The 56,170-nt window shown below is 63.7% G+C and carries 53 protein-coding genes and 2 riboswitches (2 of these 55 cut by a window edge); of the genes, 26 read left to right on the top strand and 27 right to left on the bottom strand.

The genetic code is table 11. The features are described from left to right. Positions 1-443, bottom strand: the start of a protein-coding gene (locus J2X54_RS11035; protein WP_310180619.1) for a TonB-dependent siderophore receptor. Its footprint begins 1,693 nt before the window's first position; 443 of the gene's 2,136 nt are visible here — the first part of the coding sequence; the start codon lies at positions 441-443; its stop codon lies off the left edge, out of view. 59 nt (positions 444-502) lie between these two features. Beyond that, positions 503-600: riboswitch (TPP riboswitch) on the bottom strand. Positions 601-792: 192 nt separating this feature from the next. Here J2X54_RS11035 and J2X54_RS11030 point away from each other — a divergent pair. Continuing rightward, a complete protein-coding gene (locus J2X54_RS11030; protein ID WP_070250136.1) occupies positions 793-1,284 on the top strand; it encodes an Imm26 family immunity protein in 492 nt (163 codons plus the stop codon). Between the two features lie 5 nt (positions 1,285-1,289). On the opposite strand, the gene J2X54_RS11025 is transcribed toward J2X54_RS11030, so the two are convergent. Genes J2X54_RS11025 through ompR form a run of 3 tightly spaced genes read right to left on the bottom strand, consistent with a single transcriptional unit; the run spans position 1,290 to position 4,101 of the window. After that, complete coding sequence (locus J2X54_RS11025; RefSeq protein ID WP_310180617.1) at positions 1,290-2,009, bottom strand: hypothetical protein; 720 nt, start codon at positions 2,007-2,009, stop codon at positions 1,290-1,292. Further along, the gene (locus J2X54_RS11020; protein ID WP_070250131.1) at positions 2,006-3,385 is read right to left on the bottom strand and encodes a sensor histidine kinase; all 1,380 of its coding nucleotides are present in this window, start codon (positions 3,383-3,385) and stop codon (positions 2,006-2,008) included. The genes J2X54_RS11025 and J2X54_RS11020 overlap by 4 nt, the downstream gene beginning before the upstream one ends. A 14-nt stretch (positions 3,386-3,399) precedes the next feature. Then, the gene (gene ompR, locus J2X54_RS11015; RefSeq protein WP_227012300.1) at positions 3,400-4,101 is read right to left on the bottom strand and encodes a two-component system response regulator OmpR; all 702 of its coding nucleotides are present in this window, start codon (positions 4,099-4,101) and stop codon (positions 3,400-3,402) included. A 309-nt stretch (positions 4,102-4,410) separates the two neighbouring features. Between ompR and J2X54_RS11010 the strand changes: the two genes are divergently transcribed. The 3 genes from J2X54_RS11010 to J2X54_RS11000 all read left to right on the top strand — a co-directional run bounded on the left by J2X54_RS11010 (position 4,411) and on the right by J2X54_RS11000 (position 8,915). Further along, positions 4,411-4,788, top strand: coding sequence for a hypothetical protein (locus tag J2X54_RS11010; RefSeq protein WP_310180614.1), 378 nt, complete (start codon positions 4,411-4,413; stop codon positions 4,786-4,788). A 202-nt stretch (positions 4,789-4,990) separates the two neighbouring features. After that, on the top strand, positions 4,991-6,967 hold the full coding sequence (locus tag J2X54_RS11005) for a flagellar assembly protein A (RefSeq protein ID WP_310180613.1): 1,977 nt from the start codon (positions 4,991-4,993) through the stop codon (positions 6,965-6,967). A gap of 82 nt (positions 6,968-7,049) precedes the next feature. Then, positions 7,050-8,915, top strand: coding sequence for a flagellar assembly protein A (locus J2X54_RS11000; protein WP_310180611.1), 1,866 nt, complete (start codon positions 7,050-7,052; stop codon positions 8,913-8,915). On the opposite strand, the gene J2X54_RS10995 is transcribed toward J2X54_RS11000, so the two are convergent. Then, a complete protein-coding gene (locus J2X54_RS10995; protein ID WP_310180608.1) occupies positions 8,912-9,805 on the bottom strand; it encodes a LysR substrate-binding domain-containing protein in 894 nt (297 codons plus the stop codon). The two genes, J2X54_RS11000 and J2X54_RS10995, sit on opposite strands and share 4 nt — an antisense overlap. A 71-nt stretch (positions 9,806-9,876) precedes the next feature. Here J2X54_RS10995 and J2X54_RS10990 point away from each other — a divergent pair, with 71 nt between their 5' ends. Further along, positions 9,877-10,653, top strand: coding sequence for a sulfite exporter TauE/SafE family protein (locus tag J2X54_RS10990; RefSeq protein WP_310180606.1), 777 nt, complete (start codon positions 9,877-9,879; stop codon positions 10,651-10,653). On the opposite strand, the gene arfB is transcribed toward J2X54_RS10990, so the two are convergent. Continuing rightward, positions 10,654-11,052, bottom strand: coding sequence for an alternative ribosome rescue aminoacyl-tRNA hydrolase ArfB (gene arfB, locus J2X54_RS10985; RefSeq protein ID WP_070250124.1), 399 nt, complete (start codon positions 11,050-11,052; stop codon positions 10,654-10,656). Positions 11,053-11,179: 127 nt separating this feature from the next. On the opposite strand from arfB, the gene J2X54_RS10980 reads away from it, so the two are divergent. Further along, positions 11,180-11,713 carry a chemotaxis protein CheW gene (locus tag J2X54_RS10980; RefSeq protein ID WP_310180603.1) on the top strand — a complete coding sequence of 178 codons (534 nt, stop codon included), beginning with the start codon at positions 11,180-11,182 and terminating at the stop codon, positions 11,711-11,713. A 9-nt stretch (positions 11,714-11,722) separates the two neighbouring features. Here J2X54_RS10980 and J2X54_RS10975 read toward each other — a convergent pair whose 3' ends face one another. The 7 genes from J2X54_RS10975 to dapC form a co-directional block, all read right to left on the bottom strand. Next, a complete protein-coding gene (locus tag J2X54_RS10975) occupies positions 11,723-13,717 on the bottom strand; it encodes an ATP-binding cassette domain-containing protein (protein WP_310180601.1) in 1,995 nt (664 codons plus the stop codon). 9 nt (positions 13,718-13,726) lie between these two features. Then, positions 13,727-14,614, bottom strand: a complete 888-nt coding sequence (gene prmB, locus J2X54_RS10970) for a 50S ribosomal protein L3 N(5)-glutamine methyltransferase (protein ID WP_310180599.1) — start codon at positions 14,612-14,614, stop codon at positions 13,727-13,729. 47 nt (positions 14,615-14,661) lie between these two features. Continuing rightward, positions 14,662-15,795 (bottom strand): succinyl-diaminopimelate desuccinylase, encoded by a 1,134-nt coding sequence (dapE, locus tag J2X54_RS10965; protein ID WP_310180596.1) that lies wholly within the window; start codon positions 15,793-15,795, stop codon positions 14,662-14,664. A gap of 1 nt (position 15,796) precedes the next feature. Continuing rightward, complete coding sequence (locus J2X54_RS10960; protein WP_310180594.1) at positions 15,797-16,150, bottom strand: ArsC family reductase; 354 nt, start codon at positions 16,148-16,150, stop codon at positions 15,797-15,799. A gap of 93 nt (positions 16,151-16,243) precedes the next feature. Then, the gene (locus tag J2X54_RS10955; protein ID WP_310180592.1) at positions 16,244-17,407 is read right to left on the bottom strand and encodes a PilT/PilU family type 4a pilus ATPase; all 1,164 of its coding nucleotides are present in this window, start codon (positions 17,405-17,407) and stop codon (positions 16,244-16,246) included. A gap of 30 nt (positions 17,408-17,437) precedes the next feature. Beyond that, positions 17,438-18,265: a 2,3,4,5-tetrahydropyridine-2,6-dicarboxylate N-succinyltransferase gene (gene dapD, locus J2X54_RS10950; protein WP_310180590.1), complete on the bottom strand. Its 828-nt coding sequence runs from the start codon at positions 18,263-18,265 to the stop codon at positions 17,438-17,440. Between the two features lie 11 nt (positions 18,266-18,276). Next, positions 18,277-19,491 (bottom strand): succinyldiaminopimelate transaminase, encoded by a 1,215-nt coding sequence (dapC, locus tag J2X54_RS10945; RefSeq protein ID WP_310180588.1) that lies wholly within the window; start codon positions 19,489-19,491, stop codon positions 18,277-18,279. A 145-nt stretch (positions 19,492-19,636) separates the two neighbouring features. Between dapC and J2X54_RS10940 the strand changes: the two genes are divergently transcribed. After that, the gene (locus J2X54_RS10940) at positions 19,637-21,451 is read left to right on the top strand and encodes a DUF4153 domain-containing protein (RefSeq protein WP_310180586.1); all 1,815 of its coding nucleotides are present in this window, start codon (positions 19,637-19,639) and stop codon (positions 21,449-21,451) included. Here the strand turns inward: J2X54_RS10940 and J2X54_RS10935 are convergent. Further along, on the bottom strand, positions 21,438-21,806 hold the full coding sequence (locus tag J2X54_RS10935; protein ID WP_310180583.1) for a MerR family transcriptional regulator: 369 nt from the start codon (positions 21,804-21,806) through the stop codon (positions 21,438-21,440). The two genes, J2X54_RS10940 and J2X54_RS10935, sit on opposite strands and share 14 nt — an antisense overlap. A 78-nt stretch (positions 21,807-21,884) precedes the next feature. Here J2X54_RS10935 and J2X54_RS10930 point away from each other — a divergent pair, with 78 nt between their 5' ends. After that, complete coding sequence (locus J2X54_RS10930) at positions 21,885-22,310, top strand: hypothetical protein (RefSeq protein WP_310180581.1); 426 nt, start codon at positions 21,885-21,887, stop codon at positions 22,308-22,310. A 43-nt stretch (positions 22,311-22,353) separates the two neighbouring features. After that, positions 22,354-23,598 carry a DEAD/DEAH box helicase gene (locus tag J2X54_RS10925; protein WP_310180578.1) on the top strand — a complete coding sequence of 415 codons (1,245 nt, stop codon included), beginning with the start codon at positions 22,354-22,356 and terminating at the stop codon, positions 23,596-23,598. A gap of 84 nt (positions 23,599-23,682) precedes the next feature. Here J2X54_RS10925 and J2X54_RS10920 read toward each other — a convergent pair whose 3' ends face one another. The 6 genes from J2X54_RS10920 to J2X54_RS10895 form a co-directional block, all read right to left on the bottom strand. Then, the gene (locus tag J2X54_RS10920; protein WP_070250106.1) at positions 23,683-24,033 is read right to left on the bottom strand and encodes a translation initiation factor Sui1; all 351 of its coding nucleotides are present in this window, start codon (positions 24,031-24,033) and stop codon (positions 23,683-23,685) included. Then, positions 24,030-25,022: a nucleoside hydrolase gene (locus J2X54_RS10915; RefSeq protein WP_310180574.1), complete on the bottom strand. Its 993-nt coding sequence runs from the start codon at positions 25,020-25,022 to the stop codon at positions 24,030-24,032. Before J2X54_RS10915 ends, J2X54_RS10920 begins: the two co-directional genes overlap by 4 nt. A 69-nt stretch (positions 25,023-25,091) precedes the next feature. After that, positions 25,092-25,760, bottom strand: a complete 669-nt coding sequence (locus J2X54_RS10910; RefSeq protein WP_310180573.1) for a hypothetical protein — start codon at positions 25,758-25,760, stop codon at positions 25,092-25,094. Then, on the bottom strand, positions 25,757-26,737 hold the full coding sequence (locus tag J2X54_RS10905; RefSeq protein ID WP_310180571.1) for an MlaD family protein: 981 nt from the start codon (positions 26,735-26,737) through the stop codon (positions 25,757-25,759). The genes J2X54_RS10910 and J2X54_RS10905 overlap by 4 nt, the downstream gene beginning before the upstream one ends. A gap of 8 nt (positions 26,738-26,745) precedes the next feature. Next, positions 26,746-27,504: an ABC transporter permease gene (locus tag J2X54_RS10900; protein WP_141749425.1), complete on the bottom strand. Its 759-nt coding sequence runs from the start codon at positions 27,502-27,504 to the stop codon at positions 26,746-26,748. Positions 27,505-27,595: 91 nt separating this feature from the next. Continuing rightward, positions 27,596-28,462 carry a LysR family transcriptional regulator gene (locus J2X54_RS10895; protein ID WP_310180569.1) on the bottom strand — a complete coding sequence of 289 codons (867 nt, stop codon included), beginning with the start codon at positions 28,460-28,462 and terminating at the stop codon, positions 27,596-27,598. Positions 28,463-28,573: 111 nt separating this feature from the next. On the opposite strand from J2X54_RS10895, the gene J2X54_RS10890 reads away from it, so the two are divergent. After that, positions 28,574-29,959 (top strand): MFS transporter, encoded by a 1,386-nt coding sequence (locus J2X54_RS10890; protein ID WP_310180566.1) that lies wholly within the window; start codon positions 28,574-28,576, stop codon positions 29,957-29,959. Here the strand turns inward: J2X54_RS10890 and ribB are convergent. Next, entirely contained in the window at positions 29,956-30,624 is a 669-nt protein-coding gene (ribB, locus tag J2X54_RS10885) for a 3,4-dihydroxy-2-butanone-4-phosphate synthase (RefSeq protein WP_310180564.1), read from the bottom strand. The two genes, J2X54_RS10890 and ribB, sit on opposite strands and share 4 nt — an antisense overlap. A 104-nt stretch (positions 30,625-30,728) precedes the next feature. Beyond that, positions 30,729-30,879: riboswitch (FMN riboswitch) on the bottom strand. Between the two features lie 96 nt (positions 30,880-30,975). Here ribB and J2X54_RS10880 point away from each other — a divergent pair. Both J2X54_RS10880 and J2X54_RS10875 read left to right on the top strand, forming a co-directional pair. After that, positions 30,976-33,798 (top strand): insulinase family protein, encoded by a 2,823-nt coding sequence (locus J2X54_RS10880; RefSeq protein WP_310180562.1) that lies wholly within the window; start codon positions 30,976-30,978, stop codon positions 33,796-33,798. Between the two features lie 55 nt (positions 33,799-33,853). Further along, on the top strand, positions 33,854-34,054 hold the full coding sequence (locus J2X54_RS10875; RefSeq protein ID WP_070246717.1) for a hypothetical protein: 201 nt from the start codon (positions 33,854-33,856) through the stop codon (positions 34,052-34,054). A gap of 11 nt (positions 34,055-34,065) precedes the next feature. Here the strand turns inward: J2X54_RS10875 and J2X54_RS10870 are convergent, their stop codons facing one another. The 4 genes from J2X54_RS10870 to J2X54_RS10855 all read right to left on the bottom strand — a co-directional run bounded on the left by J2X54_RS10870 (position 34,066) and on the right by J2X54_RS10855 (position 38,532). Further along, positions 34,066-35,424, bottom strand: a complete 1,359-nt coding sequence (locus tag J2X54_RS10870) for a diguanylate cyclase domain-containing protein (protein ID WP_310180559.1) — start codon at positions 35,422-35,424, stop codon at positions 34,066-34,068. Positions 35,425-35,762: 338 nt separating this feature from the next. Beyond that, positions 35,763-36,956 (bottom strand): PLP-dependent aminotransferase family protein, encoded by a 1,194-nt coding sequence (locus J2X54_RS10865; protein WP_070246719.1) that lies wholly within the window; start codon positions 36,954-36,956, stop codon positions 35,763-35,765. Positions 36,957-37,036: 80 nt separating this feature from the next. Continuing rightward, entirely contained in the window at positions 37,037-37,498 is a 462-nt protein-coding gene (locus tag J2X54_RS10860) for a RidA family protein (protein WP_070246720.1), read from the bottom strand. A gap of 101 nt (positions 37,499-37,599) precedes the next feature. Beyond that, positions 37,600-38,532 (bottom strand): DMT family transporter, encoded by a 933-nt coding sequence (locus J2X54_RS10855; RefSeq protein WP_310180555.1) that lies wholly within the window; start codon positions 38,530-38,532, stop codon positions 37,600-37,602. Positions 38,533-38,629: 97 nt separating this feature from the next. On the opposite strand from J2X54_RS10855, the gene J2X54_RS10850 reads away from it, so the two are divergent. The 3 genes from J2X54_RS10850 (at position 38,630) to htpG (ending at position 43,464) form a co-directional block, all read left to right on the top strand. After that, complete coding sequence (locus tag J2X54_RS10850; RefSeq protein ID WP_310180553.1) at positions 38,630-40,321, top strand: PLP-dependent aminotransferase family protein; 1,692 nt, start codon at positions 38,630-38,632, stop codon at positions 40,319-40,321. A 12-nt stretch (positions 40,322-40,333) separates the two neighbouring features. Then, on the top strand, positions 40,334-41,389 hold the full coding sequence (locus J2X54_RS10845; protein WP_310180551.1) for a PDDEXK nuclease domain-containing protein: 1,056 nt from the start codon (positions 40,334-40,336) through the stop codon (positions 41,387-41,389). 161 nt (positions 41,390-41,550) lie between these two features. Further along, a complete protein-coding gene (gene htpG, locus J2X54_RS10840; protein WP_310180549.1) occupies positions 41,551-43,464 on the top strand; it encodes a molecular chaperone HtpG in 1,914 nt (637 codons plus the stop codon). A gap of 61 nt (positions 43,465-43,525) precedes the next feature. On the opposite strand, the gene J2X54_RS10835 is transcribed toward htpG, so the two are convergent. Next, entirely contained in the window at positions 43,526-45,631 is a 2,106-nt protein-coding gene (locus J2X54_RS10835; RefSeq protein ID WP_310180547.1) for a hypothetical protein, read from the bottom strand. Next, complete coding sequence (locus tag J2X54_RS10830) at positions 45,632-46,186, bottom strand: alpha/beta hydrolase (protein ID WP_070246725.1); 555 nt, start codon at positions 46,184-46,186, stop codon at positions 45,632-45,634. It lies immediately after the preceding gene. Between the two features lie 527 nt (positions 46,187-46,713). Between J2X54_RS10830 and flhD the strand changes: the two genes are divergently transcribed. From flhD to J2X54_RS10775, 11 genes are all read left to right on the top strand, one after another. Next, positions 46,714-47,031, top strand: a complete 318-nt coding sequence (flhD, locus tag J2X54_RS10825) for a flagellar transcriptional regulator FlhD (RefSeq protein WP_070246750.1) — start codon at positions 46,714-46,716, stop codon at positions 47,029-47,031. Positions 47,032-47,061: 30 nt separating this feature from the next. Further along, positions 47,062-47,631, top strand: a complete 570-nt coding sequence (gene flhC / locus J2X54_RS10820) for a flagellar transcriptional regulator FlhC (RefSeq protein ID WP_070246726.1) — start codon at positions 47,062-47,064, stop codon at positions 47,629-47,631. Between the two features lie 41 nt (positions 47,632-47,672). Further along, positions 47,673-48,446 carry a methyltransferase domain-containing protein gene (locus tag J2X54_RS10815; RefSeq protein WP_310180544.1) on the top strand — a complete coding sequence of 258 codons (774 nt, stop codon included), beginning with the start codon at positions 47,673-47,675 and terminating at the stop codon, positions 48,444-48,446. A gap of 129 nt (positions 48,447-48,575) precedes the next feature. Then, positions 48,576-49,436, top strand: coding sequence for a flagellar motor stator protein MotA (gene motA / locus J2X54_RS10810; protein ID WP_070246728.1), 861 nt, complete (start codon positions 48,576-48,578; stop codon positions 49,434-49,436). Positions 49,437-49,472: 36 nt separating this feature from the next. After that, the gene (gene motB, locus J2X54_RS10805; RefSeq protein ID WP_310180543.1) at positions 49,473-50,429 is read left to right on the top strand and encodes a flagellar motor protein MotB; all 957 of its coding nucleotides are present in this window, start codon (positions 49,473-49,475) and stop codon (positions 50,427-50,429) included. Between the two features lie 46 nt (positions 50,430-50,475). Then, positions 50,476-51,024: a chemotaxis protein gene (locus J2X54_RS10800; RefSeq protein ID WP_070246730.1), complete on the top strand. Its 549-nt coding sequence runs from the start codon at positions 50,476-50,478 to the stop codon at positions 51,022-51,024. A gap of 71 nt (positions 51,025-51,095) precedes the next feature. Beyond that, positions 51,096-51,461, top strand: coding sequence for a response regulator (locus tag J2X54_RS10795; RefSeq protein ID WP_310180541.1), 366 nt, complete (start codon positions 51,096-51,098; stop codon positions 51,459-51,461). 45 nt (positions 51,462-51,506) lie between these two features. Further along, positions 51,507-53,711 (top strand): chemotaxis protein CheA, encoded by a 2,205-nt coding sequence (cheA, locus tag J2X54_RS10790; protein ID WP_310180540.1) that lies wholly within the window; start codon positions 51,507-51,509, stop codon positions 53,709-53,711. A 12-nt stretch (positions 53,712-53,723) separates the two neighbouring features. After that, positions 53,724-54,212 (top strand): chemotaxis protein CheW, encoded by a 489-nt coding sequence (locus tag J2X54_RS10785; RefSeq protein WP_070246733.1) that lies wholly within the window; start codon positions 53,724-53,726, stop codon positions 54,210-54,212. A gap of 128 nt (positions 54,213-54,340) precedes the next feature. Next, complete coding sequence (locus tag J2X54_RS10780; protein WP_310180537.1) at positions 54,341-56,098, top strand: methyl-accepting chemotaxis protein; 1,758 nt, start codon at positions 54,341-54,343, stop codon at positions 56,096-56,098. Positions 56,099-56,131: 33 nt separating this feature from the next. Beyond that, positions 56,132-56,170, top strand: partial view of a CheR family methyltransferase gene (locus J2X54_RS10775; RefSeq protein ID WP_070246735.1) — the beginning only. 828 nt of this gene lie beyond the right edge of the window; 39 of the gene's 867 nt are visible here — the first part of the coding sequence; the start codon lies at positions 56,132-56,134; its stop codon lies off the right edge, out of view.

The raw sequence follows: 56,170 nt of genomic DNA, 5'->3' as shown, positions 1-56,170 counted from the left end.
GCCTGCAGGCCCGACAGGCCTTTGAGCACTTCCAGCCGTTCCTTGTTTTCCAGCGCGATCTGGGTGTCGCCGGCGATCGTCATGCCGTCCTTGCGGTAGCTGCTGGCGTTATCGAGCTTGAAGCCGCGGATCGAAAACTGTTCGGCATAGCCGACCGCATTGTAGGCGTCGGACAGGCTGGCGTCGTAGCGGGCGGCGTCGGTGGTCGAGCGGATCTGCAGGTCCAGCATCTGCTGCGACGTGATCACGTTGAGCGAGGCCGGAGTGCTCAGCAGCGAGGCGTTGGAAAAGCCGCCGATCGAGGCGGTGCTGGCGCGCGCTTTGACGGCGCTGACGACGACTTCAGGCAATGGCTGATCGGCTTCCTCGGCCATGGCGGCGCCGGCAAAGGAATTGAGCACCGCCAGGGCGATGACGGATACGGCGAAATGTGGTGTGGACATGATGGCTGCTCTCTACGTGTTCGGCTGGGCGCCGCGAGGAGAGACATCAAAGGAGGGGAGGGCCGACTTTTGCGCTTTCCTTCGCTGGCATTATCCAGATCAGGTACGAAGGGTATCTCTCACCCGGAAAACGATTCCAGGACCCCTAGCGAAACCGGAGTGTAACACAATCGTCATCATTAAAAACCCGCAAAGCGAGGCTGCATGCGCGATTGTGACGCCTGCGCCACGCGTGCGCCACACTTGGCGCGCCGCCGCTACACTGCCACTTTTGCGCCGCGAGGCGCCAGCGCGGCGGGCTCTGCCAGGCAATAGCAAGGTCTGCCGCGTGTGTAGCGAAAGGATGGGAATGAGGCAGTCGTATCAAGAGGGTAGTTTTTTCGCCGTGCCGTTGCTCAGCGGTGGTTACGGCGCCGGCCTGGTGGCGCGCTTGTCGCCGGGCAGCAAGATCATGCTGGCCTATCTGTTCGGTCCGAAGCAGGACGGCCTGCCGGACCTGGCGCGGCTTAAAACATTGACTGCGCAAGACGCCATCAAGGTGCTGCGGGTAGGCGACATGGCGCTGGTGAGCGGCCACTGGCGCGTGCTTGGCGAGCTCGACGCCTTCGATGCGGCCCAGTGGCCCATGCCGCAGTTCCTGCGCCGTGCCGATGCCTTGAAACGCGCCTGGCGCGTCACCTATGCCAGCAACGATCCGGCGCGCTCGGAACGCGAGGAATCGGTCCCGTACGAAACCGTCGGCTTCGAGGCCGACTCGCTGTACGGTTATGGTTCGGCCGAGCTGCTGCTCACCAAGCTGCTGGCCGGCGCCGAGCAGCCGTCCCAGCGTCATTCAGTGTAAGCGCGCTAGCCGGTACAGCTGACATTCCACGCCGTGTATTCGCCGCCGCTTTTACGCACGGCCACCCGCGCCACCGCGTGGCGGTCGCTTTCGAAAACCATGCCCAGCATCAGCGGTGCGCCGGCAACCGGCGCCGCCGGTTCCAGCGCGGCCAGCCGGTACGTCAGCGCGCGATACGGTGCGCACTGCGAATGACCGGCAAACAGCAGGCGCGCGCGGCCCAGCAAATCGCGGTGCTGGCGCAGCAGCGCCACGGCATCGACGTCCGCCACCTTCGGGTCTTGCAAGGTGGTGTAGCGCGCGGCCGCGCACGGCACGGTGGGCGTGGCCAGCCACACGTACCAGCGCTGCGGCTCGGCCGCGTCCTGCCAGCGCTCACCCTCGGGCGCCTTGGCGTTATAGATGAAACTCGAGCGGATTTGCCGGCACAGGTCGGGGTGCGAGCGGCGCGGCGCCGAATCCATGCGCGCAATCACGCGCGACGGCTTGCCGGCGCTCTCGCGGTCGATCTCGAAGGCGGGGGCGAACAGCGGCCGCGTGGCCCACGGCCCCTGCGGCACGGCGGCCTGGCGCGCGCTGAAAAAGGCCTCGAACGATGCGCGTTCTTCGGTGGTCGGTTCGCGCTGCTGCGCGACCTGGGCAGGTTTGGCCGCCTTGGCGGCACCCGCGGAACCGCACAGTGCACCGCTCGCCAGCACTGCGGCAATCAGTAAAACTTTTCTCATGCTGCTTTCATCACGATCTGGATGGAAAGGCCGCCACCGTCGCGGTTGCGCACCGTCAGTTCTGCGCCATGGCGCTGCATCACCCGGTCCACGATGGCCAGTCCCAGGCCGGCGCCGTTGGCCTGGCCACGCGCCGTATCGAGCCGGGTAAACGGTTTGAGCAGTTGTGCGATCTGGTCGTCGGGCACGCCGGGGCCGTGGTCCTGCACCTCGATCGTTACCCGCTTGGCCGCACCGGCACCCTTGACGCTGCAGGCGATATCGATTTCCGTGATGTCCTGGCCCGGCGTTTTGCCGTAGCGACGGGCGTTTTCCACCAGGTTGTTGATCACGCGTTTGAGGTCGGTGGCGTTGCCCATGGCATGCGCGTCCGGCGCGATGTCGGTCTTGACGCGCACGTCGGGCATGCGCCCGGCGTCGTGCGCGACATCGGCAACGAGCTCGCTGATATCGACGTCGATGAAGCTCGACTTCTCGGTGGGGCGCGCATAGTCGAGGAACTGGCCGATGATGGCGTCCATCTGGCCGATGTCGGACTGGATGCCCTCGCGCGCATCATCGGACAGGTTGGCCATTTCCACTTCGAGCTGCATGCGCGCCAGCGGCGTTCGCAGGTCGTGGGAAATGCCGGCCAGAATTACCGCACGGTCCGACTCCACCTGCTGCAACTGCAGCACCATGTGGTTGAACGAGCGGTTCGCTTCGAGGATTTCGTTCGGACCGGTTTCGGGCAGCGGGTCGGGGCGCATGCCTTGTGCAAAGGCGCGCGTGGCCTTGGTCAGGCGCCGCAGCGGCAGGTTGACCAGGCTGGAAATGAGCGCCGCGCCAAGCAGCGAAATCAGCGACACCACGCTGGCCCAACCGAGCCACTGGATGCCGGTAAGACCACGGATGCGCTCCCGCTCGAGCATCAGCCAGTACTGGTCGTCGTCGATCTTGAACGACACCCAGAAACCGGAGACGCCATTAACCTTGGACGAAAAGCGCGTGTCCTGCCCCAGCTTGGCGCGCACCAGCTTTTGAATGTCGGGCATGAGGGCGTTGTCGGGCGGCGGATCGACCTGGTCGTCGGCCTCCAGCGTAAACACCCGGATACCTTCGTTGGAGACCAGGTCGAACAGCAGCTCGCGCCGCAGCTCCGGCGCCGAGTGGGTGAGAGCGGCGTGGGTGATGGTCACTACCGACACCACCTGGGCCGAGATCTGCTGCACCTGCGGGTCGTGCTGGACCACGCTGATCATGCCCACCCACGCCGTCATGCTGGTGGTGGTGAGGGCGCCGAGCAGGATGAAGGTACGCCAGAACAAACCGCTTTTCAGGCTGGCGAGACGGAGCGTGAACAACCGTTTGAACGGTGACTTCGACTTGGACTTCATGCGCTAGCCCGCGCTTAGCGCGGCTGACCCTCCGGAATGAACACATAACCGAGGCCCCACACGGTCTGGATGTACAGCGGGCTCGATGGATCGGGTTCGATCAGCTTGCGCAGGCGCGAGATCTGCACGTCGAGACTGCGGTCGAACACCTCGTATTCGCGGCCGCGCGCCAGCTCCATCAGCTTTTCGCGCGAAAGCGGCTGGCGCGCATGGCGCGCGAACACTTTCAGTACCGAGAATTCGCCGGTGGTGAGCGGCACGGTTTCGCCGGCCTTTTTCAGGGTGCGGGTGCCCAGGTCGAGCACGAACTGGCCGAACTCGAAGGTTTGCGGGGTTTCGGACGGTGCGCCCGGAATCTCGTCGGGACCGCGGCGGCGCAGCACGGCGCCGATGCGCGCCACCAGCTCGCGCGGATTGAATGGTTTGGGCAGGTAATCGTCGGCGCCCATTTCCAGGCCGACGATGCGGTCGACGTCTTCGCCTTTGGCGGTGAGCATGATGATGGGCGTCTGGTCGCCGGCGCCGCGCAGGCGGCGGCAGATCGACAGGCCGTCTTCGCCGGGCAGCATCAGATCGAGCACCAGCAGGTCGTAGCGCTCGCGCAGCCACAGCTTGTTCATGGCGGTGGCGCTTTCGGCGGTGAAGACGTTGAAGCCCTGTTCGGTGAGATAGCGGCGCAGCAGGTCGCGCAGGCGCACGTCGTCGTCCACTACCATAATCTTGGCCTGGTGGCCATGCTGATTGACGGTATTGCTGCCGCCAGTGTTGTTGGAATCAAGCGTAGTCGTGGTCATTTATGTGCCAGGTTGTCTTATTGATGTTGCTATGGTAACGTCATATTCGTGTCACGAAAACGTCTACTTTTACCCATTACAAAGTGTTACAAACTTTACCCGATTGGTCTTACTCCCTCGTGCAAACCATCATACACTGCGGGCATGGAATCACCTCTTAGGAACGCCATGTTCATCGACCTCAAAAAAATACACGCGGCTGCAAGCGCATCTTTTTGCGTTCGATATACCATGGCTGCCATCGTGGTGTGCTGCGGTGTGCTGGCGGCGCCCGCCCATTCGGCCGGCCAGGATCGCCGCGATGACAATCGCGGCCAGCCGGGACAGCAAGCCATGCGCCAGCAGGACTTGCGTCAAGAGATGCGCCAGGACATGCGGCAGGACCAGCGCCAGGATATGCGTCAAGATCAGCGTCAGGACCAGCGCCAGCTCGACCCGCGCAGCTACGAGTCGCGCGCCGAGGAACAGCGCCGCGCCATGCAGGAAAACAATCGTAACGCCGAGATGAATCGTCGTGTGGGCCGGATGACCGCCGACGAACGGCGCGACCTGCGGCGCCAGATCAACGAGGCCGGCGCCGAAGTTTACGCGCTGCCACCGCGCCGCTAGAACTACCGCCAGTTACAGTCTCATCAACGCCCGCCATGCTGATCACGGCGGGCGTTTTTGTATCGGAGATATTGAGGTGTGGAAATTTAATCACATTGCATATTCCTTAATATGATATTTCTTCCCTTTTGATTGACTAAGTGTAATATTAGTTTATTGCACGCAATGCCTGTCGGCCGCGTGATCCTTCTGGAGGAAGATCGTGGTCCAAGACGTTGCAACCGCAGCGCTATCGGCCGTGTCCGCGCTATCCGCGCCTGACGCGAGCTTGCCCATGGGCCTGATCCAGCGCCCCGACGGCATTTATATCGACCTCGGCCTGCCGCCGCCGGCGCGCGCCGCCGCCATCAACCAGGTATACGCTGCCGGCTTCTGCCTGGCAGGGTTGTCTTACCCGGTACTGATCAAGGCGCTGTACGACGTCGGTCCCGATCTTGGCCTGGCCGAGAACCAGAACCAGAACCAGAACCAGAACCAGATACAGACCCAGGCCGTGCGCCTGGCCAGCGCTGCGCGCCAGATCCCTGTCAGCCGCCTGCCGCTCTACAAGCCGCCCAAGCCGGGCCGTGGCTATGCCGAATATTATTTCGAGCCGCTGTTCCTCGACGAGGAAGTGCTGGCCGACGGCACCGTGCTGCCTGAGCGCGTGGCGCGGCTCGACGTCGACGAATTCGTCGCTGCCATGTGGGGCCACGGCATCCGCTTCGGCATCGACGTGGCGGCGGTGTTCAACGCCATCAAGTCGCCCAAGGCCGAACGGATTACCTTTGCCACCGACCTCGAACCGGAGCCGGGGCAAGACGCCACGGTGCTCGAGGTGTCGGACGCGCTGCACCGCAGCGACGCGCCCAAGGCCCGCGCCGACGGCCGCATCGACCTGCACAGCTTCGAGAACCGCTTCCCGCAAATCAAGGCCGGCGTGCGGCTGCTGAAAAAAGTACCTGCCGCGCCAGGCCTGCCGGGGTTCGACCTGGCCGGCCGCATGACGGCGCCGGCGCCTCCGGCCGACCTGGTGCTGGGCCACCTGGCCGGCGACGGCACCGAGGTGCAGCAGCTGGCCGATGGCGACTACATCGTCTCGACCCGCGAGGGTTTCCTGGCCGTGGATCCCAAGTCTCATCGGGTGTCGGTGACCGACAAGATCGTCAGTCTCGACGGCGTCAGTGGGCGCACTACCGGCAACCTGGAACTAGCCGGCGCCTACGAAGAATATGGCGACGTGCAGGAGCAGCGCGACGTGACCGGCGGCGACATCACGGTGCACGGCAACGTCTACGGCAATATCCACTCGCGCGGCGGCGCCGTGGTGCTGGACCGGAACCTGGTGGGCGGCAGCATCCGCAACGCCAACGGTCCGATCACCATCGCCGGCGTGGCTTCCAATGCGGTGATCCACACCGGCAGCGGCGCCATCACCGTGGCGCGTGCCGAGAACTGCATCATCTCCGGCGGCAGCGTGACCATTGGCGAGGCGTCCAATTGCGAGATCGTCGCCGATGCGCTGCGCATCGCCACGGCCGAAGGTTGCGCGGTGGCCGGGCGCGACGTGGAAATCGAATGCGCCGGCCCGCGCCGCCGCACCGAGATGGTGGTGTACGTGCTGCTGCGCGACGTTGCCCGCTTCGACCAGGAACTCGCCGAGCTCGATCTGCGGCGGGGCGAACTGGCGCGTGCGCTGGCGGGCCACGAGGAAGAAGCGGCGCGCATCTCGGCGCTGCCTGACATGCGGCGCTACCTGGCGCTGGCGCAGAAGCTGCGCAACCAGGAACTGACCGTGTCGCCCGAGCAGGCGCACATCCTGCGCAAGATCGCCGCCGGCGTGGCCGAGCCGATGCAGGCGCTCGACCGTTTGAAGAAGGATGGCCAGATGGCGCTCACCCAGCAAAAACTGCTGTGCGACCGCATCGACAGCGTGATGGCGCAAAAGCTGGCGGCCGCGGGGACCGCGCGCTGCGGCTTGCACATGGTCAGCGGCGAGACCGTGGTGCGTACCATGCCTTACCCGGTGGCTGCTGCGAGCACGGGCCCCGGCGCCGGCGCCTTGCCGCCATTGGCGCAACTGCCGGCCAGGGACATCAAGCAGCGCCTGCGCGGCACACCGGCCGGCGGCGCGGTGCTGTTCTGGGAAAGCGAGGGGGCGCTGAACTGGCACCTGGACCCGTCGGCAAGTACACAATGACGGCGGTTCATGCTAGGCTATAGGACATATTAAAAAAGTGAAGGAGCGCTCCGCTCCGACGTACATCTTCGTGGGGAATACCGTGTCAAACGCAACGACGTTGAATTCAGGCGCCGAGGGCGAACTGCCCGCAGCGCTCGTCAAGCGTGATGATGGCATCTACTTCGACGTTGCTGCCACGCCCGTGGCGCGCCTGGCCGCAGTCGGCCAGATCTTCCTTGGCGGCGCCTGCTTCGTGGGGCTGCACTACGCCGTCTTCACCAAGATGGTCTACAACGCCGGTCCCGACTTGCCACCCGCGCTGGCCGAGCGTCCGCTGCTGCGTTTTGCCGACCGCGTCGAGCCTTTTCATCCCGCGCGCCGCCAGTTGTACAAGAGCGTCAAGGTCATCGGCGGCGAGGCCGAATATTATTTCGAGCAGGTGTACTTCGACGTGCCTGGCCTGCCTTCGCAGCCGGCGCGCCTGAATTTCGACGAATTTGTCGCCGACATGTGGATCAAGGGCATCCGCTTCGGCATCGACGCGCCGGCGGTGCGCGACGTGATCGCCACCGGTCGCGTGGCGCGCATCACGGTGGCCCGGCGCCTGAATGCCATGCCCGGACGCGACGCCGCCATCGTGGAAGTCTCGCGCGATATCCATCGCAGCGACGCCCCGCGCGAAAAGTCGGATGGCCGGCTCGATTTACAGACATTCCAGAACCGCTTCCCGCAGGTCAAACCGCAGGTCAAGCTGCTGCGCAAGGTGCCGCCCGTGCCGGGCGTGCGCGGTTTCGAGATGTCGGGTGCGGTGATCGACCCGCCGGCGCCCAAGGACCTGGAGCTGACGTCGGTGGCTGGCGAGGGCACGATGATCGAAAACTTTCGCGATGGCGAATACCTGGTGTCGTCGGTCGAAGGTTTTCTCAGCGTGGATCCCAAGACCCGCCGCATCTCGATCGGTCCCAAGATCATCAGCCGCGAGGGCGTGAGCGCCCGCACCACCGGCAATTTGCAGTTGACCGGCGAGTATGAAGAATTCGGCGCGGTGCAGGAGCAGCGCAAGGTTGAAGGCGGCAACATCACCATCCACGGCGATGTCTACGGCGGCATCGAGTCGCGTGGCGGCGACATTTCCCTCAACAGCAACCTGATGGGGGGCACGGCCCTGAATGCCGACGGCGGCATCCGCGTGCGCGGCGTGGCCTCGGGCGCGGTGCTGCAAACCAAAAAAGGCGAGGTCGCGCTCACCCGCGCCGAGAACTGCGTCATCTCCGGCACCAGGGTGGTGATCGGTGAGGCCATCAACTGCGAGATCATGGCCGACGAGGTGGTGATCAAGGTAGCCGAAGGCTGCGCGATTGCCGCACGTTCCATCGAGATCGTTCACGCCGGCCCGCGCAAGCAAAGCGAGATGCTGCTGTACGTGCTGGTGCCCGACACCGCCGCCTACGACAAGCGCGTGGCAGACCTGCTGCCGAGGGTAGCGGCAGCCCAGCGCGAAGCGGCCCAGCACAAGCAGGAGATGGATGCCATCACCAGCCAGGCCGAGGTGCGCAACTACCTCACCCTGGCCACCCGCGTGCGCAAGCGCGAAGTGGTGCTCACGCCGGATCAGGAGCCGCTGTTCCACCGCATGGCCACCGCCGTGGGCCCGGCGCTGCGCTCGGTGGGGCGCATTTCGCTCGCGCTCAAGGCCGCGCAGGTACAGGAAGAACAGGCGCGTGCCGAAGTGGCGCAGGCAGAACGCGACAAGCGCACATTGATCGGCAAGTCGCACTGCTCGGTCGAGCTGCTGCAGGGCGAAGTGCAATTGCGGCCGATGACGTACGTGCCCGACGGCATGGCGCCCTATGATTACTCGCCCAAGGAAATCAAGGCCAGGGTGCGGGCGTCGGCAGCGGGTACGCCTTCGCTGTTCTTCGGCAGCGTCGGGCCTATTCACTGGGCGCCGCCACAGGGCGATTAATCCAGCAGCGCTGCCAGCAGTTCACGCGCCGGGGCGGGCAGGGTGCTCCGGTCGCGCACGCAGACCAGCAGCTTGCGCGCGGCCCAGTCGTCGGTCAATTTTACCGTTTTCAGCAAACGTTCGTCATCATGGCGGCGCGCCGCCGTTGCCGGCAGCAGCGCCACACCGGCGCCGGCAGCGCACATGCGGCACACCGCCTCGAAGCTGCGCAGCCTGATGTTGCAATGCAGGCGCCGCCCCAGCCGCGCCGCCTGGCCGGTGGCGTACTGTTGCAGCGCGCTGTCGCCAGCCAGCCCCAGAAAATCGTGATCGAGCGCATCGACAAACGCCATGCTGCGGCGCTGGCCCAGTTGCCGCGCCAGCGGATGATTGCGCGCCATCGCCAGCACCAGGGTGTCGTCGCAGACCGCGAAGGTCTGCAGCGCAGCGCTGTCCACCGCATCGGTGATGATGCCGATGTCGGCTACCCCCTCGGCCACGGCCTGCACGATGTCGCGACTTGGCCGCTCTTCCAGGTCCACGCCCAGGCCCGGATGGGCAGCCAGGAACGCGGCCAGCGCATCGGGCAAAAATTCGGTCATGGCCGAGGTGTTGCACAGCAGTCGAATTTGCCCCTTCAAGCCATTGGCGAACTGCGCCAGGTCGCCGCGCAGGTCTTCCACCTGGCGGCCGATGATGCGCGCGTGACGCAGCAGCGCCAGTCCGGCCTCGGTGGGTTCCACGCCGCGGCGGCCGCGTCGCAGCAGCGGTACGCCCAGCGCTTGCTCCAGGCCGCGCACGCGGGCGCTGGCCGATGGCAGCGCCAAATGCGCCAGCCGGGCGCCGGCGGTGATGCTGCCGCTGTCGGCGATGTGGGCGAACAGTTGCAGGTCGGTCAGGTCGAAACGCATGGCAGCCTATGTCAATGACGAAGTCTGCCTCAGTATATTCCACATTTGCAGCAGCGCTCCGCAGGAGGACAATGGCGTTCATGGACAACATGACTCTGTTTATTGCGCTGGTTTTCGTGCTGGCTGGCCTGGTCAAGGGCGTGACCGGGATGGGGCTGCCCACGGTTGCCGTGGCCTTGCTGTCGTTGAAGATGGCGCCGCTGGAAGCGGCAGCCTTGCTGATCGTGCCTTCGGCGTTGACGAACGTATGGCAGCTGGCCACCGGCCCGGCGCTCTACCCGCTGTGGCGCCGGCTGCGGCCGATGCTGCTGGCCACTTGCGTGGGCACCGGCATGGGCGGGTGGCTGCTGCTCGCGCCAGGCGCCGGCACAGGTAGTGAGGCGGCATGGACACCGGCGGTGCTCGGCGTGCTGCTGGCCGGTTACGGCACATTGGGCCTGTCGGGCTGGCGCGGCCGGGTGCCGCAGGCGGCGCAGCGCTGGGCGGGGCCGCTGGCCGGCCTGGCCACCGGCGCCATCGCCAGCACCACTGGCGTCTTCATCATGCCGGCCGCACCGTACCTGCAGGCGCTGGACCTCGACCGCGAAGACCTGGTGCAGGCGCTGGGCCTGAGCTTTACGGTATCGACGCTGGCGCTGGCGGCCATGCTGGCCTGGCGCGGCGACTGGCACGCGGGCGCCGCCACTGGCTCACTATTGGCGTTGCTGCCGGCGGCGCTGGGCATCGTGGTGGGCCAGTGGCTGCGCCAGCGCATGTCGGCTGCGGTGTTCCGGCGCTGCTTCTTTATCGCCCTGATCGGGCTGGGATTGCACCAGTGCGTGCGGGCGGCCATGACCATGGCCGCCTGACTACAGCGTCACCTTGCCGCGCAGTTGCTTGCGCTCGCCGTCTTTGGCTTTGCCGTCCAGACGGCGGCGTTGCGAACCGCGCGTGGGCTTGGTGGCGCGGCGGATGGCTGGCAGTACCGCCACGCTGTCCACCAGTTCCTGCAGGCGCCGCAGCGCGTCTTCCTTGTTGGCTTCCTGGCTGCGCGACTGCTGGGCCTTGATCACCACCACGCCATCGCGCGTGATGCGGCTGTCGCGCAGGGCCAGCAGGCGTTCCTTGATGTGTTCGGGCAGCGAGGAGGTGGCGATGGCAAAGCGCAGGTGCACTGCGCTGGAGACCTTGTTGACGTTCTGGCCGCCCGGTCCCTGCGCGCGGATGGCGTTCAGTTCCACCTCGTTGATGTCGATCTGCTGGTTCATCGGCGCATTGTAGCAAACAGGCCGCGGCGCGCCCTGTGAAAGTTGATTCCAGTCAACATCCGCAGCGGGCAGCGCGGCTACCATGGCACATGCCTGTTACCGCACGCCCGAGGACGAAAGGATCATCATGTCGCGCATCTCCCACCCAGCTACGCAAACGTCCACCGCCATTGCAGTCGCCGGCACCGCCGCAGCGACCGCGCGGCAATACCTGGTGTTCCGGCTCGGCGGCCTCGATTACGCGCTCGACTTCGGCAAGGTGCAGGAACTGCGGCCGCTCAAGGAGCTCGAGCGTTTTTCGGCGGACGGGGAAATCATCAGCGGCGTCGCGGTCTCGCGCGGCGTGATCATGCCGATTGTCGACATGCGCATCGCTTTCGGCCCACGGCCACCGAAACACGATCCGCTGACGGACGTGATCATTTTAAAGCTGTCGAGCTGCGTGATGGGGATGGTGGTCGATGGTGTGACCGACATCGTGTCGCTGACGATGGCGCAGTTGCAGCCGATACCGCTGGCCGATACGCCGCCAGCGGTTGCGCCGCAGGTTGATTACCTTCTCGGCATCGGCGCGGTCGATGGCCGCCGCCTGATCGTGGTCGATATCGACAAGCTGATGTCGATCCGCAAATTTCCCTGCACCCCACGCCAGGCGGCTTGATACAAAAGCTTACGCCAGCGCTTCCAGCTCTTCCTGCAACTGCAGCCACTGTGCTTCCAGCTCGCCCAGGTCCTTGGTGAAGAAGGTCTGGTCGGCCAGCGCCTGTTTCAACTTGGCCTTGTTGGCTGCTTCGTAGATGGTCGCATCGGCCAGGCGGCCATCGACTTCCGCTTTTTGTGCGCTGCGCTTGGCAATCTGGTCGTCCAGGCGCTTGATCTTCTGTTCCAGCGGCTTGCGCAGCGTGGCCAGGCGCTGGCGGTCTTCCGCTTCCTTGCGCTTCTGGTCCTTGGTGTTGACCACTGGGGCCGACGGCGGCGCCACCGGCGATGCCACCGGGAAGTCGGTCTTGTTGGCCTTGCCCGCAGCCGGCAGCACGTCGGTGCCCTTACCGAGCTTGGTCTTGAACAGCCAGTCCTTGTAGTCGTCCAGGTCGCCGTCGAACGGTTGCAGCTTGCCGTCGGCGACGATGATGAATTCGTCGGTGGTAGCGCGCAGCAGGTGGCGATCGTGGGAGACCACGACCAGCGTGCCTTCGAACTGCGCCAGCGCCTCGGTCAGCGCTTCACGCGTTTCCAGGTCGAGGTGATTGGTTGGTTCATCGAGCAGCAGCAGGTTAGGGCGCTGCCAGACGATCAGTGCCAGCGCCAGGCGCGCCTTTTCGCCACCGGAGAACGGCGCGATCGAGCTGGTGACCATGGTGCCGGGGAAGTTGAAGCCGCCGAGGAAGTTACGCAGTTCCTGCTCGCGTACGGTCGGGGCGATCTTGGCCAGGTGCCACAGCGGTGATTCGTCGTGGCGCAGCATCTCCACCTGGTGCTGGGCGAAGTAGCCGATATTGAGGCCCTTGCCGATGGTGGCGTCGCCGGTCAGCGGCGCCAGTTCACCGGCGATGGTCTTGATCAGCGTCGATTTACCGGCGCCGTTCACACCCAGCAGGCCAATGCGTTGGCCGATCTGCAGCGAGAACTTGATGTTGTTGACGATGGTCTTGGTGGTGACTTCGCCGGTTTTCTCGTTCTCGATCCTGTAGCCGGCATCCACGTCTTCCATCACCAGCAGCGGGTTCGGGGCGCTGAGCGGCTCGCGGAATTCGAACGAGAATTCGGCGGCGGCGCGCAGCGGCGCCAGTTCTTCCATCTTGGCCAGCGCCTTCATGCGGCTTTGCGCCTGGCGCGCCTTGGAGGCTTGCGCCTTGAAGCGGTTGACGAACGATTCCAGGTGGGCGCGCTTGCGCTGCTGCTTTTCCAGCGCGCCGGCGGCCAGGATCATCTGCGCTGCGCGTTGACGCTCGAACGACGAGTAGTTGCCCGAGTAGCGTTTGAGCTTGCGCTCGTCGATGTGCACCACCACGTTCACCACTTCGTCGAGGAAGTCGCGATCGTGGGAGATGATGAGCAGGGTGCCCGGATAGCGTTTGAGCCAGTCCTCGAGCCAGATGATGGCGTCCAGGTCCAGGTGATTGGTTGGTTCATCGAGCAGCAGCAGGTCGGAAGGGCACATCAGCGCCTGCGCCAGGTTCAAACGCATGCGCCAGCCGCCCGAGAAACTCGAGACGGGACGCTGCATCTGTTCGATGGTGAAACCAAGACCCAGCAGCAGTTGCTCGCCGCGCGACTGCACGGTGTAGGCGTCGGCATCGGCCAGCGCGCTGTAGATGTTACCGATGGCGATACCGTTTTCGCTCGACTCGGGCGCCGCTTCCAGGCGCGCCAGTTCGGCTTCGAGCTTGCGCAGGCCGACGTCGCCGTCGATCGCGTAGTCGAGTGCCGCGCGTTCGAGCGGCGGGGTTTCCTGGGCTACGTGGGCCACGCGCCACTTGGCCGGGAAGTCGATTTCGCCCTGGTCGGGATGGAGCTCGCCGCGCATCATGGCGAACAGGCTCGATTTGCCGGCGCCATTGGCGCCGATCAGGCCGATCTTGTCGCCCGGGTTGAGGGTAACGTCGACTTGTTCCAGCAGCGGCTTGGTGCCGCGCATCAGGCTTACTTGTATGAAGCGGATCATGTTGTTCTTTTACAGTTTGAGCTGGTCGGCGGTCAGCAGGAATACCATGTCGTCGCCGTTGCTTGTGGTGAGCCAGGTCAGGCCCATCTCGCCGAAGGCAGCTTCGGCGAATTCTTTTTCATTGCCGATTTCGACAATCAGGATGCCGTCGTCGGTCAGGCGTTCGGCCGCGCCAGCGACGATGCGGCGCACGATGTCCATGCCATCCTTGCCGCCGTCGAGCGCCAGTTCCGGCTCGGCGCGGTATTCCATCGGCAGCTTGCTCATCGACGACGAGTTCACGTACGGTGGATTGGTGATGATCAGGTCATATTTTTTGGCCGGCACGTTGGCGTACAGGTCCGACTCGATCAGGGTCAGGCGGTCTTGCAGCGCGTAGGTGGCGACGTTTTTACGTGCCACTTCCAGTGCGTCGGCCGAGATGTCCACGGCATCGACTTGCGCGTCGGGGAAGGCGTCGGCCATCATGATGGCCAGGCAACCGGAGCCCGTGCACAGTTCCAGGATGTTTTCGATATCGTCCGGCGAGTTGACCCACGGCGCAAAATATTCGGGTATCAGCTCGGCGATGAAGGAGCGCGGCACGATGGTGCGTTCATCGACGTAGAAGCTATAGGTTCCGAGCCACGCCTCGTTGGTGATGTAGGCGGCCGGCACGCGTTCGTCCGTACGGCGGGCAATCACGGCCAGCACCGACGCCACTTCTTCCGGCAGCAGCCTGGCGTCGAGGAAGGGCTCCAGGCGATCGAGCGGCAGCTTGAGCGTGTGCAGGATCAGGTAAGCGGCTTCGTCGAATGCTTCTGCGCTGCCGTGGCCGAAGAACAGCTTGGCCGTATTGAAACGGGTGACGGCGTAGCGCAGCAGGTCGCGCGGCGTGGTGAAAGGCGTGGTGTTCATGGCTATCTCGTTCGGTAAAGTGCCGGGCAAACGCCCGGCGCACTGCGTCAGGCCAGCAGGTTTTCCAGCGTGCGGCGGTAAATATTCTTGAGCGGATCGACGAAACGCAGCTCGATATGCTCGTCGATCTTGTGGATGCTGGCGTTGGGAGGGCCGAATTCTATCACCTGGGGGCAGATCTGGGCGATAAAGCGCCCGTCCGACGTTCCGCCGGTGGTCGACAGTTCGGTGTCAACGCCGGTTTCCGACTTGATCGCGGCGGACAAGGCATCGCTCAAGGTGCCGCGCGGGGTGAGGAACGGCAGGCCGCTCAGCGCCCACTTCAGTTCGTAATGCAGGCCGTGGTTATCCAGGATGGCGTGCACGCGGCGCTTGAGTTCCTCGTGCGTGCTGGCGGTGGAAAAGCGGAAGTTGAAGTCGATGACCATCTCGCCGGGAATGACGTTGTTGGCGCCCGTGCCGGCATTGATGTTCGACATTTGCCATGACGTGGGCAGGTAGTACTCGTTGCCTTCGTCCCAGACCTCTGCCACCAGTTCGGCCAGCGCGGGCGCCGCCAGGTGGATCGGGTTGCGCGCCAGTTGCGGGTAGGCGATGTGGCCCTGCACACCCTTGATGGCCAGCTTGCCCGACAGGGAACCGCGGCGGCCGTTCTTGATGGTGTCGCCCAACGTTTCGCCGGAGGTCGGTTCACCGACGATGCAGTAGTCGATGGTTTCGCCGCGCTCCTTGAGCACATTGCACACTACGACCGTGCCATCGATGGCCGGGCCTTCTTCGTCGCTGGTGATCAAAAAGGCGATCGAACCCTTGTGGTCGGCGTGCTCGGCGACGAATTCTTCCACCGCCACCACGAACGCCGCGATCGACGTCTTCATGTCGGCAGCGCCCCGGCCATACAGCTTGCCGTCGCGGTGCGTGGGGTTGAAGGGCAGCGACTGCCATTGATCGGCCGGGCCGGTGGGCACCACGTCGGTGTGACCGGCAAACACCAGCACCGGCGAGGTCGTGCCACGGCGCGCCCACAGGTTGGTCACGTCGTTGGAGATAATGGTCTCGCACACGAAGCCCAGGGGAGTGAGCAGGTCGATCAGGTGCTGCTGGCAGCCCTTGTCGTCGGGGGTGACGGAGGACAGGGAAATCAGCTTTTCGGTCAGCGCCAGGGTTTTCGAAGGTGTCATGTCAGGTATTGAAGATTTGTTGGTATTGCGCGTCGCTGAAACCGACGGCACAGGCGCCATCGTTGTCCAGCACCGGGCGCTTGATGATCGAAGGGTTTTCCAGCATCAGGGCGATCGCCGCTTCGTCATCGACAATGGCTGCCTTGCGCTCGTCGGACAGGGCGCGCCAGGTAGTGCCTTTACGGTTGACCAGCACGTCGCGCGGCACCTGCTTGAGCCAGTCGGCGACGGTCTCGCGCGCCAGGCCCTGCTTCTTGAAATCGTGGAACGTGAAGTCGTGCTGCTGGTCGGCCAGCCAGGTGCGCGCCTTTTTGACGGTGTCGCAGTTGGGGATGCCGTAGAGGGTGATTTTCATTGACGGTCTAGAACTGTTGAAGGGTTGCTGCTTTGCGGGGGCTATAGCTTATCACGCACTGCATTGCCAACAAAATTTCCAGCGCCTTCTGACTCAGGTATTGAGGGTGAAACCTGTGAATGAAGCCGACCCGGAGGCCGCGCCTGCCGAACTATCGCCAGCAGATGCACCACCTGCACCACCCGCGCCCCTTTGCTCCGGCCCATTATTGAGCTGCCACAGCAGGTTGCTGGCGGAATCGGCATTGGCCAGCGCTTCCTCGGCACTGATCACTCCATCGCGCACCAGCTTGACCAGCGCCTGCTCGAACGATTGCGAGCCGGGCGACATGCTGTTGTCCATTGCGTCCTTGATCTCGCCAATGCGGCCGCCCTCGATCAGGTCGGCCACCGCGCGTGAGTTAACCATCACTTCCACGGCTGCCGCGCGGGCGCCGCCGGCCAGGGCCGGCACCAGCCGCTGCGAGACAATGGCCTTCACGGCCGACGACAGGTCCTGCATCAGCGCCATGCGGCTCTCGATCGGATAAAAACCGATGATGCGATTGAGCGCGTTGTAGCTGTTATTGGCGTGCAGCGTGGCGACCACCAGGTGGCCCGACTGCGCGTAGGCGATGGCCGCCGCCATGGCTTCCTTGTCGCGGATCTCGCCGATCAGGATGCAGTCCGGCGCCTGGCGCATGGAGTTGCGCAGGGCGGTGGCAAAGCTGGTGGCGTCGCTGCCGATCTCGCGCTGGTTGACGATCGACTGCTTGTTCGTAAACAGGAATTCGATCGGGTCTTCGAGCGTGAGGATATGACCTGCGGAGTGGGCGTTGCGGTGGTCGAGCATCGCCGCAATCGTGGTCGATTTGCCCGAGCCGGTGGAGCCGACCACCAGCAGCAGCCCACGCTTGGCCATGATCAGGTCCGCCAGCACGGGCGGTACCTTGAGGTCGGCCAGGGCAGGGATGGCGCCGGGCACGTAGCGGAACACGGCCGAGACGCTGCCGCGCTGGCGGAATGCCGACAGCCGGAAGCGGCCCACGCCGGCCAGCGAGATGCCCATATTGAGTTCGTTGGTGTCGGCCAGTTCGGCCATTTGTGCCGGAGACGCGACCTGGGCCAGCAGCGCCTCGATGTTCTCGGGCGTCAGTAACTGCTGGTTGACCGGCAGCAGTTTGCCGCCGATCTTGAAATGCACGGGAGAGTTGGCGGCGAAAAACATATCGGACGCATGCTTTTCCTGCATCAGCTGGAACAGGCGTTCCATGGCCATCGCCTTCTCCCGGTTGGCTTACCTGGTTACTTAGATACCGCGCAGCAGCTCGTTGATGCCGGTCTTGGCGCGGGTTTTGGCGTCCACGCGCTTGACGATCACCGCGCAGTACAGGGAGTACTTGCCGTCTTCCGATGGCAGGCTGCCCGATACCACCACCGAACCCGAAGGCACGCGGCCGTAGGTCACTTCGCCGGTGGCGCGGTCGTAGATCTTGGTCGACTGGCCGATGTACACGCCCATCGAGATCACCGAGTTTTCTTCGACGATCACGCCTTCGACGATTTCCGAACGGGCGCCGATGAAGCAGTTGTCTTCGATGATGGTCGGATTGGCCTGCATAGGTTCCAGCACGCCGCCGATACCCACGCCGCCCGACAGGTGGACGTTCTTGCCGATCTGCGCGCACGAACCGACGGTGGCCCAGGTATCGACCATGGCGCCTTCATCGACGTAGGCGCCGATGTTGACGTACGAAGGCATCAGCACCACGTTCTTGGCGATGAACGAACCACGGCGCGCAACCGCTGGCGGCACCACGCGGAAACCGCCCTTGGCGAAATCGGCTTCGGTGTAGTTGGCGAACTTGGTTGGCACCTTGTCGTAGAACTGCATGGTGCCGTCCGACGGCATGGCCACGTTGTTCTCGAGGCGGAACGACAGCAGCACGGCTTTCTTGACCCACTGGTTCACGACCCAGTCGCCCGTGGTTTTTTCGGCCACGCGGATGGTGCCCGCGTCCAGGCCGGCGATCACGTGCGAGACAGCGTCACGCAGTTCGGCGGCGCCGTTGGCCGGGTTGATGTTGGCGCGGTCTTCCCATGCCTGGTCGATGATTTGCGGGAGTTGTTGGGTCATGATGGTGATCTTTATTTAACGAGGGTTTTGCAGAATTGGACGATGCGCTGCGCAGCTTCGAGGCCTTCGGACGTTTCCGCCACCAGTGCCATGCGGATGCGGTTGCGGCCAGGGTTCACACCGTGCGCATCGCGCGCCAAGTAGCTGCCCGGCAGGACCGTGACATTATATTCGGCATACAGGCGCTGAGCGAACTCGGTGTCCGACAGGCCGGTACGGGTGACATCGGCCCACAGGTAGAAGCCGGCATCGGGCAATGCCACGTCCAGCACCTGTTGCAGCAGCGGCGTGATGGCGTTGAACTTGGCGCGGTATTGTTCGCGATTGTCTTCGACATGGGTTTCGTCGTTCCAGGCCGCGATGGACGCAGCCTGCACGACGGTGCTCATGGCGCTGCCGTGGTAGGTGCGGTACAACAGGAATTTTTTCAGTACGTCGGCGTCGCCGGCCACGAAGCCCGAGCGCATGCCCGGCACGTTGGACCGCTTGGACAGGCTGGAAAACACCACCAGCCGCGCGTATGGTTTCTGCACCGACGACAGGCCCAGGATGTGGGCTGCCTGCAGCGCGCCCAGCGGCGCTTCGACACCGTGGTAGATCTCGGAGTAGCACTCGTCGGCGGCGATGACGAAGTTGTAGCGCTCCGACAGCGCGAACAGGTTTTCCCAGTCGGTGAGCGTGAGCACGGCGCCGGTGGGGTTGCCAGGGGAGCACAGGAACAGCAATGACACGCGCTCCCACACCGAGGCGGGAATGCCGTCATAGTCGCAGCCGAAGTTGCGCGCCGGGTCGGAGTTGACGAAATACGGCTCGGCGCCGGCCAGGTAGGCCGCGCCTTCATAGATCTGGTAGAACGGATTGGGGCACACCACCAGCGACCTGGCGGCCGGGTCGATCACGGTTTGCGCGAACGCGAACAGCGCCTCGCGCGAACCGTTTACCGGCAGTACCTGGGTGGCCGGATTAATTGTCGGCAGACCGTAGCGGCGCTCCAGCCAGCCGGCAATCGCGCTGCGCAGCGCGTCGGTGCCGATCGTGGTGGGGTAGGTGGCCAGGCCGCCAATATTGTCGATCAGCGCCTGGGCGATGAACGGCGGCGTTGGATGCTTGGGTTCTCCCATGCCCAGGCTGATCGCCTTGAACTGGTCATTGGGCGTCACTTGCGCGAACAACTGGCGCAGCTTTTCGAACGGGTACGGTTGCAGCTTGTCGAGATGTGGATTCACGGGGATGCTAACGTTGTTGACGATGTTGGAAAAAAAGCAGCGTGGGTCACGCATTATAGCGTCTCTGTCCGGGCGTGGTTCTCCGGGCTCGATACTCCGTGAGATACTACGCCGATATCAAAGCATCAAGGGAGCAGGGATCGCCATGCAAGTAGAACAATATGACGAAGTGCTGGGCGCGCAAGTGAGCCGCCAGGTGATGATCACGCGTCTGGCCACGGGGCTGGTGCAGGGCGTGCTGCTGTATCTGCTCTACCGCGCCGCCACCATCAATATGTGGCCCGCCACCCAGCCGTTCCTGTTCATGCCGCTGTTTATGCTGGTGCTGCTGTTGCCGGTGGTGTTCATTTCCAGCGTCGGCCACATGACGTCGCGGAACGTCGCGCGGTGGACTGCTGCCGCCGGCGTAGTGCTGGTGGTGCTGGCGCTGCACGAAGCGTGGCGCAGTGCGGGTGCCGTGGACCTCAACTACGGCTTCATGGGGCGGCCGTCGCAGCGCGTGCCCTCGATGCTGGTGATCGTGTTTTCAGGCGTATTCCTGTACATCGCCCATGCGCTGGTCATGGCTGGCGCCACCGACGGCAAGCGTATCGCCAGCTATGGCAGTTATTTTGAAGTGGCCTGGAAGCTGGCCGTGCAACTGCTGTTCTCCGCCTTCTTCGTCGGCGCACTGTGGTCGGTGCTGTGGATGGGCGCGAGCCTGTTCGACATGATCAAGCTCGACTTCCTCCAGCGCCTGCTGATGAAACCGTGGTTCGTGGCGCCGGTGATCTGCTTCGCCTTCTCGTGCGCGCTGCACATTACCGATGTGCGGCCGTCCATCGTGCGCGGCATCCGTTCGCTGCTGCTGGTGCTGGCGTCCTGGATCCTGCCGGTGGCCGTGGTGCTCATCGGCGGCTTCCTGTGTACGTTGCCGTTCACCGGCCTCGATGGCCTGTGGAAGACCCGTTTTGCCACCTCGCTGCTGCTTACCACCGTGGCCGTGCTGGTCATGCTGATCAACTGCGCTTTCCAGAACGGCCAGACCGCCGCCAGCCTGCCAATCCGCATCGCCGCCCGCATGGCGGCCATCCTGCTGTTGCCATTGACCGGCATCGCGATTTACGCGCTGGGATTGCGGGTGCACGAATATGGCTGGACGTCCGACCGCGTGGTGGCTGCCGCCTGCCTGCTGGTGGCATCGTGCTACGCGATCGGCTACCAGTGGGCCGCGCACCGCTACGAAACCTGGCTGGTCGAGATCGCGCCAGTCAACGTGGGCGCGGCGTTCCTGGTGCTGGCGGTGCTGCTGACGCTGTTTACGCCGATCGCCGATCCGGCCCGCATCGCAGTGGCCAACCAGGTGGCGCGCCTGGAAAAGGGGCTGGTCAAGGCCGACAAGTTCGATTACCGCTACCTGCGTTTCGACGGCCAGCGGTATGGCCAGGAGGCCTTGCAGCAGCTGGTGCGACAGGGCGTGGGGACGGAGCCGAAAGTGGTGAGCGCCAAGGCTGCGGCGGTGCTCAAGCAAATGGAGCGCTGGACCCCTGAAATTGGCAAAGCGACGGTGGAGAGCGTCGCCGCCAATATCACGATGGTGCCGGTGAGCGAGACGCTGCCGGCCAGTTTCATCGCCCAGCAGTGGAAAGAGTCCACCGACCGGCCGCTGCCCGGTTGCCTGACAAGCGAGAACCGCGAATGCACGGCGCTGCTGCTCGATGCCAACGGCGATGGCCAACGCGACGTCATGCTGATCAATAAGGATTACGGCGACGGCTTCCTGTTCCTGGAACAGCCGGGCGGCCTGTGGGTGCTGTCGGCAACGCTCGACATTCGCTGCCGGCCGATGCTCGAAGCATTGCGCAAGGGCCGCTACCAGCTGGTCGATCCGGGTCTGAAGGCGGTCAACGTGGGCGGCCTGCGATTGCAGTTCTCACCGGTGTACTCTTACGACGACTGCAACGCCATCAAGCCAAACTAGCCTGCAAAGGGCAGGCGAACATGTCGTGGTGCAGGCGCCGCGCCAGCTCGCCGCGCAGCGCCTGCAAACCTTCGAGGCGGCGATCGATGTCGGCAAGCTTGCGCGCCAGTGCTATGCGCAACTGCTCGCCGGACGCCTTCGGGTTGGCCAGCAACGGCAGGTCGGCCTCGATTTCCACCAGCGTAAAACCGAGCGACTGCGCCAGGCGGATGTAGCGCAGCCACTCCACCGCCTCCGGTGGATAGTCGCGGTAACCGTTGGCGCTGCGCCGCGCGCGTAGCAGGCCGCGCTTTTCGTAAAACCGCAAGGTGTCGCGCGAGAGGCCGGTAGCGTCGGCTATTTCTCCTATCTGCATCGGTGTTCCTGTTTTTGCTTGACCCTGGAGTGTACTCCAGGCTTTAGCATCCGGTCTCGTTCAACGACAGGAGAGACCATGCAGTTTTCAGCTTCCAGCTTTCGCCGCATCGTGCGCGCCAGCGGCGTGTACGACCTCCTGGTGACGGCGCCGTTTGCCACCCCGTGGACTTTTGCGCTGGCCCACAGCCAGCTCAGCGCCATCAACCAGGCGCTGGGCGGCGCCGCGCTGCCGGCATTCGCGCCGTTCCACGTGCTGTTCGCCTGCCTGCTGGGCAGCGTGGTGCTGGTGTGGTCGGCGCTGCGCATCGCCGATCCGCAGCAGCGGTTCGGGCGCTACGACGGCGCTGCGCGCCTGCTGTTTGGCACCTGGATGGCGTGGGCGCTGAACGCCACCGGTGCGCCGCTGCTATGGCTGTTCATCGTGCCGGAGCTGGCGTGGGGCGTGGTGCAGTGCTGGCCGGTGCGCAAGCCCGGCCAGGGGAGAGGCTGGCGCACGGCGTAATGTCGTATACTGGCGGCCAATTCATCTTCACTGTCAGGCCAACATGTCATTTTCTTCGCTGGGCCTCGCTCCCTCGCTCGTCAACGCTGTCGCCGCCATCGGCTACCAGGAAGCCACCGCCATCCAGCGTGCAGCGATTCCTGCCATCCTGCGCGGCGAGGACGTGCTGGGCGCGGCCCAAACCGGTTCCGGCAAGACCGCCGCCTTCGTGCTGCCGCTGCTGCAATCGCTGCTCGACAACCGCGATGGCCCGCGCCAGTTGCATGGCCTGATCCTGGTGCCCACGCGCGAACTGGCGGCGCAGGTCGGCGAATCGGTGCGCAAGCTGGTCGCGCAGCTGACCATGCCGGTCAAGGTGGCGATCGTGTTCGGCGGCGTGTCGATCAATCCGCAGATGATGGCGCTGCGCGGCGGCGCCGATATCGTGGTGGCCACGCCGGGGCGCCTGCTCGACCTGATCGACCACAATGCGCTGAAAATTTCGCGGGTGGCGATGCTGGTGCTCGACGAAGCCGATCGCCTGCTGGACCTGGGCTTTAGCGAAGAGCTGGCGCGCATACTGGAACTGCTGCCGAAGCAGCGCCAGAACCTGTTCTTTTCCGCGACCTTCCCGCCAGCGGTGCAAACCCTGGCCGACACCATGCTGCACCAGCCAACACGGGTGGAAGTGTTGGCCGAACCGGCGACGAAACCCGATATCGCCCAGCGTGCGATCCTGGTCGATGTACCGCGCCGCACCATGCTGCTGCGTTACCTGATCCTGCAATACCAGTGGGACCGGGTGCTGGTGTTCGTGGCCACCAAGTACGCGGCCGAACACGTGGCCGACAAGCTCAATCGCAACGGCATCAAGGCTGGCGCCTTCCACGGAGAGTTCAGCCAGGGCGCGCGCACCGAGGTGCTGGGCGACTTCAAGGCCGGTCGCCTGCAGGTGCTGGTCGCCACCGACGTCGCCGCGCGCGGCATCGACATCGCCCGCCTGCCGGCCGTGGTCAACTACGATTTGCCGCGTTCGGCCGTGGACTACACCCACCGCATCGGCCGCACCGGCCGCGCTGGCGAGAGCGGCGTGGCGATCAGTTTTGTCAGTGCCGAGACCGAGCAGCATTTTCACCTGATCGAAAAGCGCCAGGACATCCTGCTGGCGCTGGAAACGGTGGCCGGCTTCGAGGCGGTGGAGACGGCGCCGCCGGTCAGTGCGGCGACCGATACCGTCAACGGCGGCATCAAGGGCAAGCGCAAGAGCAAGAAGGACAAGTTGCGCGAGGCTGCGGCCAAGTCGGCCTGATTCAAATTGGATCCCCGCCTGCGCGGGGATGACGGATCCATTCTGCATCGGCGGACCGCTGCGCAGGCGGGCATCCAGTTTCGTCTAACCGCCTGTGCGCTTTGCACTGTGCCCCAACTTCTTCAAATGCTCGACGACCAGATCGCAATGGTCGCCCTGGATTTCGATCACGCCATCCTTGACCGTCCCGCCCGAGCCGCAGGCGCTGCGCAGCTGCTTGCCCAGGGCCGCCAGCGCCGCCGCGTCCAGCGCCAGCCCGCGCACCAGGGTGACGGTCTTGCCGCCGCGCCCCTTCGATTCGCGCGCCACGCGCACGTTGCCGTCGCCTTGCGGCCTGGCCTTGGCCGCTGCCTTGCAGGCACAAGCGGTCAACGGCTTGGCGCAGTCCGGGCACAGGCGGCCGGTTTCGGTGGAGTAGACCAGGCGGCTGCTCACGGCTTGTCCGCCAGCAGGCGCCCCATGAAGATCTCAAAAAAACGCGGCTGGTTCGAGGCCAGGCACACGGCGGCATTCGGTTTGCCGGCGATCTCGCGCGTGTAGCCGTCGTCGGTGACGGCGATGCGCAGCGGCGTGGTGGGGCACACGGTGGGATCGAGCAGCCACGCCACCGGCACCACGTCGAACAGCGACGGCATATTGCTCGACCAGGGCTGGTACGCATTGATCCACTGGTGGTACATCAGCGCCAGCGCATCGGTCACCGGCGACCCGTGTCCGAGCAGGGCGTTGCGCTCGACTTCATCGAGGCGGATCTGGGTGGAATCGACCGGCATCATCACGATCGGCACGCCGGACGTAAACAGCCGCTGCGCACCCTTCACTTCGGAGGCGATGTTGTACTCCTTGTCGGCCGGGCGGGCGGGCACGTACTGCGACTTGCGGTAACCGCTGCGCACCGAGCCACCCATCATCACCACCTGTTTCAGCTTGCCGAAGGTCGCGGCGTCGCGCTCGATGGCAGCGCCCACGTTGGTCAGTGGGCCGAGTGCGAGCAAGGTGATCTTGCCCGGCTGGCGCCTGATTTGATCGAGCAGGAAATCGACCGCCGGCAATGCCGGTGCCGGCTGGCCGCGCTGCGCATAGCGCGCCTGTGTAAACGGCTGCGGATTGCCGGTGGTGGCGATGCCGGTGGCGACCGGAATGCCGCTATGGCCCGTCTCGCGCAGCATGCGCTCGACCAGTCGCGCGCGCAGGGCGGTGTCGCCCCACGCGGTGGTAACGCCGACGATCTCGATCTCCGGGCTTTGCAGCAGCAGCGCCAGCGCGAACGAGTCGTCGATGTCGTCGCCGATGTCCATGTCCACGATGACTTGCTGGCGCTCGGGGGCGGCGTGGGCCGATAAAGTTAGCGTGGTCAGCATGGCGCACGACAGCGCCAGCGTGGACAAAGCCATGCACAAAGGACGGAAAACAGGATAGGCCATGAGCAATCTCGACGCGACAAAAGCGCGATTTTATCAGAGGGCCACCAGCGACTGGGCGCGCGAGGCCGGTCAGCCTTTCGGCTGGCCGGCCGCCAGGTCGATGCGGCGCTGCAAGCGCTGCGCTTCCATCGTATCGCCAGCCTGCTGCGCGCGCATCGCTTGCACGCCGAGCCACGCCATCAGCGGCCGGCGCCAGCCCTGGTTCGACGCCACCTCGACCGCATCGTTCAAGGTTTGCGGTGTGGCTCTGCCGGCGCGCATCAGCACACCGGAGGCCACCAGTTTGGCCAGCGGATCGACAATTGCCTGCACCGCCGCCGCTGCGGCAGCATCGGTCGCGGCAGCAGCTGCGGGGCGGTGCTGTTCGGGCAGCAGGGCAGCATCGGCAGCGGTGGCGTGGCCGGCCAGGTAGGCGGCGTAGGCGCGGTCGGCCAGGCTGGCGTCCTGCGCCAGCTGGTTAAAGCCGGTGCAGTCTTCGAATACCAGCGATGCCACGCGGGTGGCGCAGCGGGTCAGTTCGGCGCGCAGCACCATGGTGGCCTGGCCGGTGCTGGCCAGGGCCTCGCGGGCGCGCTTGAAGTCAGCGTCTTCCACCCGGCTGTTGCCGGTCAGGTAAGCGTTGGTAAAGCGCTCGACCGAGCTTTGCGCGGTCAGTTGCCAGTCCGGCGCGGGCGGGGTATTGCCGCAGCCAGCCAATAGTGCGGCTGCAAGCGCAAGCAGGGAGCGGTTGATGCTCATGGTAGTTTGATCTCCGGGTCGCGCCTGAACGGCCATTTGCGGTTAATGTCGTTGACCAGCTGCTCCACCCGGCGCAAGCTGCTTTCCACCTCGTTGCGCAGCGTGCCCAGATCGGCCGTGGCTTCCTTGGCGTTGGCGCCGACAGCCTGCGCTTCCACCAGCACCGCGTCCATTTTCTTCAGGCTGTTGCGGGCGTCGGCCAGCAGACCGTTGAGCTGAACGATGGTGGCCTGGGCATCGGTCATCACGCCTTGCGGGCCGAAGACCTGTTTGTCGGCATTGCCCACCAGGCTGTCGGCCTTGGTGGCCAGCGCGTTGACGGTGATGAGCAGCTTGTTGGCGCGCTCGGTCAGTTGCTGCGCGCTCTTGTCGTCGCCGGCGATCAGTCCCATCGCGCCGGACGGGCCATTGAGCTTGCCGGTCACGCCCTGGACATTGGCCAGGCTGGCGGCCAGCGCCGAATTTTCGGCCGTGAGGGTGTTGAGGTTTTGCAGCAGGTCGCGCGCGGAGGCCAGCAGGCGCGGGATTTCCGCGCCGGGGTCGCCGACCAGCAGGGTGCGCGCGGCGCCGTCGGGCAGCGGCGGATCGGTGGGAATGCCGGTAAAGGCGCGCAGCTTGGCGCCGCCCACCAGGCCGCGCTCAAGCGTGAAGATGCTCGATGTGCGCAGCCAGTGTGCGTCGTCCTCGGGTACATCGACCAGCACGCGCGCCTTGCCTTCCTTGCTCAACTCGATGCGGCGCACGCGGCCAATGGGAAAGCCGGCAAACGTCACGTCCATGCCGACCACCACGCCGTCGGAGTCGTCGGCTTCGAGTACCAGGCGCTGGGTCGATTCGAAGGCGCCGCGCGCGTACATCAAGTACACGGCCGCACCGGCGACCAGCAGCACCATCAGCACCAGCAGCACGGCCGCCTTGAACTCGGCGTTGCGCACCGGTGTTTCTTGAACTACTTCCTGCGTCGTTTGTTCTGTCATCGTTATACCTAGTAGTAGTTACCCATCAGCGATGCCACTTCGATCAGCAGGATCACCGCGAACAGCCGCACCATGTCCGACAGGCCGTGCGTGACCTTGGCCCGGTAGCTGGCGCCGTAATAGAACGACGAGGCCATCGGGATCAGGCCCACCGCAAGGCTGAAGAAAATGATCTTGAGCGCCAGGATCATGGCGACGGCCGGATTGAACACCTGTCCCACCACGCGCGTGTAGCCGGGCAGGGCGTACGGCGTGAAGCCATACAGCGTCAGGTACGCCAGCACCAGCGTGAGCACGCATGATACTGCGGCCAGCATCCAGACCGCGAAGATGCCGGTGGCCACGCGCGGGAAAAAGGCGCTGCGCAGCTCGTCCAGAGTGGCGGCCGCGCCGGCCTTGCGGCTTTGTGAAAACTCCAGCCCGGTCGGCAGCGTGGTGCGCAGCGCCACGAAAGCGGCAGCCGTGAGCGGAATGAGTTCGAGCGTGAGCACCCGCACCACCAGGTCGAGCGCATAGCGGGTGAGGCCGTAGCTTTGCGAGGTGACCACCACGATGCGGATCAGCACCAGGCTCACCAGCGCCGACAGCACGCCGAACCACACCAGGTTGGGCACCGTGTCGCGCACCAGGTGGTGCGCCAGGATGCGACGGTTATCTTTGCGATATGTGGCCGGCATCACGCCCACGGTGAGCATCAGCACCGAGAAATTGAGCAGCCGCCACCAGTCCAGTATCCACGCCACGGCGCCGCGGTGCAGCCGACGCACGATATTTGGCTGAATGGGATGTGATGGATGAACGCTCATCTTGGCATCTTAGCATTCGCATTGCCCGGTATGGCGTACGGATGCGCGGTCTTCATGCGCCGGGAAAGCTCTCGATGATGGCGTCGGCGGCGGCGCGCACGCGGGCGCTGCGGCTCAGGTCGCCGTGCATCACCAGCCAGACGTCGTAATGATCCACCCGGTCGGGCCACACGCGCACCAGCAGCGGGTCGCCGTCGGCCATGTGGCACGGCAGTTCGGCCACGCCCATGCCCTTGCGGGCGGCGTCGAGCAGCATCAGGCCGCTATTGACTTCGATCGCCACGCGCGCGTTGGTGACCGGCTCGCGGCAGATCTTGTCGCGGTGGCGCGGCGCCACGCTGCCCTGGTATACCACGATGTCGTGGCCGGCCAGTCCCACGCCTTGCTCCGGCGTACCGCGCAGCGCCAGATACGACGGCGCCGCGTACAGGCCCATGCTGCGCTTGACCAGGTGGCGCGAGATCAGGTCGGGGCTGGTGGGTTTGAGCGTGCGCACCGCCAGGTCGGCTTCGCGCCGCGTGAGGCTGGTGATTTCGGTGCCGGTGGTGAGCACGATGCGGATGGCCGGATGGGCTGCGTGCAGGCGCCGCATGGCGTCCACCACGAAGGTGGCCGCCATGGTGTCGGACGTGGTCACCCGCACCACGCCGCACAGGCGGTTGTCGATGCCCTGCATCTCGCGCTGGAATTGCAGTGCGGCCGCCTCCATGGCCTGGGCGGCGGTTACGGCCAGTTCCCCTGCCGGGGTAGCCAGGTAGCCGGACGGCGTGCGCAGGAACAGCCGCGCACCGAGCGAGTCCTCCAGCGCATTCAAGCGGCGCCCCACCGTGGCCTGGTCGATGCCGAGCTGTCCGGCGGCAGCGCGCAGCGTGCTGGCGCGGTAGATGGCGAGAAAAATCCGGGCGTTGTCCCAGTCCATGCGATGTCTTTCGAGCGTGCGATGCATTTTTGCATCGGGGTGCCGATGTTATGCGTCTTTACCGCATTCTGCAAGCTGCCTAAGATGAGGCCCTTCAGACAAGGACTGCTCATGACCACCCCCGTTTTGCCGGCCGCCGCGCCGGCCCGCGAATTTGCGCCGTTGCTGGTGCTGACCACCTTGGCCATCGGCTTCGTGATGGCGATGATCGACGTCACCGCCGTCAACACCGCGCTTTCCGATATTTCCACCAGCCTGGCCGTGCCGCTCGCCGGCCTGGTGTGGGTGGTGGATGGCTACACGCTGACCTTTGCCGCGCTCCTGATGGCCGGCGGTGCGCTGGCCGACCGCTTCGGCCCCAAAGCTGTCTACCAGGGCGGCCTGGCCGTGTTCATCCTCGGCTCGGTGCTGTGCGCGCTGGCGCCCAGTGGCGGGGCGCTCGTCGCTGCGCGCCTGTTGCAGGGGGCCGGCGCGGCGCTGTTCATGCCCAGTTCCCTGAGCCTGCTCACCCACGCCTACGAGGACCCGGCCACGCGCACCCGCATGTTGGCCACCTGGTCGGCCATCGTTGGCTGCTCGTCGGCGGCCGGGCCGCTGGTCGGCGGCTTGCTGGTCCACGAATTCGGCTGGCGCAGCGTGTTCTGGGTGAATGTGCCGATCGGCGTGGCCGGCATCGCGCTGGCGCACATCGTGGCGCCGGCCACGCAGGCCAACCGCCGTGCGTTGTCGCTGTGGAGCCATGCGCTGGGCGTGGCTTTGCTGGCCGGCCTGAGTTTCGTGCTGATCGAAGGACCGGTGCTGGGCTGGACCTCAATCCCGGTGCTGGCGGCGGCGCTGGCCACGCTGGCCGTGGGCGCCTGGCTGGTGGCGCGCGAGAAACAGGGTGCGCACCCGCTGATTCCACGCGCGCTGTTCGCCACGCCGGCCTTTGCGGCCGCCAACGGCGTGGGCTTCACGATCAACTTCGCCGTGTATGGCCAGCTGTTTTTACTGAGCCTGTTTTTACAGGAGCGCGGCGCCGATGCGCTGGAGACGGGCGTGCGGCTGATTCCCATGATGGCCGCTTTTGCCATCGGCAACCTGACGTCGGGCCGCATCTCGGCGCGGGTGGGACCGCGCGCGCCGATGCTGTATGGCTTGCTGGTGGGGCTGGTGGCCGCCCTGGTGATGCTGACGACGATGACGCCGCAGTCGCCGTACTGGTATTTGATCGCTGTGACGATGGTGATGAATGTCGCCATCGGCATCGCCATTCCCGGCATGACCGCCACCGTCATGCTGGTGGCGGGCCGCGACTATGCCAACAGCGCTGCCGCCGCGCTCAACGCCAACCGCCAGGTCGGCGCGCTGGTGGGTGTGGCCGCCATGGGCGCTGTGCTGCACATGGCGCCCGGGTGGGCGGTACGGCTGCCATGGGCATTCGGGCTGGTCGCCGCCGCGTATGCGACGGCGTGCTCGCTGGTTTATCGCTATGTCAAGGCAGGCGAGCGGACTTAAACTCCGTGCTTCCCGCGCCAGGCGATCATCTCGGCGATGGTGAGGATCGGCATCGCATGCAACGCGGCGAACGCTTCGATGTCGGCTCCGCGCATCATGGTGCCATCGGGGTTCATCAATTCGCACAGCACCGCCGCCGGTTGCAGACCGGCCATGGTGGCCAGGTCCACCGAGCCTTCGGTGTGGCCTTTGCGCGCCAGCACGCCGCCCGGTGTGGCGCGCAGCGGGAACACGTGGCCCGGGTGGACCAGGTCGTGCGGCCTGGCGTCGGCGGCAATGGCGGCACGGATGGTGGTCACCCGGTCGGCAGCCGAAACGCCCGTGGTGACGCCGTCGCGCGCTTCGATCGACACCGTGAACGGCGTGCCGTAGCGGCTGCCGTTGTCAAGCGCCATCGGTGGCAACTCCAGCTCGCGCACCTTGTCGGCGGGGAGGCACAGGCACACGATGCCGCTGCATTCGCGGATCAGGGTGGCCATGGTGGGGATGGTGATCTTTTCGGCGGCGACGATCAGGTCCGCTTCGTTCTCGCGGTCGAAATCGTCGAGCAGGATGACCGGAACACCGGCGCGCATGGCGTCCAGGGCGGCGGCAATGCGGCCTTCGAGGTCGTCGGACACGAGAGGGGAAGTGTTAAGGGGGGCTACGGATTGCAGGTCGAACATGGAAAACGCTCCTCGCTGTAAGCGAAAAACGCGACAGGGCAAGCAGATACGCGCAGCCCGCCACGCGCAGGCAGAACACCTGGGCGCGGGGAGGCCGCGTTACCGCACATCTTCTTTCATCCGGACTATACCGTCGGCCCTGGAGTCGCACCAGGTCTGCTGACCCCTGGCGCTGAACCGCCAGGGCGCTCGCGGGCTATGACCGTTGCCGGTCTTACCGCCGGTGGGGAATCGCACCCCGCCCCGAAGACGTTGTTGGCGCCTGCCGGATGGCAGGCGCGCGACGATTCTAGCCCAATTTTCGCAATTCGGTGTAAGGTAGCTGGTTACCTTAATTTATATGCATCTCGAATGAAGATCAGAATCATCCTGGCCGCCGCGCTGCTGTCTTGCTCTTTGCTGGCGCAGGCCGAAGCCACGGTCGCGCCGTCGCTGTCCCTCTCCAGCAACCTTCCCACCAGCCCCCTGGTCAAGACCGGCAAACTGGCCAACGGCCTGACGTACTACATCCACAAAAACCCGCGTCCGGAAAACAAGCTCGAACTGCGGCTGGTGGTCAAGGCCGGTTCGATCCTGGAGGACGACGACCAGCAGGGCCTGGCCCACTTCACCGAGCACATGGCCTTCAATGGTTCCACCAATTTCAAGCGCAACGAGCTGGTATCGTACCTGCAGTCGATCGGCGTGAAGTTCGGCGCCGACCTCAATGCCTACACCACTTTCGACGAAACGGTGTACATCCTGCCCATCCCCACCGACAATCCGAAAGTGGTGGACCAGGGCTTCCAGGTGCTGGAAGACTGGGCCCATGGCCTGTCGATGAACGACGCCGACATCGACAGCGAGCGCGGGATCGTGCTCGAGGAACTGCGTATCGGCAAAGGCGTCGAAGACCGCGTCAACAAGGTGCTGCTGCCCAAGGTGCTCAATGGCTCACGCTATGCCGAGCGGCTGCCGATCGGCAAAGAGCAGATCATCCGCAATTTCAACTACGACGCCATCAAGCGCTTCTACCGCGACTGGTACCGGCCCGACCTGATGGCGGTGGTGGCGGTGGGCGACATCGATCCGGACCAGGCGCAAAAGCTGATCGAGCGCCATTTCGGCAGGCTGAAAAATCCGGCCAACCCGCGCCCGCGCGTGTACGTCACCATCCCCGAGCGCCAGGAGTCCGAAGGGCTGGTCGTCACCGACAAGGAGATGAGCACCAACACCATCTACATCCGTTATCCGATCCAGCCCTGGCCGGCCGAGAACACGCTGCGCGACTATCGCCAGAAGCTGATCGAGTCGATCGGCGCCTCCATCCTCAGCCAGCGCATGGTCGAATTGACGCAGCAGGCCAACCCGCCGTTCCTGCAGGGCGGCAGCGGCATGAGCAAGATTGTGCGCGGCTACCGCTCGTTCGGCGCCGGTGCGGTGCTGGGCAAGGGCGGGGTGGCGCCGGCCATCAATGCGCTGGTGGCCGAGGACGAGCGCGCGCGCCAGTTCGGCTTTACCGCGTCGGAGCTGGAACGTGCCAGGAAGGGCATGTTGCGCAGTTACGAGAATATGTACCAGGAGCGCGACAAGTCCGATTCGGCTGGCTACGCGGCCGAATATATCCGCAACTTCCTCGAGGGCGAGTCGATCCCCGGCGTGGTGAACGAGTACCAGTACGCCCAGCAGCTTATCCCAGGCATTACGCTGGACGAGGTCAACGCTGCCATGCGCGCGGCGATTCCCGACAACCAGAGCAAGCTGGTGATCTACACCGGCATCGACAAGCCGGGCGCACCCGCGCCCAAGCCTGCCGAACTGCTGGCGCTGGCCACCGCCGCCGAGAAGATCAGCGTCAAGGCCAACGAAGAGAAGGTGTACGGCAGCCAGCTGATGCCGGCCAGGCCGGTGGCAGGCAGCATCGTCAAGCAGACCACCAACGACAAGCTGGGCACCACCGACCTGGTGCTCAGTAACGGCGTGCGCGTGGTGCTGCGGCCCACCGACTTCAATAACGACGAGGTGCTGATGGGTGGGCTGCGCTACGGCGGCTGGTCGCTGTTCGAGGACCGCGATCTCTTTGCTGCGCACTACGCCAGCAGCATCGTCAACCAGATGGGCGTGCTCGATTATTCGCCCAGCGACCTGGTGAAAATGTTGGCCGGTAAGAGCGTCAGTGCCAGCGCCCGCGTCAGTGCGCTCAATGAAGCGGTGCGCGGCGAAGCGGGCCGCGACGACATCGAAACCATGCTGCAACTGACGTACCTGCAAATGACCCAGCCGCGCAAGGACCCGGTCATCTACAGCGCCTTTGTCGACCGCCAGCGCGAGCTGGCGCAGAACAACCTGGTGCGGCCAGAGTCGGTGTTCTACGATACCGTCAGCCGCACGCTGTACAACGACAGCCCGCGCGTGCGGCGCCTGGCCAAACCGGCCGACTTCGACCAGCTCTCGCTCGACCGCGTGTTTGACCTGTACACCAGCCGCATGGCCAGTGCGCGCGATTTCACCTTCTTCATCGTCGGCAGCTTCGATGTCGAGAAGATCAAGCCCCTGATCGCCACCTACCTGGCCAGCCTGCCCACCGGGCCGATTGCCACCGCCTTCCGCGACGAGGGCATCCGTCCGGTGCGCGGCGTGATCAAGAAAGAGGTACACGCGGGCGCCGAGCAAAAGAGCGTGATCTCGCTGTCGTTTACCGGCGAGGCGCCCTATACGCGCGAAGATGCGCTGCGCATGCGCGTGCTTACCGAGGTCCTCAACATCAAGCTGATCGAAGTGCTGCGCGAGAAAATGGGCGCGATCTACAGCGCGGACCTGAGCGGCTCGCTCAACCGCCAGCCGTACGCCAGCTACGCCATCAACGCCAACCTGCCGTGCGCGCCCGAAAACGTCGGCAAGGTGCTGGCCGCCACGTTTGCCGAGATCGAAACGGTCAAGCAGCAGGGCGCGCAGGTGGCGGACCTGGACAAGGTCAAGGCCTCGATGCTGCGCGCCTACCGCAAGAGCATGCGCGAAAACGGCTACTGGATGGGCTCCTTGCAGAACGCCTTTGTGAACGGCACCGATCCGCAGGAAATCCTCACGTTCGAGCAGCGCCTCGCTGCCGTCACGCCAGCCGACGTGGCGCAGGCGGCGCAGCGCTACTTCGACCTGCAAAACTATGTGCAGGTGGTGCTGTATCCGCAAAAGTAAGCAGGGCGCCTGTTACACTGGCGCCTTGCATTCATACACGTAGCAGAGGCTGATCATGGCAAAGAAGAAAGAAGAACTGGACGAGGAAACCCTGGCGCTGATCCACTGGTGCATCGAGGTCGAAGGTTTCCTGGTCGCTGGCGGCGCCACCGTGGACCAGGCGCAGGAACATATCGAAGAACAGATCGAGTGGTTCACCGACCAGTTCTACGATGGCCTCACGCCCGAAGAAGCGGCCAAGGAGGCCCTGGCTTAATTATTTGGTCATCAACCGGCCATCAACGCCTTGACCGCATCGAGCGCGGCGCTGCCGGTGTTGGAACACCGCACCTGGTTGCGGCCACCTTCCTTGGCCACGTACATGGCGCGGTCGGCGGCCACGAACAGCGATTCGGTGTTGTCCAGCTGGTGCGGCAGGATGGTCGCCACGCCGATGCTCACCGTCAGCCACGCCGACGTGGTTGAACGCGGATGCGGAATTTGCAGCGCTTCGATGTGGGCGCGGATCGCCTCGGCCAGCAGGCATGCCGCGTCGCACGGGGTTTCGGCAAACAGCAGCACGAACTCCTCGCCGCCGTAGCGTGCCGCCAGGTCGGTGGTGCGCATCGCGTGCGAGGCGATCGACTGCGCCACCTGCTGCAGGCAGGCGTCGCCTGCCGGGTGGCCCAGCGTGTCGTTATACAGCTTGAAGTGATCGACGTCGAGCACCACCAGCGACAGCGGCTGGCCGCTGCGCATGGCGCGCTGCCATTCCTTTTCCAGGAAGTTGTCGAAGTGGCGGCGGTTGGCGATCTTGGTCAGCGGGTCGACCATGGCCGCGCGCTGCAGCGCGTCTTCCGACTGCTTGTGGTGGGTGATGTCGTGCAGCAGGCCGATGAACAGCGGCTGGCGCAGGTACATCGGCGTGAGCGTCAGGTCCATGCACACCAAGCTGCCGTTGCGGTGGCGGATGATCACCTCGCGCGTGCCGTGGTGGTGGGCGGCGCCTGGCGCGCTGGCGTAGCGGCTGAAATACTCGAGGTATTCCTGCGCCACCAGCGGGTTGAGCAGGTCGGAGATATGGCTGCCGGCCAGTGCGTTCTCCTGGTAGCCCAGGTATTTATCGCAGGCCGGATTGGTAAACTGGATGCGGCCGTCGGCCTCGATGATCAGCAGGCCCTCGGCCATGTTGTTGACGATGGTGCGCAAGCGCTCGGCCTGTTCTTCCTGCGATTCCACGTTCACGCGGATCTGCAACTGGGTACGCACCCGTGCGCACACTTCGGCCATGCGCAACGGCTTGCCGATGTAATCGACCGCGCCAAGGTCGAAACCGGCCACCACGTCGTCGGTGCCGGTGCGCGCGCTCATGAAGATCACCGGGATGCGTGCAGTGGCGGGATTGCCCTTCAACTGGCGGCAGGTGTCGAAACCGTCCAGCCCCGGCATCATCACGTCGAGCAGGATCAAGTCTGGCTGGACCCGGCGCGCAATCTTGAGCGCCCGCTCGCCCGAGGTGGCGACAAAGGCCTGGTAGCCTTGCTCGACCATCAGTTTGCGCAACGCGGCCAGGTTCTCCGGCGCGTCATCGACGATCAGGACAGCAGCATCGCGCCGCCCCGCCATGCCGAGGATTTCGGGCGTCATGGCGCATCCTTAGCAGTCGGGTGAACGGGGATAAATTCTGCACAGTTGAACAATGAATTGCCTTGATTTAAGAGTGGTGATGGCCTTAAATCATACAACTTTGACTGCAGTAAAGGTGAAAATTAGCTTCGGGTATTCTTCAGGGAGAGACGATGCAACCTGCCCGGACCCCGGATTCGCCGGGTTTCTTCATTAACATTGTTATTTCTGCCAGGAACTTTACTGATTTTGCCACGATATGGCGCGTACCGATAAGGATATGGAATCGGCAAGTGTTGTATTTGTGCAGGGAGAATTCGGGCGGCGCGCGCCGCCCGGGATGAGGCGATAGGACCAACTCAGATCTTGGCCGCGATCAGCTTGCCGAGAATTTCGATGCCGATGCGGATGCGCTCCGGCGCCACCGTCACGAACGACAGTCGCAGCGTGTTGGTGGCCGGGTCGTTGGCGTAGAACGGCGCGCCGGGGACGAAGGCCACTTTCTGGGCGATCGCCTCGTCGAGCAGGGCGATGGCGTTGATGTGCTTGGGCAGGGTTACCCAGATGAACATGCCGCCTTCGGGCCTGGTCCATTCCACGCCGGCCGGGAAGTACTGGGCCATGGCGTCAAGCATGACCTGGCACTGGTTGCCGTACAGGCTGCGGATTTTCGGGATGTGCTGTTGCAGGAACCCATCCTTGATCACCTCGTGCACGACCATTTGCGTCAGTTGCGAGGTGTGCAGGTCGGCGGCCTGCTTGGCCAGTTCCAGGCGGCGCACCAGCGGCAGCGGCGCCACCACGTAACCGAGGCGGATGCCCGGGGTGAGTACCTTCGAGAACGAGCCCATGTAGATCACGCCGTCCGGGTTCATCGCCACCATTTTCGGCAGCGGATCGCCTTGATAGCTGAGCGCGCCGTACGGATCGTCCTCGATCAGCGGCAGGCCCAGGCGAGCGCAGGTTTCCACCAGCTCCACCCGGCGCGGGGCCGACAGCGTGCGGCCGGTCGGGTTCTGGAAGTTGGGCAGCGCATACAGCAGGCGCGCGCCTTCGGCGACCGGCGCCAGCGACGACGGCACCAGGCCGTGGTCGTCGGTGTCCACCGACTTGAATTGCGGACGGTACACCGAGAACGCCTGCAGCGCGCCCAGGTACGACGGCGTTTCCACCAGCACCCGGCTGCCTTCGTCGATCAGCACCTTGCCCAGCAGGTCCAGCGCCTGTTGCGAACCCGACGTCATCAGCACCTGTTCCGGCACGATTTTGGCGCCTTCGGTGGACAGCGAATCGGCGATCCACTGGCGCAGCGGCAGGTAGCCGTCGGTCGGACCGTATTGCAGCGCCACTTTACCGTTTTCGCGCAGCACCTTGTCGTAGGCGACCTGCATTTCCTCGACCGGGAACGTCAGCGGCGACGGCAGGCCGCCGGCGAACGAAATGATTTCCGGCTGCTGGGTGATCTTGAGGATTTCGCGAATGAACGAAGCTTTTAGCTGCTCCGCGCGTTCGGCAAAGCGCCACTGGATCGGATTCGGGTTCTCGATTTTCATACGGTCTCACTAGGTGGGTTCAACTAGCGCGCTGCGGCGCCTTTATTCAGCGCCTTAGTCAGCGCCTTTATTCGGATTGCTCAGGCGACTTCTGCGATCAGTTCGATTTCGACGCAGGCGCCCATCGGGATCTGCGCCACGCCGAAGGCCGAGCGGGCATGCTTGCCGGCGTCGCCGAAGACTTCACCCAGCAGCTCGGAAGCGCCATTGGTCACCAGGTGCTGCTCGGTGAAATCGCTGGTGGAGTTCACCAGGCTCATCACCTTGACGATGCGCTTGACGCGGGTGAGGTCGCCGCCTACGGCCGCCTGCAGCGTGCCGATCAGGTCGATGGCGATGGCGCGCGCGGCCTGCTTGCCTTCGGCGGTCTCGATATTCTTGCCCAGCTGGCCAGTCCATACGCTGCCATCGGCGCGCTTGGCGATATGGCCCGACAGGAACACCAGGTTGCCGGTCTGTGCGTACATGACGTAGGCGGCGGCCGGCGTTGCAGGCGCGGCCAGGGTGATATCGAGCGCTTCGAGTTTTTCGTAGACAGACATGGCGTCTCCAGACTTGTGAAAAAAATTAATCGGTGGCCGTTATTGTACTCTTGACGCAGGCTCTGCCTCCATACGGGAAAAAAACCAGATAGTCCACGGTTTCAACGCCGTTTTACCCCCATTTTGCGGCCGACGCCTACCGTGGCGATCACGGCGATTGCGAAAACCACAGTTTGCCAGTCGAGCGCTTCGCCCAGGAACACGGCCGCGCCCAGCAGGCTCAAAAACGGTTGCACCAGTTGCACCTGGCCCACCCGGGCCACGCCGCCCAGCGCCATGCCGCGATACCAGAAAAAGAAGCCGATAAACATCGAAAACACGCACGTATAGGCAAACCCGGCCCAGGCGGCGGGATCGGCCGCCGCGATCAGTGCCGCGTCGCGCCAGCACAGCCAGGCCACGACCGGCACCAGTGGCGGCGCGGCCAGCACCAGCGCCCAGCAGATGGTGTGCTGGCCGCCCAGGGTTTGCGACAGCCGGCCGCCGGCTGCGTACCCCATGGCTGCCAGCAGCACGGCGGCAAAGATGGCCAGGTCGGCCGCGTGCAACCCGGCGCCGCCCTGGCGCAGCGCAAAGCCCGCCACCAGCGCCGAGCCGCACACGGCCATGATCCAGAAACCGCGCGACGGCTTTTCGCCGCCGAGCAGGGCGGCAAACACGGCGGTGGCCAGCGGCAGGATGCCGACCAGCACGGCGCCGTGGGCGGCGGGGAGGGTACGCATGGCGATCGAGGTCAGCCACGGAAAGCCGATCACGCAGCCGAGCGCCACCAGTGTCAGCGGCAGCCAGGCGCCGCGCGGCGGCCAGCTGGCGCGCTGCCACACCAGCCAGGCGCCGGCCAGCACCGCCGCGCCCAGCGCCCTGGCCAGCGCCACGAACATCGGCGACAGCCCATCGGGTGCGAAGTCGGTGCCGCCCACGGCCAGGCGGGTGAAGGGCAGGGTCAGGCTGAAGATGGCCACGCCTGCCAGGCCCAGCAACATGCCCCTGGAATCGTCGGAAGTGATGGAAGCGGATATGGTGTATGCGGTCATGGTGTCGCCCTGGTATCGATGGTATTCATGCTACGTGACAAAACCAGTACAGTGCCGGTACACTTGACCATATAATGACTTGCACTGTGATGGTGAGATGACCAATACAAGAAACCTGCCTTCGATGCTCGGCGCGGCCGCCTCCCGCGCGGCGCAAGCCGTGGCCGAGGCGCTGGCGGCGCAGGCCGAGCGCGAAGCCGGTAAGGAGACGGCGGCAATCGCCGGCTTGCCTTCGGATGTAGCCGACTCGGGGCGGGCTATGCCGCGCGCTGCCATACAGTCCAGGGGCGCCACGGCAGCCGCCTCCGTGGCAGCAACGTCAGCCACGCGGCCAGTCACGCGGCCGGCAGCGGGCGCCATGGTTGGCCTGCTGTCGCGCGACTCGGGCGAAACGCTGATCGACCAGATCGTCCGCTCGGTAGCGGCCCGCATCGATGGGCGCCTGCTGCGCGGTGGCGCGCGCATGCCGTCGATCCGGTCGTTCGCGGCCACCCATGGCGTGTCGCCGTTCACGGTGGTGGCCAGCTACGACAAGCTGGTGGCCGCCGGTTACCTGGAATCGCGGCGCGGCGCCGGCTTTTTCGTGCGCGAACGCTTGCCGATGGCGCTTAACGCCGCCGAGTCCGCCTTTAGCGCGACCGCTGCCAGCGATCCGGCCAGCAAGCCGATCGACGTGGTGTGGCTGGTCCGTAATATGTTCCGCCAGATGCCGCACCAGCACATGCCCGGCACCGGTGTGTTACCGGCCGACTGGCTCGACGGCGCGGCGATCGCCAATGCGCTGCGCGCGGTCAGCCGCCAGAATGCCAATTTGCTGCTCAACTATGGCGTGCCGCAGGGCTTTTTGCCGCTGCGCCAGCAGTTGCAGCACAAGCTGGCCGAGCTGGAAATCGCCGCCGCGCCGGAACAGATCGTCACCACCGCCGGCGTCACCCAGGCGCTGGACCTGGTCGCGCGCGAGTTCTCCCGGCCCGGCGACACGATTTTTGTCGATGATCCCGCCTGGTTTTTGATGTTTGGCTCGTTTGCGGCGCTGGGCGCCAAGGTGATCGGCATTCCACGCCTGGGCGACGGCCCCGACGTGGCCCGGCTGGCCGAACTGGCCGCCATCCATCGACCGAAGCTGTTCATCATCAATTCGGTACTGCACAACCCCAGCTCGACATCGCTGTCGGCGGCCAAGGCGTTCCAGGTGCTCAAACTGGCGGAAGAACACGACTTCATCCTGGTCGAGGACGATATCTATTGCGATCTGCACCCGGGTAGCGCGGTACAGCCGGCCACCCGGCTGGCCGCGCTCGACCAGTTGCAGCGGGTGATCTACCTCGGCGGCTTTTCCAAGACCATGGCCGCCAACCTGCGGGTGGGCTTTATCGCCACCTCGCTCGAGCGGGCCGAGCGGCTGGCCGACCGCAAGATGCTCTCCACGCTCACCACCAGCGACATCGGCGAACGGGTAGTGTATAAAGTGCTGTCCGAAGGCTCGTACCGCAAGCATGTCGAACGTGTGCGTGCCAGGCTCGACAGCGTGCGCGCCAAGACCCTGCGCCAGATGGAGCGGGTAGGATTAACGGTCGTGCACGCGGCGCCGGCCGGCATGTTCGTCTGGGCCGACGCCGGCTGCGACACCAACGCCCTGGCCGAGCGCGCCATGGCCGAACACCTGCTGCTGGCGCCCGGCAGCCTGTTTTCACCAACCCAGCTGCCATCGACCTTCATGCGCTTGAACGTGGCGGCGATGCAGGAACCGGCGGTATGGCGTTTTTTGGAAAAGATCAACATCAAATAGGAACTTGTGCAAATGAGTGATCCCGCGCTCGTGCCTGGACCTCAACATCAAATCCCGGCACTGCTAATGACGCTTGGTGAATTAATCCGCCAGGCACGCCAGCGCGCGTTACGCGCTGTGGATACCATCCAGGTGCAAACCTGTTGGGAGTTGGGGCGTCATATCGTCGAGTTTGAACAGGGCGGTGTCGCACGCGCAGCTTACGGCAAGCGCTTGTTGCCCGAACTGGCCAAGGCATTGACAGCCGAGTTTGGTAAGGGTTTCGATGCATCCAACCTGCGGTATATGCGCCTGTTTTATCACGCTTTTCCAAAGTGTGACGCACTGCGTCACGAATTGAGCTGGACACACTATCGTACCTTGCTGCGGGTCGATAGCGAAACGGCCAGAACCTGGTACATGAACGAGGCGGCCGCCCAGAACTGGAGTTCGCGAGCGCTTGAACGTCAGATCGGCACACTGTATTACGAACGCCTGCTGGCCAGCCGGGACCGCGCCGCAGTCGAACAGGAGGCCACCCGAATGACTGAGGCGAACGCGAATCCGCGGGAATTTGTACGCGATCCGGTGCTGCTCGAGTTCCTTGGCGTGCCTGGAGCCGGGGTGCTGTTGGAAAGTGAGCTCGAACAAGCATTGATGGGGCAGCTAGAGGCTTTTCTGCTCGAACTGGGCAAGGGTTTCGCCTTTGTCGCCCGCCAGCAGCGCATCAGCACCGAGAGCCGTGACTTCTATGTCGACCTGGTGTTTTACAACTACCTGCTCAAGTGCTTCGTTATTTTCGACCTGAAGCGAGGCGAGCTTACTCATCAGGACATCGGGCAAATGGATATGTATGTACGCATGTACGACGATCTCAAACGCGGACCAGACGATAACCCTACCGTCGGCATCATATTGTGCACCCACAAGGACGCGTCGGTGGTTCGTTATTCTGTGTTGCACGGCCATGAACAATTATTCGCCAGCAAATACAAACTCATCCTGCCCAGCGAGGAAGAGCTTCGTGCCGAACTCGATCGTGAGCGCGCCCGCTTGCAACTGGCCCAACAGCGTGATAACGACAATTAACATCCGAAAAAACCCGGCGTCGGCATCTCGCGCAACCCGGCTTTGCTTCCAGAGCGAAACAGGCGTTATCATGCTGGCGCCCGTAGTGCAGGGGCGGCCTTGAAATTCTTGTGGTCAGCCCCATAACCCGGACACCAACAACATTTTCCATCGAGGACATAATGACGGCACCAGAAAAACAAACCCTTGGCTTTCAAGCGGAAGTAAAACAGCTGCTGCAGCTGATGATCCACTCGCTATACTCCAACAAGGAAATCTTCCTGCGCGAGCTGATCTCCAACGCCTCCGACGCGTCGGACAAGCTGCGCTTTGAAGCGATCAACAACGACGCCCTGTACGGCAACGACCACGAGCTGAAGATCAAGGTCGGCTTCGACAAGGCCGCGCGCACCATCACCATCTCGGACAACGGTATCGGCATGAGCCGCGACGAGACCATTTCGCACCTGGGCACCATCGCCAAGTCGGGCACCAAGGAATTCTTCGGCAAACTGTCGGGCGACCAGCAAAAAGATGCGGCCCTGATTGGCCAGTTCGGCGTGGGTTTCTACTCGGGCTTCATCATCGCCGACAAGATCACCGTGGAAACCCGCCGTGCCGGCCTCGATGCGTCGGAAGGCGTGCGCTGGGAATCGGGCGGCGAGGGCGACTATTCGATCGAGCAGATCGAAAAAACCGGCCGTGGCACCGACATCATCCTGCACCTGCGCGAAGGCGAGGACGAGTTCCTGTCGTCGTGGAAGCTCAAATCGATCATCCGCAAGTACTCGGACCATATCTCGCTGCCGATCGTGATGCAGAAGGAAGAGTACGACGAAGAGAAAAAGGAAACCGTCCTGCGCGACGAGACCGAAACCGTCAACCAGGCCAGCGCCCTGTGGGCCCGCAGCAAGTCCGAGATCACGCCGGAACAGTACGACGAGTTCTACAAGCACGTCTCGCACGACTTCCAGTCGCCGCTGACCTACACCCACAACCGCGTGGAAGGCCGCAGCGAGTACACCCAGCTGCTGTACATCCCGGCCAAGGCGCCGTTCGACCTGTGGGACCGCAACAAGCGTGGCGGCCTCAAACTGTACGTCAAGCGCGTATTCATCATGGACGACGCCGAGCAGCTGATGCCGACGTACCTGCGCATGGTCAAGGGCGTGATCGACTCGGCCGACCTGCCGCTGAACGTTTCGCGTGAAATCCTGCAAGAGTCGCGCGACGTGCGCGTGATCCGCGAAGGTTCGACCAAGCGTGTGATCGGCATGCTGGAAGAGCTGGCCAACGCCGACGAGCAGGAAAAGAAAGACAAGTACGCGACCTTCTGGACCGAGTTCGGCCAGGTGCTCAAAGAGGGCATCGGCGAGGACGCGGCCAACAAGGACCGCCTGGCCAAGCTGCTGCGCTTTGCCTCGACTGCCAACGACAACGACGAGCAGACCGTCTCGCTGGAGCAGTACCTGGCGCGTGCGAAAGAAGGCCAGGACAAGATTTATTACGTCACGGCCGACAATTACGTCGCCGCCAAGAACAGTCCGCACCTGGAAATCTTCCGCAAGAAAGGCGTGGAAGTGCTGCTGCTGACCGACCGCGTTGATGAATGGATGTTGTCGTTCCTGACCGAGTTCGATGGCAAGGAACTGGTGTCGGTGGCCAAGGGCGGCCTCGACCTGGGCGCGCTGGAAGACGAAGCCGAGAAGAAAGAGCACGAAGAAACCCAGACCTCGTACCAGGACCTGGTGGGCAAGATGAAGGAAGCGCTGGCCGACAAGGCCAAGGACGTGCGCGTGACGTTCCGCCTGACCGACTCGCCAGCCTGCCTGGTGGCCGATGAAAACGAACTGTCGGGCAACCTGCTGCGCATGTTGAAAGCGGCTGGCCAGAACGCGCCGGAATCGAAGCCTATCCTGGAAATCAACCCGGACCACCCGCTGGTGCAGCGTTTGAAGGCGGAAGACGTGGCCAGCTCGTTTGCCGACTGGGCCAACATCCTGTTCGACCAGGCCCTGCTGGCCGAAGGCGGTTCGCTGGCCGATCCGGCCTCGTTCGTCAAGCGCTTGAACGAGCTGCTGCTGAGCGCGAAGTAATCTCGGGCCAGGCGCAAGTCGCCTGACGCACATGGCCTGTCATCGCTGACGGGCCATTTTTTTATTCGCCGAAGATAAAATGCGGCTTCTTGGGCGGTGGGCATCCTTCCGGGCCCGGCGACGTCTGCTTGCCGGTCTCGTCGAACTTCTTGCCGCAGTCGAGCACCTTGCCATTTTTGAAGCTGAAAATGCTGGCCACCTTGCCGTTGGGGTGATAGCAGATATTGTCGCCGTCGCGGTTGGTCGTGCCGTAGCTGATCATGGCCACGCCGTTGACGGTACGCTTGTCGTGGCCGATGCGCGGTTCGGTACACTTGAGCTGGCCACTCTCGAAATACGTGTTCAATACCGACCTGTCCGCGACACGATCGACCAGCAGCTCGTCCTTCACCTTGCCGTTGGCGTACCAGCTGCGGCCCTCCTGGCGCGCGCCGAACTGGAACACGTAATCGTATTCCGGTTTGCCGTTGGCAAAATAGGTGCGGTGATAATCACACACATCGTCCCGGTCCCACTGGTATTCGTTGAAGCTGCAGCGCCGGATATCGTTGATCAGCTGGCCGTTCTCCGCGTAGTCGCGCAACCAGGTTTCCAGTTGTCCCTTGATGACCGCCAGCCGCTCGGGCTTGCCGTTCGGGTAGTAGCGTGCATGGAGCCCGTCTTTTTTGCCCATCTTCCACGTGGTGTCGAGTCGCAGGATCTTGCCGGTGTCGTCGTAGGCGCGTTCGCGCCCGTCCAGCTGGCCGTTGCGGTAGGTGGCCGAATAGATCACGGCGCCGTCGGGTGCGTAGCGCGTGCGGGCGCCGTCGAGCACGTCCATATTGTAGTGGTCGCGCAGGCGCAGCTTGCCGTCGGCGGTCGTGGCGATTGCTTCACCGTGCTTCTTGCCTTTGACAAAATTTGCGCGCATGGTCGTGGCGACATCGCCATCCCGGTAAAAGAAGGTCCAGGGTCCGCTGCGCAAATCATCCTGGAACGCTCCCCGGCCGTCGTCGATAATCCACGGGCCTTGCCGGCTGCCCTTGACGTACTCGCCGCGTTCGATGACTTTGCTGCCCATGGTGCGCTCGTAAGGTCCGTTGAGCTCGCCGCCGGCATAAGTGTCGAAGCCGGTCACGTCGTCGTCGCCGTTATAGTTGATGACCGTCCAGCGGCCTTCGCGCTTACCGGCACGCAAGACGCCGTCTTCGCTGAAGCGCGGTCCCGCGTAATGCCATTGACCCTCGGCTACGCCATTGACGTAAGCGCCCTTGCTTTCGCCTTCGCGCAGCCCGCTGCGCTCCCACATGCCCTGGCGCTTGCCGTTGACGTAGTTGCCACGTTCGATGACCGCGTTGTCATCCCATGCCAGGCTATAGAACACGGAGGGACCATCGGGTTTGCCGTCAAATTCCTGTGGCGCGGTTTCCCACGCCAGTTGCCAGAGCCGGTAATTGGGCAAGCTGCTGCCCATGTCGCTGTCCAGGGTGTAGGTCGCGGTGAGGAAGCGGCCGTTCTTCTTCCCGAAAATCTTCTTGTACGTGACCGCATCCTTGCTGTCCGGCGCCGCCCGCTGGCCATCGGCCGTGTAGTAACCCATGACAGTGCCGGTAGTGTGGTCGACGCCGTCGAAGTCGGGGTTGCCACTTTTGCCACCCACGCGCCCGTCCACGCTGTAGTCGAGCGGCGCCAGTTCCGCCAGCGCCGCCTTGACGCGCGCGGCATTGAGCGCGGTGTCAGCCTTGGCAATGCGGTCGAGCGCAGGCTGCAGGGCGGCCAGTCGCACGTAGTTGCCCAGGGCCTGGTGGTAGCGGTAGGCGCGCAAGCCCTGTTTGCCATCGAGGCGCAGCAGGACCAGCATGGTCTGGTGCTCGGGCGCCGGATCGCGGTCGAGTGCAGCATAGAACACTGAACGGATATCGGCCTTGCCGAAAGTGTCGAGCTTGCGCGCTTTGGCATTGGCCAGGGGCTCGCCGTTCGTCCCGGTGCAGGCGCAGTAGTAAGCGGTGACGCCGCCGGCTTCCTTGATGAAGGCGATATCGGCACCGCTGTCCTGCGAGGAAGTAACGACCGGGTGGGCCAGGGATTTGCCCTCGTAGAACGGTGCAGCGTGGACCAGATGGACTGGGGAAGCAAGCGCTGCGGCCAACAACACCGCAAGCAGCTTGGCAGGAGGCAAGCACCGCATTCAGACTCCTGCCAGCGTCAGCCTGGCGCAAAACTCTTCCAGCAGTTGCGCGCCTTCCGGCCAGGCGCCGTAGCCGGCGTCGCCGTTGATGTGACCGGCATCGCCGATCTCGACGCAGACGCTGCCCCAGGCCAGCGCGAATTCGCGCGCTCGCTCGATCGATACGTACGGATCGTTGTTGCTGGCAATGACCAGGGTGGGGAAGGGCAGTGGCGCCAGCTGCATCGGCTGGAAGCCGGTGGTGCAGTCCGGGTAGGACGGGGCGTCGGTGTCGGAAGGCGCCACCAGGAAGGCGCCGGCCACCTGGTGGCCAGATCCCGATGCGGCCCAGCGCGTGACCAGTGCGCAGCTCAGGCTGTGGGCAACCAGCACCGGCGGCGTGGCGCAGCGGGCGATGGCGGCGTCCAGTTCAGCCACCCATTCGTCGGCATCAGGCGTCTCCCAGTCGCGGTGGGGCACCCGTACCCAGTCCGGGTGCTGTTGTTCCCAGTGGCTCTGCCAGTGCGCGGGGCCGGAATTCCACAGGCCTGCCAATACCAGTACTTCTTGCGCCATAACGACTCCCATAGATGATCCAAGAGACATGATTCTACCGAAAAACTTTTTTTGAACTTTTTTCAAAAAAATTCAAATAAACCCTCAAGTTCTCCAAAACCTTGCCGTTACCTGGTTCAGGATGCGGGAAAAAGCAGGTAAAGACCGCTCCAGGTTGCATGAAGGTAGCCGAAAATAATTAAAAATTTTTTCGTGGAAACCCTAAAGTTCTCCAAAAAGCTGCCGTAACCGGGTTAGATGTAGCAAAAAAGCGTCGCTTGCATGAAGTTTTTTAGTCCCGTTCCACCGTTTTTTCAGGACGAATTTGAAGACTGCCAGCCACCAGAAGTCTGCGCCGCAAGGGCGTAGAGCCTCGATCTGCGAGTGTTTGTAAGACAAACACCGACGGGTCGCGTTCGCTATTTCCTGACGGAAAATACGGAGGAACACCTCTTCTCGTATTTTTGTTGCTCCCGCAGAATGTATCTCACTGGAAACGTAATTCCATAGTGAAATATACGAAACACACGAACTACTGGGAGATGGAAATGACTGCAAACGACATGATGGCTGAGATCCGCGATGCTAACCTGAGCTACCTGATGCTCGCGCAGCAAATGATCCGCGCTGACAAGGTCACCGCGATCTTCCGTCTCGGCGTCTCCGCCGAAATCGCCGAGCTGATCGAAGGCATGAGCAACGCTCAAATCCTCAAGCTCGCTGGCGGCAACATGATGCTGGCCCGCTTCCGCTTCGACGACAGCGCCATCCTGTCGATGCTGACCAACTATAATAAAGACCGCACCCTGGCGCAGTCGCACGCCGCCATCCTGATGGCCGGCCAGGCCGTTGAAGAAATCGCATAATCTATCTATCAGCAGCCGGGAGCCCAGATCATGACCAAGAAAAGCGTAGTCTCCGAAGCCCAGGAAATTCAACTGGCCATCGAACTGATCCAACTGGGCGCACGCCTGCAGTTGCTCGAGTCGGAAGTGTCGCTGTCGCGCGAGCGCCTGCTCAAGCTCTATAAAGAGCTGCGCGGCATGTCGCCACCGAAAGGCATGCTGCCGTTTTCGACCGACTGGTTCCTGACCTGGCAGCCGAACATCCATTCTTCGCTGTTCATCAACATTCACCAGTTTTTGGTGACCCACGCTGGCGCTTCCGGCATCCAGGCCGTGATGAAGGCTTACCAGTTGTACCTCGAACAAATGCCGCCGGCCCCGGGCGAAGAGCCGCTGCTGTCGCTCACCCGGGCCTGGACCCTGGTGCGTTTCTTCAGCAGCAAGATGCTGGAAACCGCGCCTTGCAACAAATGCCAGGGAAAATTCGTGGTCAACGCCATGGACCTGCACGGCAGTTACGTGTGCGGCCTGTGCCACATGCCTTCCCGCGCCGGCAAGACCAAGGCGGCGCAAAAAGCGCGCGACGCCGAACTGGCCGACGCCGAAGCGCTGGCTGCCTGATCGGCCTCGGTTTCTTGCCTGGTCCGTCCTACCTCTCGACAATGGTCCGCACGCCCGCCGTGCGGGCCTTGCTGATCCAGTGCGGCGCCGCGCCGCTCACGCTGGTGCTGGTTTACCTCCTGGCCTCGCTCCGTCTTCCCTGGTTTTACCCGGTTAACTACCTGACCGTGGCCGTGATCCACGGCCTGCTCGCGGCTGCCATTACCTGGCGGGTGGGGCTGGCGCCGTGGTGGCGGCTCATCGAGTTCCTGTTTCCGCTGGCGGTGCTGGCCACGCTGGCGCTGCATTTGCCGCCGTGGATCTTCCTGCTGGTATTTCTCGTCCTGTTGGGCTGGTACTGGTCCACGTTCCGTACCCAGGTGCCGTACTACCCGTCCAGTCCGGACGTGTGGGATGCCGTGCGCCAGCAACTGCCACCGCCGTCCACCACCGGCCAACCGCTGCGGGTGATCGACATCGGCAGCGGGCTCGGTGGTTTCGTGCTGTATATGGCCAGGGTACGGCCCGATATCGAGGTGGTCGGCATCGAGCTGGCGCCGTTGCCGTGGCTGGTCAGCTGGCTGCGGGCGCGCATTGCTGGCAGCCGGGCCCGGTTTATCCGCGGCGATTACGAGCAGCTCGACTTCGGCCAGTTCAACCTGGTGTTCGCCTACCTGTCGCCGGCGGTGATGGCGCCTTTGTGGCGCAAGGCAGAGGCGGAAATGTGTCATGGCGACACGCTCATCAGCTACGAGTTTGCAATTGACGCGAGAAAGCCCGATCTGGTCATTCACGCCACAAACACATCAACTCCCCTCTATAAATGGTGCTTTTAAGCATCATTCGGCGTTATTCGCTTGCCCGTCAGCACTCAGACACGCTATTGTAGTTCTACACGTAAATTTTATGAAATCGGGCCGCCGTTAGTTAATGTTTTGGCCCTTTTTCTTTTTCGGGAGTCTTACTTGTTTGTCATCATCGGTTATGTCGTCATCATGGTCGGCGTCTTTGGCGGTTACGCCATGGCGGGCGGGCACCTGGCTGCGCTGTTCCAGCCGCTCGAGCTGGTGATGATCGGCGGCGGCGCCTTCGGCGCTTTCATTGCCGGTAACAATGCCAAGACCATCAAGGCCACCATGGGCGCCATGCCCAAGTTGCTCAAGGGCTCGCGCTTCAATAAAGACCTGTACATGGAGCTCATGTCGCTGATGTTCGACGTGCTGTCCAAGGTCCGCAAGGAAGGCCTGATGTCGATCGAAGGCGATATCGACAGTCCCGAACAAAGCCCGGTGTTCAGCAAATACCCGAGCGTCCTGTCCGATCATCACATCGTCGAATTCATCACCGATTACCTGCGCCTGATGGTGTCCGGGAATATGGATGCGTTCCAGATCGAAAACCTGATGGACAACGAGATCGACACCCACCACCACGAGGGCGCAGCGCCGGCCCACGCGATTGCCCGCCTGGGCGACGGCATGCCCGCTTTCGGTATCGTGGCGGCGGTGATGGGCGTGGTGCACACGATGGAAAACGTCGGTTTGCCACCGGCCGAGCTGGGCATCCTGATCGCCCACGCGCTGGTCGGTACCTTCCTCGGTATTCTGCTGGCCTACGGTTTTGTTGCGCCGCTGGCCAGCTTGCACGAACAGAAGCTGGAAGAAGAAACCAAGATGTACCAGTGCGTCAAGGTCATCCTGCTGGCCAGCCTCAACGGCTATGCGCCGGCGCTGGCCGTGGAGTTCGGCCGCAAGGTGCTGTACTCGACCGAGCGCCCGACCTTCAGCGAGCTGGAAGACCACATCAAGAAATCGAAATCCAAGTGATGAATTTTCTGATGTTCAGCCAACCAAGGAACCGCCATGGCTGAAGAAGGCTTACGGCCGATTATTGTCAAACGCATCAAGAAGCACGGCGGCGGTCACCACGGCGGCGCGTGGAAGATCGCCTATGCCGACTTCGTGACGGCGATGATGGCGTTCTTCCTGTTGATGTGGCTGCTCGGCTCTACCACCAAGGGAGACTTGAACGGTATCTCCGAATACTTCAAGACGCCGTTGAAGGTGGCGATGCAGGGCGGCTCTGGCAGCGGCGACAGCAGCTCGGTGATCCAGGGCGGCGGCACCGACCTGACCCGCAAGACCGGCCAGGTCAAGGCCAGCGACAACCCGACCGAACAGAAAACCTACAACCTCAACGCGGCCAAGAAGGCGCTCGAGGCCGAGGAAAAAGAACGCCTGAAAAACCTCAAGCAAAAGATCGAGCAAAAGATCGACGCCAACCCGGTGCTGACCAAGTTCAAGAACCAGCTGCTGCTCGACATCACCAGCGAAGGCTTGCGGATCCAGATCGTCGACGAGCAGAATCGGCCGATGTTCAATTCGGCGCGCGCCGAGTTGCAGCCGTATTTCAAGGAAATCCTGCACGAGATCGGCTTCGTGCTCAATGACGTGCCGAACCGCATCGGCCTGACCGGCCATACCGATTCCACGCCGTACATGAGCGAGACCGGTTACAGCAACTGGGAGCTGTCGGCCGACCGCGCCAACGCCTCGCGCCGCGAGCTGATCGTCGGCGGCATGGCCGACGCCAAAGTGCTGCGGGTGGTGGGGCTGGCTTCTGCCGCCAACCTCGACAAGGCTGATCCGTTCAACCCGATCAACCGCCGCATCAGCATCCTGGTGATGAACAAGCGCACCGAGGAAAGCGTGATCCGCGATGGCGGCCGCCAGATCGAGGTGGGCGCCGAAGAGGGCGCGGTCGAGGATGCACCGGCTGCGCCGGCAGCGGCGCCGTCGGGACCGCCGGTCCGCAAGTAACGATTGATGTTCAAAATACGTAGCAAGCAGTAATCAAGAGACTTATATGACGAGAAAAAAAATCCTGGGGTCGCATGTCAAACGCCTGATGTCGGGCGTGTCCGACCACGGGCGCAAGCATCTGACCGAGGTTGAAACCGACCTGATCCAGACCCGGCTGCTGCTGGAGGAAGCGATCGAGAAGCTTTCTTTCAACTTCATGGCCATTCACCAGGCGGTGGCGGGCGAACAGCCCACCATCCAGAAGCTGCTCGACGGCGCCGACATCACGCCCGAACAGCGCACCCAGCTCGAAGCGCTGCCGGGCCAGGTGGGCGGCTACGTCAACGCGGCCGTGGTCAGCCTGCAATTCCAGGACATGACCAGCCAGCTGATCGACCGCACCCTGAAACGGGTGACCGGCCTGCGCGAGTTTCTCGGCACGCTGGGCGAACACGGCGCCGAGATGGTGCCCGAGAGCGACAACGAACAAATCGTCGAATTGCTCGGCAAGGTGAGCATGGCGCTGGCGATCCAGAGCCTGGAGTTGCGCAGCGTGCTGCGCAAGGCCGTACATCAGCAACACATGGAGAGCGGCGACATCGAACTGTTCTGAAGGCATACCTTCGAACACCGCCGATACGATAGCAACAGCCGGAGCTCCGGCAACATAAAGTGAGAACCAAGATGGCCAAGACAATACTTGCAGTTGATGATTCCAGTTCCCAGCGCCAGATGGTGGCCTTCAGCCTGAAGGCGGCCGGCTACGACGTGGTCGAAGCCGTGGACGGCATGGACGGCCTGGAAAAAGCCAAGCTGCAACAGGTCGACATGGTGTTGACCGACCAGAACATGCCGCGCATGGATGGCCTGGAACTGATCAAGCTGCTGCGCCAGCTGCCCAGCTACGCCAAGACCCCGATCCTGATGCTGACCACCGAGTCGTCGGATGAGATGAAGAACAAGGGCCGCGCTGCCGGCGCCAACGGCTGGCTGGTCAAGCCGTTCGATCCGCAGCGGCTCAACGAGGTGGTGAAGAAAGTCATCGGCTGATCGGGCGCATGCAATGATGCTGAGCGAACTTTACGGAGTATCACCATGACCATCGATATAAGCCAGTTTTTCCAGGTCTTTTTCGATGAGGCCGAGGAACTGCTGGCTGAAATGGAAAGGTTGTTGCTGGCCGTCGATATCGACGCCCCCGACGCCGAGGATCTCAACGCCGTCTTCCGCACTGCCCACTCTGTCAAGGGCGGCGCCTCCACGTTCGGCGTGACCGACATGACCGAAGTGACGCACATCCTGGAGACCCTGCTCGACCGTATCCGCAAGGGCGAAATGGCGCTGACGTCCGAACACGTCGATGCGTTTTTGGCCGCCAAGGACATCCTCAAGATGCAGCTGGACGGCCATCGCCATGGCAGCGAAGTGGACCAGGACGCGGTGGGCAATATCCGCATGGTGCTGCACTCGCTGACGGAAAACGTGCCGGTGGCGGCGCTGGCCCCGGTGGCCGTGGCGTCGTTCGGCGCGGCCGATACCCAGGTGGTCGACCACAGCGGCGGCCGCCGCTACCGCCTGGAGTTGCCGGTGATGGATCACCGCGAAGTGACCGCGCTCGGCGCCGAGCTTGGCTTGATGGGCCACGTGTCGATCACGCCGCTCGACCGCGACCGCAACGCCATGGTAGTGACCACCCACGAGAGCCTGGACGACATCATCGCCATCTGCTCGTTCGTGCTGAACCCGGAAGACATGATCGTCACCGAGCTGCCGGCGCTTGACGCCGCCCAGCAGCAGCTGGAGGACGCGGCCCGCAACAAGGTCGAGAGCGACCTCGGTTACGGCTTCTTCGACGCCGTGCCGCTGCATCCTGACAATGACGCTGCAAGCGGTGGCGCCGGGGAAGGCTACGGTTTCTTCCAGCCGCTCGATGAAATCCGCGCCAATGCGCAGTCCGCCAGCGACGATGCGCGCGGCTACGGTTTCTTCCAGCCGCTGGAACAGATCCGCGCGGCCGCCGGCATCGTCAGCGATCCGGTGACGGTGCAGGAAGAAGAGAAAAAGGCTGCCAAGAAGGAAGAGAAAGAAAAGGAAAAATCCCACGCCGGCGCCGAATCGTCGTCGATCCGCGTCTCGATCGAAAAAGTGGACCAGCTGATCAACCTGGTGGGCGAACTGGTGATCACGCAGGCCATGATCGAGCAGCGCGTCGATACGCTCGACCCGATGAAGCACGAGCGGCTGCTCAACAGTGTCAGCCAGCTGACCCGCAACACCCGCGATTTGCAGGAAGCGGTGATGTCGATCCGCATGATGCCGATGGACTTCGTGTTCTCGCGCTTTCCGCGCATGGTGCGCGACCTGGCGGCCAAGCTCGGTAAAAAAGTCGACTTCATCACCAACGGCGCTGCCACCGAACTGGACAAGGGCCTGATCGAGCGCATCGTCGATCCATTGACGCACCTGGTGCGCAACTCGATCGACCACGGCATCGAAATGCCGGCTGCGCGCCGCGCCGCCGGCAAGAGCGACGCCGGCCGCCTGTTCCTGTCGGCGTCGCACCAGGGCGGCAACATCGTCATCGAAGTGTCCGATGATGGCGGCGGCTTGAACCGTGAACGGATCCTGGCCAAGGCCCAGCAGAACGGCCTGGCCGTGAGCGACAGCATGACCGACCCGGAAGTGTGGCAACTGATCTTCGCACCCGGTTTTTCCACGGCCGAAACCGTCACCGACGTGTCGGGCCGCGGCGTGGGCATGGACGTGGTGAAACGAAACATCACCGCCATGGGCGGCGTGGTCGATATCCGTTCGGCCAAGGGTTTCGGCACCACGATCTCGATCTCGCTGCCATTGACGCTGGCGATTTTGGACGGCATGTCGATCAAGGTGGGCGAGGAGGTATACATCCTGCCGCTGGGCTTCGTGATCGAATCGCTGCAGCCGACGCCGGAAGACGTGAAAGAAATCAGCGGCAAGGGCCGCGTGATCAAGGTGCGCGGCGAGTACCTGCCGCTGGTGCCGCTGTACCAGATGTTCGACATCACCCCGCGCTTTACCGACCCCAGCCAGGGCATCGTGGTCATCATCGAAACCGAGGGCCGCAAGGCCGGGCTGTTCATCGACGACCTGGTGGGCCAGCAGCAGGTGGTGGTCAAGAACCTGGAATCGAATTACCGCAAGGTGGCCGGCATTTCCGGCGCCACCATCCTGGGTGACGGCGGCGTCTCCCTGATTCTCGACGTTGCCGCCCTGATACGCTCGTCGCGCCAGTTGGCCGATGAACAGATTTTTTCGTAGAGAGGAATTACCATGTCCGACGCATTGACCACAGGAGCGAACGAGATCGCCGGCCACGAATACCTGGCCTTCAAGCTGGGCTCGGAAGAGTACGGCATCGACATTTTGAAGGTGCAGGAAATTCGCGGCTACGAAGCCGTCACCCGTATCGCCAACGCGCCCGAGTTCATCAAGGGCGTGATCAACCTGCGCGGCATCATCATCCCGGTGGTGGACATGCGCATCAAGTTCAATCTCGGTGAACCGATCTACGACCAGTTCACCGTGGTGATCATTCTGAACATCAACGGCCGCATCGTCGGCATGGTGGTCGATTCGGTGTCCGACGTGACCACGCTCACGCCGGAACAGGTGAAGCCCGCGCCCGAGATGGGCACCGCCTTCAGCTCCGACTACATGATCGGCCTGGGCACCATCGATGAGCGCATGCTGATCCTGGTGAATATCGACAAATTGATGCTGAGCTCAGACATGGGCTTGATGGAACAAGTGGCGGCCTAAACCCAGCCCCAAAGCGGTACGCGTCCCTGCCCGCGGCGCGCCCCACAGAGGGTGCGCCAGAAGAACACCTATCACCACCGCGTGGACGTCTCCGGTGGGTAAAACACTGCAGTAACGGGGGAACAGAGATGAATTTACGCGATGTCACGATCGGTACGCGCTTGCGTGTCGGCTTTGGGGCCATCCTGGCCATCCTGGTGGTGATGGTCTTGCTGACCAACTACCTGAACTACAACAACAGCAAGCGCCTGGAAAACGGTCTCACCGTCGCCAGCGCCAAGAACCTGCAAGCGAGCATCATGAAAAGTGCGATGCTCGAGACCGGCATCGCCATGCGCAATATCGGCCTGCAATCGGACGTCAGCCTGATGCAGAAAGAAGAGCAAAAGGTCAAGGACCAGCGCGCGCTGTACGAAAAGGCGCTGGCCGACCTGAAAACCCTTGGTTTATCGAGCGAAGAGCAGGGCGTGCTGGCCGAGATCAGCAAGCTCGACGGCCAGACCGACAGCGCCTTCAAGGAAGCGCTGGCGCAAATCCTGGCGTTCAACACCGAAGGCGCGGCCAAGATCCTGTCGGGCCGGATCGACCCGCTGAACCAGCAAACGCTCGGCCAAATCAATAAACTGGTCAACCTGCAGCTGGCCAGCTCGAACCAGGTCATCGGCAGCTCGGAAGGCGCCGTGCGCTCGCTGATGTATCTGCTGTTTGGCCTCGGCGCCGCAGCGGTTGCCCTGGGCGTCGTGTGCGCGGTGGTGATCACCCGCTCGATCACGGTGCCGCTGGCGGGCGCGGTGGTGGTGGCGCAGCGCGTGGCGTCCGGCGAACTGAGCACGGAAGTTGTCGTGGTGGGCCGCGACGAAACCAGCGAGCTGTTGCAGGCGCTGCGCGACATGAACCAGAGCCTGGCCACCACGGTAGGCGAGGTGCGTGCCGGCTCCGAACTGATCACCACTGCCGCGCATGAAATTGCCGCCGGCAATGCCGACCTGTCTGCCCGTACCGAAACCCAGGCCAGCTCGCTGGAAGAAACCGCGTCGTCGATGGAAGAGCTGACGTCCACCGTCAAGCAGAACGCCGACAATGCGCGCCAGGCCAACCAACTTGCGGTTTCGGCCTCGTCGGTGGCGGAGAAGGGCGGCAACGTGGTTTCGCAAGTGGTCTCCACCATGGGCTCGATCAAGGAAAGCTCGAGCCGCATCGTCGACATCATCGGCGTGATCGACGGCATCGCCTTCCAGACCAATATCCTGGCCTTGAATGCGGCCGTGGAAGCGGCGCGTGCCGGCGAGCAGGGCCGTGGCTTTGCGGTGGTGGCGTCCGAGGTGCGCAACCTGGCGCAGCGCTCCGCCGGCGCTGCGCGCGAGATCAAGGAACTGATCAGCGACTCGGTGGACAAGGTCGATGCCGGCAGCCGCCTCGTCGATGAAGCGGGCCAGACCATGGACCTGGTGGTGACCTCGATCCGGCAAGTGGCCGACATCATGGGCGAGATCACCGCTGCCACCCAGGAGCAAAGCAACGGCATCGAGGAAGTCAACCAGGCCATCAGCCAGATGGACGAGATGACCCAGCAAAATGCCGCACTGGTGGAAGAGGCCGCCGCCGCTGCCCAGAGCATGACGGAGCAGGCCGAGATCCTGGGGCGTGCGGTCAGCATCTTCAAGCTGGCCAGCGATGGCGGCCGCAGGGCTGCGCCCCGTGTGGCAACGGTGGCCGCTGCCAGCAAGCCTGCCGCCAAGCCGGCGGCGCGCCTGGCTGCCGCTGCCAAGCCTGCTGCTGCTGCTGCTGCTGCCGAGGTTGCACCAAAGGCTGTGTCCAAGGCCGCACCCAAGAGTACACCGAAACCCATCGCCAAGCCGCAGGCTGACGAATGGGAAGAGTTTTGAACTACGCATTGATGCAACATCCAAGGACACACCATGCCGCACAGTAAAGATACCGTTAAAGAGTTCGATTTC

This window comes from Duganella sp. 3397 (genome assembly GCF_031456625.1).
GTDB classification, from domain to species: domain Bacteria; phylum Pseudomonadota; class Gammaproteobacteria; order Burkholderiales; family Burkholderiaceae_D; genus Rugamonas; species Rugamonas phyllosphaerae.
Note: the sequence above shows the minus strand (reverse complement) of the source record. Positions and strands in the feature narration are given on the sequence as shown.

What these genes read in the sequence shown, in the direction of transcription:
- J2X54_RS11030 (WP_070250136.1), top strand. Translation starts at nt 793, where the DNA reads ATGAGGCAGTCGTATCAAGAGGGTAGTTTTTTCGCCGTGCCGTTGCTC.
- J2X54_RS11025 (WP_310180617.1), bottom strand. Translation starts at nt 2,009, where the DNA reads ATGAGAAAAGTTTTACTGATTGCCGCAGTGCTGGCGAGCGGTGCACTG.
- J2X54_RS11020 (WP_070250131.1), bottom strand. Translation starts at nt 3,385, where the DNA reads ATGAAGTCCAAGTCGAAGTCACCGTTCAAACGGTTGTTCACGCTCCGT.
- ompR (WP_227012300.1), bottom strand. Translation starts at nt 4,101, where the DNA reads ATGGTAGTGGACGACGACGTGCGCCTGCGCGACCTGCTGCGCCGCTAT.
- J2X54_RS11010 (WP_310180614.1), top strand. Translation starts at nt 4,411, where the DNA reads ATGGCTGCCATCGTGGTGTGCTGCGGTGTGCTGGCGGCGCCCGCCCAT.
- J2X54_RS10995 (WP_310180608.1), bottom strand. Translation starts at nt 9,805, where the DNA reads ATGCGTTTCGACCTGACCGACCTGCAACTGTTCGCCCACATCGCCGAC.
- J2X54_RS10990 (WP_310180606.1), top strand. Translation starts at nt 9,877, where the DNA reads ATGGCGTTCATGGACAACATGACTCTGTTTATTGCGCTGGTTTTCGTG.
- arfB (WP_070250124.1), bottom strand. Translation starts at nt 11,052, where the DNA reads ATGAACCAGCAGATCGACATCAACGAGGTGGAACTGAACGCCATCCGC.
- J2X54_RS10980 (WP_310180603.1), top strand. Translation starts at nt 11,180, where the DNA reads ATGTCGCGCATCTCCCACCCAGCTACGCAAACGTCCACCGCCATTGCA.
- J2X54_RS10975 (WP_310180601.1), bottom strand. Translation starts at nt 13,717, where the DNA reads ATGATCCGCTTCATACAAGTAAGCCTGATGCGCGGCACCAAGCCGCTG.
- prmB (WP_310180599.1), bottom strand. Translation starts at nt 14,614, where the DNA reads ATGAACACCACGCCTTTCACCACGCCGCGCGACCTGCTGCGCTACGCC.
- dapE (WP_310180596.1), bottom strand. Translation starts at nt 15,795, where the DNA reads ATGACACCTTCGAAAACCCTGGCGCTGACCGAAAAGCTGATTTCCCTG.
- J2X54_RS10960 (WP_310180594.1), bottom strand. Translation starts at nt 16,150, where the DNA reads ATGAAAATCACCCTCTACGGCATCCCCAACTGCGACACCGTCAAAAAG.
- J2X54_RS10955 (WP_310180592.1), bottom strand. Translation starts at nt 17,407, where the DNA reads ATGGCCATGGAACGCCTGTTCCAGCTGATGCAGGAAAAGCATGCGTCC.
- dapD (WP_310180590.1), bottom strand. Translation starts at nt 18,265, where the DNA reads ATGACCCAACAACTCCCGCAAATCATCGACCAGGCATGGGAAGACCGC.
- J2X54_RS10940 (WP_310180586.1), top strand. Translation starts at nt 19,637, where the DNA reads ATGCAAGTAGAACAATATGACGAAGTGCTGGGCGCGCAAGTGAGCCGC.
- J2X54_RS10935 (WP_310180583.1), bottom strand. Translation starts at nt 21,806, where the DNA reads ATGCAGATAGGAGAAATAGCCGACGCTACCGGCCTCTCGCGCGACACC.
- J2X54_RS10930 (WP_310180581.1), top strand. Translation starts at nt 21,885, where the DNA reads ATGCAGTTTTCAGCTTCCAGCTTTCGCCGCATCGTGCGCGCCAGCGGC.
- J2X54_RS10925 (WP_310180578.1), top strand. Translation starts at nt 22,354, where the DNA reads ATGTCATTTTCTTCGCTGGGCCTCGCTCCCTCGCTCGTCAACGCTGTC.
- J2X54_RS10915 (WP_310180574.1), bottom strand. Translation starts at nt 25,022, where the DNA reads ATGGCCTATCCTGTTTTCCGTCCTTTGTGCATGGCTTTGTCCACGCTG.
- J2X54_RS10910 (WP_310180573.1), bottom strand. Translation starts at nt 25,760, where the DNA reads ATGAGCATCAACCGCTCCCTGCTTGCGCTTGCAGCCGCACTATTGGCT.
- J2X54_RS10905 (WP_310180571.1), bottom strand. Translation starts at nt 26,737, where the DNA reads ATGACAGAACAAACGACGCAGGAAGTAGTTCAAGAAACACCGGTGCGC.
- J2X54_RS10895 (WP_310180569.1), bottom strand. Translation starts at nt 28,462, where the DNA reads ATGGACTGGGACAACGCCCGGATTTTTCTCGCCATCTACCGCGCCAGC.
- J2X54_RS10890 (WP_310180566.1), top strand. Translation starts at nt 28,574, where the DNA reads ATGACCACCCCCGTTTTGCCGGCCGCCGCGCCGGCCCGCGAATTTGCG.
- ribB (WP_310180564.1), bottom strand. Translation starts at nt 30,624, where the DNA reads ATGTTCGACCTGCAATCCGTAGCCCCCCTTAACACTTCCCCTCTCGTG.
- J2X54_RS10880 (WP_310180562.1), top strand. Translation starts at nt 30,976, where the DNA reads ATGAAGATCAGAATCATCCTGGCCGCCGCGCTGCTGTCTTGCTCTTTG.
- J2X54_RS10875 (WP_070246717.1), top strand. Translation starts at nt 33,854, where the DNA reads ATGGCAAAGAAGAAAGAAGAACTGGACGAGGAAACCCTGGCGCTGATC.
- J2X54_RS10870 (WP_310180559.1), bottom strand. Translation starts at nt 35,424, where the DNA reads ATGACGCCCGAAATCCTCGGCATGGCGGGGCGGCGCGATGCTGCTGTC.
- J2X54_RS10865 (WP_070246719.1), bottom strand. Translation starts at nt 36,956, where the DNA reads ATGAAAATCGAGAACCCGAATCCGATCCAGTGGCGCTTTGCCGAACGC.
- J2X54_RS10860 (WP_070246720.1), bottom strand. Translation starts at nt 37,498, where the DNA reads ATGTCTGTCTACGAAAAACTCGAAGCGCTCGATATCACCCTGGCCGCG.
- J2X54_RS10855 (WP_310180555.1), bottom strand. Translation starts at nt 38,532, where the DNA reads ATGACCGCATACACCATATCCGCTTCCATCACTTCCGACGATTCCAGG.
- J2X54_RS10850 (WP_310180553.1), top strand. Translation starts at nt 38,630, where the DNA reads ATGACCAATACAAGAAACCTGCCTTCGATGCTCGGCGCGGCCGCCTCC.
- J2X54_RS10845 (WP_310180551.1), top strand. Translation starts at nt 40,334, where the DNA reads ATGAGTGATCCCGCGCTCGTGCCTGGACCTCAACATCAAATCCCGGCA.
- htpG (WP_310180549.1), top strand. Translation starts at nt 41,551, where the DNA reads ATGACGGCACCAGAAAAACAAACCCTTGGCTTTCAAGCGGAAGTAAAA.
- J2X54_RS10835 (WP_310180547.1), bottom strand. Translation starts at nt 45,631, where the DNA reads ATGCGGTGCTTGCCTCCTGCCAAGCTGCTTGCGGTGTTGTTGGCCGCA.
- J2X54_RS10830 (WP_070246725.1), bottom strand. Translation starts at nt 46,186, where the DNA reads ATGGCGCAAGAAGTACTGGTATTGGCAGGCCTGTGGAATTCCGGCCCC.
- flhD (WP_070246750.1), top strand. Translation starts at nt 46,714, where the DNA reads ATGACTGCAAACGACATGATGGCTGAGATCCGCGATGCTAACCTGAGC.
- flhC (WP_070246726.1), top strand. Translation starts at nt 47,062, where the DNA reads ATGACCAAGAAAAGCGTAGTCTCCGAAGCCCAGGAAATTCAACTGGCC.
- J2X54_RS10815 (WP_310180544.1), top strand. Translation starts at nt 47,673, where the DNA reads ATGGTCCGCACGCCCGCCGTGCGGGCCTTGCTGATCCAGTGCGGCGCC.
- motB (WP_310180543.1), top strand. Translation starts at nt 49,473, where the DNA reads ATGGCTGAAGAAGGCTTACGGCCGATTATTGTCAAACGCATCAAGAAG.
- J2X54_RS10800 (WP_070246730.1), top strand. Translation starts at nt 50,476, where the DNA reads ATGACGAGAAAAAAAATCCTGGGGTCGCATGTCAAACGCCTGATGTCG.
- J2X54_RS10795 (WP_310180541.1), top strand. Translation starts at nt 51,096, where the DNA reads ATGGCCAAGACAATACTTGCAGTTGATGATTCCAGTTCCCAGCGCCAG.
- cheA (WP_310180540.1), top strand. Translation starts at nt 51,507, where the DNA reads ATGACCATCGATATAAGCCAGTTTTTCCAGGTCTTTTTCGATGAGGCC.
- J2X54_RS10785 (WP_070246733.1), top strand. Translation starts at nt 53,724, where the DNA reads ATGTCCGACGCATTGACCACAGGAGCGAACGAGATCGCCGGCCACGAA.
- J2X54_RS10780 (WP_310180537.1), top strand. Translation starts at nt 54,341, where the DNA reads ATGAATTTACGCGATGTCACGATCGGTACGCGCTTGCGTGTCGGCTTT.